The organism is Chryseobacterium sp. SN22, assembly GCF_008329705.1.
In the GTDB taxonomy this organism is placed as follows: Bacteria; Bacteroidota; Bacteroidia; order Flavobacteriales; family Weeksellaceae; genus Chryseobacterium.
Genome location: NZ_VTSX01000026.1, coordinates 1 through 57671, shown reverse-complemented (window position 1 = coordinate 57671; position 57671 = coordinate 1). Strand labels below are relative to the sequence as shown.

The window sequence follows — 57671 nt, the reverse complement described above, 5'->3', positions numbered from 1 at the left end:
TTCGATCAGGAACTGGCGCAACGGGTTTTCACTCCGGATGCTACGGCGTAATTATTTAAAATACAGATAAAAGTGGGCTTAAAAAAGTCCACTTTTATTATGCTTAATTTTTTTTTCGAGATTAAATTCAGCGTGTAAATCAACTTTACTTACAGCAGTTTTATAAATAAATCAACTGCGTTTTCAGAACTTTCCTTCCCAGCTTTTCCAGGATGTTTTTATAATGTCCGATCTGCCTTTCATCCTTTGCCGATGGATCACCTGTTTTGAAATCAACAATAATATAGCCTTCCCGGTTTCTGAGGATACGGTCGGGCCGGTAGACGCGGCTTTCCCCGTTTTCCGTGATCATAATATCCTTTTCATTAATCACTTCCCATTGTTCACCGAAAAATTCAGCGTTATCCAATATGATCTCTTCCAGGTTTTTATGAATTTTTTTGCTTTCTTCGATCGTAATGTGACCTTCCAGAACATAACATTCCAGGACTTTGCGGATATCTTTTGCCGTATTGATCTGCGACAGCAGTTCGTGAACAAAAAGCCCGATCCTTACTTTTTCCACCCGGACCTGGTAATTTTTTGAGGGCGTGGCAATTTTAATGGAAGTATTCTTCTCGTTGACATTCTTTAGGGCCGGGATATCCTTGGTTTCAAAATGGGAGGTTTTATCTTTCGAATATTTTTTCAGCATTTCAGCATGGGTTTCATAGACGTCGAATTCATCGAGGGCTTCAGGATTCTTAGACTGCAGGAAGTCCAGCAGCTCCAGATTATTTGAGGTCTTGTTGGCTTTCTGAATATAAAAAAACAGTTGCTCTACAGGTCTTGTAGTCGCTACATATTGCAGGCACAACCTGTCCACCATATTTTTATAAGCATTCTGTTTGTTGAAAATTTCAATCTCTTCATCATATACTTCAAGATTTTTACTGAACTGATTGATGTTCACTGATCTCAGCACACTGTCGTTAGCCGTTTCAAACCAGTTGGTAAATTCGGCATCCCGGTTTTTATTCATCATCGGGATAAAAACAATAGGGAATTCCAGGCCTTTTGCTTTATGGATCGTCATGATCTGGATGGCATCAATATTTTCCGAAGCCTGAATGGTATAGGCCGAAGCCTCTTCATCCCAATACTTGAGAAATTCCTTGATGCTGGCACCGGCATTCTGTGTGAAGTTGAAAAGCATTTCCAGAAAATTCAGCAGGAAGTCGGTTTCCTTATTCTCTGCTGAAAATTCGTTGATGTAATATTCTATGAAATTGTATAAATTGAACCTTGGGAAATTATCCTGTCTCAACTTTAAAGAATAGTTTTCACGGATGAACTGCAGCACTTCTTCATGGCCTTCGATTTCCAGGATCCTTTTCATTTCTAAAGTGAAATCTGCCATGTGAATCCTTCCCAGTTTGTTCAGGTAATACATCATCATGATCAGATTCGGTTTATTCTTGGGATTGATTTCCCATCTCAGGAATTCGATGACGGCTTTCAGCGTGTTGGACAGTTCCAGCGTAAGGCCTTTATCCGAGATGGTTTTGATATTCGTTTCTTCTCCCCGATAACATACTTTGAGGTTTCCGAGTTTCTGCGAATAACTGAAGATGTCAAAATTGCCGCGGCAGAGAATCGTAATGTCGGAAAACCGGAAGCCGTTATCCAGAATTTCCTGAATGTCTTTCCGCATTCTTTCGGAAGTATCGTTATAGAAATCTTCATTCGTAAGATTTTCAATAAGATTGACTTTTACACGGCCGTCCATTGAAGATTTAGGGTTCTGCTCGCCGTCGGTTCCGAAAATATTCCGGTGCTCCTCCGTCAGATATTCCGAATGGTATTTGTAAAGTTCATTATTAAACTGAACGATATTTTTGGCGCTCCGCCAGTTGTCCTTCAGTACCAGGAGATCTGCCTGTTTGGGAGTCCTTTCTTTTTTATTGATAATGTCCAGCATCAGCTTGCTTTCCCCGCCACGGAAACGGTAGATGCTCTGTTTAGGATCGCCTACCAAAGTGAAAGAAGTATTCTCCGTGGAAATGGAGTGATCTCTCAACGGGAGAAAGTTCTGCCATTGCAGTTCTGAAGTATCCTGAAACTCATCGAAGAAGTAATGCTGGAATTGCGAGCCTACTTTCTCATAAATAAAAGCGGAAGGCTCGTTCTTAAGGTTTTCATTGATGAGAATATTGAATTTCGAAAGCAGAACCAGGTCATTTTCTTCCTCAATTTTTTTCAGTTCATCCTGGATATCCTTGTTCACTTTTAAAGGAAGCAGGGCCGATAAAATTTTCTCTTTTTTCTGGGTCTCGATATACAGGAGGATCAGCTGCATCCGGTTTTCCAACAGCTGGTCCAGTACTTCTAAAATCTCAGTCTCTTTGTGTTTGGATTTGGAAGAAGCTCCTTTCCGGTAATTGTTTATTACCGATTCTTCTGCAGTGGTGGGAAAAGGAAACCCCGTCCTTTTCTGATGATAAAAATCCAGAACTTTGGTGAAAAAGCCTCCGATCCCGTTTTTTCCCTGTGCAAAATCTTCAATTTCAATATTTTTTGATCTGAACAGTTCAATGGATTGAGTTGCAAGATCAATGGCCTGCTTTTTATTTAAAGCAATTTCTTTCCGGAGGGTATTCTTTATATTGTCGTAATTCGTATTATCGAAATCTTTGTTGTTCTTAAGATGTTCGTAATGGATATCTTTTACAAATTCTTTCGCCGAACCGTATAAGCTTTTATTTAAATTGATCCGCTCATTATTCTCCAGACTGTAATCTACATAATCCATGAATGAATTTGAGATGACTTCGTTTTCGCCAATCTGATCGAGCATTTTGTCAACAGCTTCAATCAGGTAAGGTTCCGCTTCAATTTCAAGGTTGAAATTCTTGGCCAGCCCCAATTCATAAGAAAAGCTTCTTACCAGCCGCGAATTAAAACGGTCGATCGTTCCGATATTCAGGGTGGAATAATTGTGAAGCACATAATCCAGCATTTTTTTTGCCCGTTGATGAAGATCATCAATGGTTATTTTTACACCCTCTTCCTCAAATGCTTTCTGGATATTCTTTAAGTCCCCGTTTTCTGCAAAATGATCAGATGAGAAATTACCAAGCCAGGTCAGGATTCTTTCCTTCATTTCATTGGCCGCCTTATTGGTAAAGGTTAATGCAAGGATATTCCTGATCGACTGCTGCTGATTAGGATACCGGAGGCAGATCATCAGAAGCCTCTGGACCAAAGCATAAGTTTTCCCGGAGCCTGCCGAAGCATTAATTACCGTATAAGAATTTTGCATAACTAAGTAGAATTCAGACTGCAAGTTAGCTAATTTTTAAATCAAATTTTAACAATTTTAGATCTGTATTTAACAGTTTTAAAAATAAAATTCTAAAAGAAATGCCAAAACACGTTAACTGTGGTTAAACTTATGGTTTAGTCTGAAAATAGCTTTAGTTTTGTTCAATAAAAAACTGTCCGTGAAAATTAAACTATTCTTTATTTTATTTACTGTTTTTTTCATCAACATCAGTGCCCAGAGTTATATCTTCGGGAAAATTACCTCTGAGGATAATAATGAGTTGCCCGATGTTACAGTAATCAATATCAGAACGGATGAAAGGGTTTTAAGCAACCGCGACGGGCATTTTATGATTTCGGGAAGGGCAGGGGACGAGCTCCGTTTTGTAAAAACCGGTTATGAAAGGATCAATAAGAATGTCACCAGGGAAAACATCAGTTCGTCCGTTAACGTCACTTTGGTAAGGGCAGCCGAGCTTATCGCTGAAGTTGAAATTAGGAAAAACCTGACAGGTGATCTTAAAATCGATTCCAAAAATCTCAATGCTCCGAGAAAAGTAGAAAAACTGAAAAGCGATCTGGCCGTTTACATGTCCCAGAAGTCAGACCCAAGGATTATGGCGGCAAGGCCGGGAGAATTTGTACAGCCGAAAGGGCAGGGCTTTTCCATCGGTAAAGTAAAAGATAAATGGGACGACCTGGACTTTGCCAATTATCTGGCCTATGCTTTGGGCGAAAAATATTTTACCGATCTTAAAATCGATAAAACCTTTATTCAGCATTTCATCTATTATGTTTTGGCCGGAGGTTTTGAGCGGAGAAATATCCTGAAATACGGTTTTTGCAGCGATGCCGATCTGATGAGGTTTCAGCGGGCGGTATTGATAAGAATCTCATCGTACAGAGCACCGCAAACCCAAAAATGATACTGATGAAAATCTGGGTTTCTATTTTACTGCTTCTGTTTTTCATTCCGGCATTTTCACAACAGAAGATTTCGGGCAGGATTACTGATGAAGACGGGATCGCTTTACCGGCGGTAACGGTAATAAATATGGCTACCGACCGGAAAGTATATACTGCTGACGACGGTGTTTTTTCCATTGAAATATCTTCTCCCATTGATGAGATCAGATTCGTAAGAAACGGCTTTGAAAGATCTTCGATAAAGGCTTCATACGGGATGAATAAGGTAATGGACATCCGTCTTACCAGAGTGGCTCAGGAAATTCAGGAAGTGCAGGTTGCTAAACTTACCGGAGATCTTAACAAAGATTCAAAAGCTGTGGCCAAAATTGACCGGTCGCAGATTGTAGAAGATGCAGTAGGCCTCCCGCAGCCGGCAGGTAAAATGCGGGAAGCTCCGGCTGATGTAAAGCAGGTACTGCTCCCGATACTTTTGGGAAATCTGAATGTACAGGGGTTGTATGATCTCGTCAGCGGAGATGCGCGGAGAATGAAGCGGCAATACCGGTATGATGATCTTCAGGAAGACATTGCATGGATCAGGGCCCGGGTGGAAGATGAATATTTTACCAAAGAAGAAATTCCTGTTGAAAGAATATCCGAGTTTATTGAATTTGCTTTTGTCAGTAAGCCGCAGTCCAGAACTTTCGTGAGGGCTAAAAATCTAACGGGTGCGTTGTCGAGAATGGAAAATGCTTTTCCTGTTTTTGTCGCAAGAATCAAAGGAGAAAAAACTTCAAAATAATGTTAAAGAAATCTTAAAATATGGAATAGAATTTGATGGGTGAGATAACAGTAAAATTACTTTTAATACCTTATTGAAAAATCACAAACTGCTATGAATAAACATATTATTGCAATTACAATTGCTGCATTGGGTTTTATTATCGGTCTCGGGCTTCTAGGGAATGCAATTAAGAACCGGAACAAATCTGAAAATACCATTTCCGTTACCGGATTGGGTACAAAACAGTTTACCTCCGACCTGATTACCTGGTCGGGAAGTTTTTCCAAAAACAATATCGACCTGAAATCAGCCTATGACGAACTGTCCGTGGATAAAAAAGCAATTAACGATTATTTGCTGTCCAAAGGCGTTAAGCAGGGTGAAATCGTTTTTTCGTCGGTGGATATTCAGAAACAGTTTAAAAACTATACCGATTCCAGCGGGAATAATGTACAGAATGAATTTACAGGTTATAATCTTTCGCAGACCGTTTCCATAGAAAGTAAGGAAGTGGCGAAAATCGAAAACCTTTCCAGGAATATTACGGAGATCATCAACCGTGGAATCGAATTTACTTCTTCTTCACCCAGTTATTTTTATACAAAACTATCTACTGTAAAGCAGGAAATGATCGCCGCGGCCACCAAAGATGCCAAAGAAAGGGCCGAAAAAATTGCGGAAAATTCGGGAAGCAGCCTGGGAAACCTTAAAAAAGCAACCATGGGGGTCATCCAGATTACCGCTCCGAATTCCAACGAAGATTATTCTTACGGCGGAACTTTCAATACGGCCTCAAAAGATAAGGAAGCCAGCATCACTATTAAGCTGGAATATGAAGTGGATTAATCTTAAAATTTACCGGGATTTTAGATGATTAAATGATCATTAATCATCTGTAAAAATTCATGGATCTGTAGAAATAAAAATCCGAAGTTTTGGTTTCGGATTTATATTTTAACGTAAATTCAATGATATTTAATTTGTTTTCATTGATTTAAAGAAATAAATATGACCCTGGATTTTACATATAGTTTTCTTTAACAGCATGCAAACAAGATCATTTGATAGGTAAAACCGGCAGCAATATGTCAACAGAAGAAACTTTCGGCATCCAGCTTCCTTCTTCCAGTCTTTTGACCTTTGCTACTTTGGGTTCGCGTTATTTAATGATAAACAATATCGTATATTTCGTCTTTTACTTCCTTCAGGTTTTCAGGAATGTAGTTGGCCAGCAGCCATAGCTCTATAGGGTCTTTTCCCTGGCCGTAGCTCGGTTGTACGTACATTTCGTCAATCAGGCTGAAGCCGTTTTTACGGTAAAAGGAATAACGCCGCTGGGTGTCTTCGTTTAAATGGCCGTTTTCGATTTCGAGAATAATCCGCGGATAATTTTCGAAAAGGTATCCGGTAATGGCAGATCCCAGTTTCTGGTTTCTGAAGTCTTCAAAAACTTCAAAATGTTCCACGAAAACAAAGCTGCTCAGTTCCCAGACCATCAGGTAGCCGATATTCTGAGCATCATGTAACACCGAAATGATCTTTACCTTGGGATGCGAAAAAAGCGGGCACAACTTGTTCCAGTCCCGTCTTTCATTTTCCGGAAACGTTTTGCAGTACGCATCAAAAATCTCCTGAACCCTGTAATCTTCAGCGGAAGTAATCTGTAAAAATTCCATAATTATAAATCAAAAACATTGGGTCTTCTGGTGATGAAAATGTCTTTCACCCAAAGGGTAAAAGCCAGTCCCAGATAAATTAAAAAGAAGAAACCTGCCGTTGCAAACGTGGAGTAAATGAAAAATACACGCAGCTTGGAAACCGGAATGCCCAACTTGGCACCCGTTCTGGTAAGAACACCAAACCATTCTCTTTCCATCTTGTGGCGGATATTATCTAGCATGTGAAGGTTCTTTTAAAAGTTTAAATCCAATACTGCAATTTAAGCAATTTTTTTGTTCGCAGGAATGTTTAAAATGATAAATCAGGCTCTGGCTTTCCAGTGAAGTGCTGCACTTTATTCCCAGGTTTTTCCAGCCTTCCGTTACGGTATTTTTTTCTGTGGGAATATTTTTATAAAAGCTGAGGATTTCATCAGCGGTTTCTTCCCGATGATGCTTGTGATAGGTGTATTTCAGGGGCAGCAGGGTATTCAGGATAATAAGTTCCATAAAATCTTTGGTCAGATTTTTGGGCTGATCGACTGATGATATTTTACCGAAATTAAAACGGTTATCCCAGTATTCGGAAGCTTTAACATCCTTCAGTAAATCAAATAATTCTTCTGCTTTCGTTACCCGGATGATTTTTGAAAACAGGTTCTGGTGCTGGTGGTATAAGCCTGCGAGCTGCGACAGGCGGATGGTCGGGAAATTCGGTGGACGGAGCCGCGAAAATTTCGGACGGAATTTCAGATCCGGAAGATTGAATTTGGTGCTGATAAAATTAAACTCGCGTTTCCATATTTCCATCTGTTCGTCTTTCGGCTTATCCAGCCAGCCGGCTGTTCCGAAGAACAGGGCTTCCAGTTGGGTCCGGTTCTGACGGATTTTGTTAAGGACAGTAAAATCGATACTTTCTGCGAGCTGCCTGAAGATAAAAGCATTTACTTTTAACCCGAAAGAGTAGGCGAGGCTGTGAAACAGGACCGCTTCAAAATTATTTTTAAACTGAATCAGGCTTTGCTCCAGTTCGGCAGATTTCTCCTCCAGCCTTCTCAGAACGTTGGATTCATGGAAATGAACCGGAATTTTATTGGGATCGAAAATTTGTTCGCAGGGAATAAACTGTGTCCCGCTCATCAGCTTTTCATATTTCCACAGAACAGCTGTATCAATATGGTCTTTCAGTTCAAGCGTCGGAATATTCTGTGCTGTAAGCTCGGGAATTTCAAGATCATGCTGAAAAACGACGTGAAGAATAATATTCCGGTAATTCGGATCAATGGAGTGGTTGTGAAAAATCCAGTCGGAGGACTTTACATGAAGTTCGATGTTCCCTGCAAAAACAACCCCGTTTATTTTAATCTTTCCTGCTAAAAAATCCGGTCCGGCATCGGTATTCCATTTACCGAAATCCAGGATTTCCACCGGATCGCCCGCCGTATTTTTAAAATCGAAACGGCTGAAAATTTTGTAGTTCCAAAGGTATTGGAGTAATTTTTCCGTCATAGGTGTGTTTTTGTGGTAGGCTAATTTAGGGAATATTTAAAAAAATCAATTCAATAAAGCCTGATATTATTATTTAAACATAAAAAAAACAGCATCCTTCATTAGATGCTGCTCAATTTTATATCAGTAAACTCCAAGCCTAAGCCTTCATCAGCTCATTTTTAAAATTCTCAATCGTGGTCCGGTACATTTCTTCGTAGATCGGAAGAATGTTTTTCAGATCGAATTTGATGGCCTGTTCCTTGGCATTCTCCTTCATCGTAGTTAGCAGTTCTTCATTGCTCAGGAGTTTGATGGTGTAGTTACTCATGGCTTCTACGTTACCGATTTCGGCAAGGAAACCGGTTTCCCCCTGAATATTTACTTCCGGGATTCCTCCTGCATTGGAACTGATCACCGGCGTATGGGCTGCCATGGCTTCCAAAGCGGCCAGACCAAAGCTTTCCTGCTCTGAAGGCAGTAAAAAGACATCCGAAAGCTGAAGGATCTTATACAGGTCGTTTACTTTTCCCAGCAGACGGATTTTGGAGATCAGGTCCGGGTTTTCTTCCAGGAACTGGTTTACTTTTTCCATATCCGGGCCTTCCCCGATGATAATCAGCTTCGATTTTACTTTCTTCTGTACATTTTTGAAAATCTGCAGCACTTCATCCACCCGTTTTACCGGACGTAAATTGGAAACGTGGATTAAGATTTTCTCATCCGGATTGGCAAACTGGGTCCGCTGGCATTCGTTGCGCTCCTCAAATTCGGAATTGTCGATGAAATTGGTGATGACCTGAATTTCTTTTTTAATCTTAAAAAACTGCAGCGTGTCCCGTTTCAGGCTTTCGGAAACCGAAGTAATGGCATCCGACTGGTTGATGGAAAATTCCACCGCATGTTTATAGCTCGGGTGCTGGCCTACCAGGGTAATATCTGTCCCGTGAAGCGTGGTCACCAAAGGAATATCGTTGTTGTCTTCCTTCAGCATCTGCTTGGCGGTAAAAGCGGCGTAAGCATAAGGAATAGCGTAATGCGCATGAAGCAGGTCGAGCTTATACAGATTTACAACGCGGTAAATCATCGAGCTTAATGCAATATCATAAGGCTGGTACTGGAACAGCGGATAGGTCTGAACATTGACCCGGTGAAAGAAAATATTCGGATTGGTAATGTCCAGTCTTGCGGGAAGCGCATTGCTGATGAAGTGAACCTCATAGCCTTTGTTGGCCAGTGACATTCCCAGTTCCGTTGCCACAATTCCGCTTCCTCCGTATGTTGGATAGCAAAGTATGCCTATTTTCATTGATGTATGGTTGTTTTTGATGTTATATTTTAAATTTAACCTGTTATCTTATTACACCGGATGGATTAAGATCGATTCCCATTCCTGCCTTTAATCCCTCATTAACAAGAACCGGAAGCCGGCCATGGATGATTGTTTTTCCATTCAGCGCATCCGCCGTTGCCGTCATCGAGTCGTCATTGTTTTCATAGGACACAAGAACGGCAGGGACTTTTGAAAGGTCGATATCTCTTAAGGCATAAGGGCTTCCAAAAACACTGAGGATCACCTTTTGATTTTTTGTTAAATCCGCCAGGGTTTTCTTTGAAGCCTCGGAAATTTTGTAGGGCTTGTATGCCGTGGAATTATCTTTATGCAATCCGACAATCACAGTGGAATTTGCAGGAATCGTATCGATTTCGCCTGCTTTTTTGATGATAATATTAGTGCCTAACCGGTCGGCGAAAGTCTGGTAAAGGGCTTCTTCCAAAGGTACATAATATACGGTTCTGCCATTTAACGGAAGCTGGTTTCTTTCATTTTTTAATAATGTGATGGCGTTGGAATATAAATTCTGAACCAATGTTTTATGGGAATCATTATTTAAATCCGAATTGATGTTTTCAGGATTCTTAGGCTGGTATTCATTCAAACCCAGAAAATATTTGGTCAGCAGGATTTTCTTTACACTTTCCTCAACCCTGGACTGTGGAATCTCTCCGTTATCAATGGCTTTCTGGATAAGTTTCTTTCCTTCCGCAACGCCCTGTGAGAAGAGCATGATATCGTTCCCGGCTTTAAAGGCCATCGCATCCAGCTCTCCGGGTTTATATTTATTGGCCACAGCGCCCATGTTTAAAGCATCGGTAATAATTAAGCCTTTATATCCCAGTTTATCTTTAAGTAATCCCGTAACAATGTTTTTAGAAACCGATGCAGGGATGCCTTTTCCTGATTCAAGAGCCGGAACATACAAATGGGCAACCATAACCCCGCCGATCCCTTTATCCATTAATGCTTTGAAAGGAGCAATCTCAACCGAATTCAGTCTTTCCAGATTATGGGAAACTACCGGCAGATCCAGATGGGAATCGGTATTGGTATCACCATGTCCAGGAAAATGCTTGATGGCTGCCAGTATGTTGTTGTCCTGTAATCCGTTGGAATAGGATAAAGCCGAACTAACCACATTGTTTACTTCCGATCCGAAGCTTCTGTTTCCGATAATGGGATTGTTCGGATTGGTATTAACGTCAACCACCGGGGCGAAATCCCAATTGATGCCCATCCCGTGGCAATCTTCCGCTATTTTGGCGGCCATCTGCTCAATCAGGTTTTTATCCTGAATGGCACCCAGTGTCATGGCCCACGGATATTTGTGAGCAGCAGGGATTCTCTGGTATACACCCCATTCGGCATCCATGCCGATCATCAATGGGACTTTGGATTTTTCCTGGAATTCATTCACCAGATTGATTTCTCTGGCAGCATCATCCTGCATCAGGATCAATCCTCCGATTTTATCGTTGGAAACAATGCTTCTTACTTTATCAATCTCACTTTCACCTCTGTTGGTGTAAAGGGCAACGATGAAGAGCTGGCCCAGTTTTTCGTCCTGGGAAAGTTTTTTATAGGTTTTGTCAGCCCAATGCTCAGCCTTTTTCATATCCTGCATGGAAATGTTTTTAGGGATGTACTGAGCGGTGACATTTGTGTTTAGAAATAGGAAAATAAAGAGTGATGTATAAACCAGTTTCTTCATAATAATTGAATAAGAACAAAAATACAATTAAAAAAATGATGAAAACCATATTTTTGAGTTTTTTGGTATATGATTTGAATACGCTTCATAAATAATAAACAACTAAACTTTTATAAAATGAAAAAAATTCTTCCGATTTTACTGCTGGCTTTTGTAAGCCTGTTTATATTCAGTTGTGATAACAATGATGATAATGTTGGAGATGGCGATACCTATCCTAAAATGAGAGATGTTTCTGGAAGTTTTACGAATGCAAATAGCTATTCCTTTACTGTTCCGATAAATATTGAAAGTACTGATGTTGTTTTGGTATATAGAAGAGATCCTGCAGCAAGCAATGCATGGCAGCTTATTCCTAAAACCTATTATTTATCCGGCGGAAGGGAATTGGATTACAATGCACTGTTCAGCTCTCAGAATCTGGAAATTTACACAGAAGCAAATTTCGACCAGACTACGCTTTCTTCTTCTGAAGCATCGCAGTATTTAAATAATCAGACTTTCAGAGTGGTACTGGTGCCGGCAAGTCCTGCGAAAGGTACATCCACGGTAGATACAAGCGATTATAATGCAGTGATTAAGTATTATAACCTGGATGAGTCTAAAGTATTGACCGTTAAAGTAAATTAATATATCTTTTCAGTTTTTATAATTACAAAAAAGCTCCGGAGAATTATTTCCGGAGCTTTTGCTTTATCAATGGTCTATCGGTTGATTTCATTATCATCAAGAAGATGGCCAAAAAAATCTTTCTTGGTCTTTAAATATCCCCTGCTTATCTCATTAGCCGGAATCTGTAAAGGAAGTCTTGCATTCAGGCGGATGCTGCTTTCCTGTACGTATTTTACCTTTTCAGGATTATTGGTAAGAAGGTTGATATCCTTTACTCCCAATAAATTCAGAATTTCAATAGCAATCCCGAAGTTTCTGTCATCTGCCGGAAGTCCGAGCTTCAGATTAGCTTCTACCGTATCAAAACCCTGTTCCTGTAAGGCATATGCTTTTAGTTTGTTAATAATTCCAATATTTCTTCCTTCCTGGCGAAGGTAAATGATGATTCCTCCGTTTTCGTGGATGTACTTCATGGCAGCATCCAGCTGCTGTCCGCATTCGCATTTTTTTGAATGGAAAACTTCTCCGGTAATGCATTCTGAGTGAAAACGCACATTTACAGGTTTTGAAAAATCGGTATTTTCGGCGATAATAGCCATATGGGGCATCCAGTCGTTTTCGCTTTCGGAGAGTGCGATCATTCGGAAAGTTCCGTATTCCGTAGGAACATTGGATTCCGCCTGAATTTTAATCATTGATTTCCTTGTGGTTTTAATTTCTTTTTATAGAATCTTCAATGGCTGAAACATTGCTTTTCAGCCTTACCAGATACCTGTTCAGGACTTCGTTTTCATCACTGTTCAGGCTTTGTCTTAATTTCTGAATCTTTTTGTATGATTTCTCAAAGTCTTTCAGGGCTTTATTTTTTCCGGGTACATTGCTGGCATCGATAGCATACAGATAATTTTGCAGACTGTATTTCAGAACTGTAATTTCTGTATTTAAAGGTGTATTTCTAAATTGCGGAAATGTAGCGGTGAGATTGGAGATTTCAGAAGCATTGACATTTTCCTTGACGTTCATTTCAATGCTGTTCCGTGTATCATTATCCGAATCCGAGCCTTTTGCCTCACTATAAAAACTATTTGACAACGGAGAAAAGTTTGGCTTTTCCGTTGTACAGGAAGCGGTAGTGATTGTCAGTACTCCAAAAAAAATTAGTCGTTTCATTTTTGCTGCCCCTTTTGATAAAGGATTGGGTTAAGACTTTCATCATTGTACATTTTCATTTGTTTGTACACTTTCATCTTAACATCACCATTCTCAATATCAGCAAGCAACTGATTAATAGAAGTCGAAAGATCTTCCTGCTGGGTAAGAAGTACATCAAGTTTTGTCTGGCAACTGGCTCTGTGTTCTTCGGAAGCAGATTCCCTATTGGCTTCTAACGACATATGATAAACCTTTAATGCGAGAATAGATAATCGGTCTACTGCCCATGCGACAGTCTCCGTATTGATCTTTGCGTCAGGTTTAGGAGTTATATTTTCGTATTTTTTAAGAAACCAGCTGTCTATAAATTCCACCAGATCGGTTCTTTTCTGGTTGGATGCATCTATTGTCCTTTTCAGGCCTAATGCTTCAGCCGGATCAATATTTTCATCTCTTATTATATCTTCCAAATGCCATTGAACGGTATCAATCCAGTTCTTTGCATACAAAATCCGTTCCAAAGTATCCTTCTCGAACGGGTTATTAATTAAGGCATTAACATTATCAAAAACATGATAATCTTCAATAGATTTATTGAAGACTTTCCATGCAGTCTCGGTAAAATTCATCGGATGTAAAGACTTTAGTTTCCGGAAGGAGGATTGTTAGTTGTTTTATTTTCAGCACCCGGCTTGTCTTCTTCCTTTACGGCATCTTTAAATTCTTTGATACCGGAACCTACTCCTCTCATCAGTTCAGGAATTTTTTTACCTCCGAAAAGCAAAAGAAGGATGATCGCTACGATCAGGATGTGCTGCCATGATAATGACAATATTGCTAATGTATTCATTTCTAAAATTTTTACAAAGTTAGTCTTTTTTTAATAAGAAACCCAACCTAATGGATCTACCGGTGTGCTTCCGTTCCATACCTGGAAATCAAGGGTATAGGTGCCGTCGAAATCCTGTCCGATTACCCCGACCGGCGTTCCTGCGGAAACCTGCTGGCCTTTGGAAACACTTACGCTCCCTAGGTTCGAATAGATGGTAAAATAGCTGCCGTGTCTCAGCATAACGGTCTTCGTCCCGTCGCTGTTTGCAAGGACGGATGATACTGTTCCCGGAAATACGGATTTTGCCCGTGTTCCTGCCGGTACGGAAATCTTGATCCCGTTATTTTCCTCATCTATATTTTTGAAAACAGGATGGGGATGTCTTCCGAAACGGTGGGTAATCTGTCCGATCTTATCTGCCGGATAACCCAATCTCCCTTTGTTGTCGGCAAAATTGCTTCCGGCTACGGTGGTTACTCCGTAGTTGGTCATAGCTTTGCTTTCCGCCGCTTTTTTGTCATCTTCCTTTTTTCTGGCCAATGCGGCTTCTGCGGCTCTTGCGGCAACCAGTTTGTCTGACGCCTCCTTTGCCTTAGCTGAAGCTTCGTCCGATGCCTTTTTCGCAGCTACCTTTCGGGCTTCATCCCTTGCAGTGGCTGCAGACCGCGCTGCCTCTTCATTACGTTTTCTTTCTTCCTCTGCACGTTTGTCTGCCAGTTCCCGGGCTTTTCTGGCCTCGACTTCCGCTGCCAGTCTTTCTTTTTCCAGCGCTTCCGCACGGGCTTTGGCTTCCGCCTCGATTCTTGCCTTTTCTCTTTCCGCAGCAATTTTTGCCAGACGGATCTTTTCTGCCTCTGCTTTTTTCCTGGCTTCTTCTTCTGCTTTGGCAATTCTTATTTCTTCTGCAATAATACTTCTGATCTGCCCTTCTAATGCTTTAGACTGAGTCTGTTTCTGTCTCAGCTCAGCCGTAAGCTTGGATTCATTCTTCTTAAATTCTGAAACCAGCTGCTCTTTTTGTGCTCTTTCGGCATTAATGGTAGTTAAATCTTTCTGCTGATTTACTAAGAGATTTGCTTTCTCCTTCACCGAATTCTGCCTTTGGGCAATCGTCCGTTTTATTTTTTCCGCAGCATTGGTGATTTCCGCAGCTTTTTTATCCTGATAATCAGAATACTGTTTAAGATATTGTACTCTTCTTATCGCTTCGCCAAGATTCTTGGCAGAGAGGATAAAAGTTACCTTATTCTGTACGCCTTTGTTTTTATAAGCATTTACAAGAACCTTGGCATAATTGTCGCGTAATACTTTAAGATCTTTATTCTGGCGATTGATTTCCAACTGACGTAAGTAAATGTCGTCTTCAATAAACCTTTTTTCCTTTTGGGTATTGGTATATACCTTCTCTCTCAGTATCAGTTTTTTATTAACGTTTTCAAGATAGGCGACGGATAATTTCGATTCCGTTCTCGTCTTTGCCAGGTCGGTGTTTATTTGTGCAATTTGTTTTTTAAGTTCAGCATTTTGCTTCTGCAACTGTTCTTTTTTCTGGTTCTGCCCATTATGGAATCCAAACAGTAAAATACCTATTAAAAAGCTAAATTTTTTAATCATTGAATTTCAATTTTCTTATAACTGGATGGCACAGAATAGGGTGTATCCATCCTAGAAAAATCAAATTTCGTATTTTCTATTAAAATCTGGCTGTTTTTGCTTCCTTTTATAATTATTTTAACATTTTTCGGAAGCTTCACATTATTCGTCTGCAATTCCCAGTCGCTGTAATCGATCTGCATGGAATCATTGGAGGCCGCATCCCTCAGGTTCACTGTCATCAAATCAAAATCATCGGAATACTGCATCATGATTTTATATTCGCGGTCACCGTCTTTTGTGGCAATTTTAATGTTCGAAACAGATTCCACCAGATATCCGTTGTTATTTTTCACAATCCGTGCATTCCTGTTGCTGATGGTAAAAAATGTTCTTCCCAAAAGCAGCTTTTCAAGATTTTTATAATCAATGAAATTAACGTTCAGGAGATGGTTTAAATAATCAAAATCAGAATCGATATAGTTCTTATTGTATTTGTCCATAGCCTTAATACCTTCAGGGGTAATCAGCGCACGGGCGGCATTGAAGAAAAGAAAATCGATGCGGGACCATATTTTTTTATCGGTTTCGATATAGATGATGGCATCAAGCGGACTCACTTTAATATTATCCGCTGTAATCTTGCTTGTGATTTTCAGGTGGTCAAACTGAGGATGAAGATAGATTTTCTGATAAAAATCCAGACGGTCTGCCACATTTTTTCCATCACCGGATATATCGCCGCGATTGGTATTCGCTACAGCAGTACTGTCTGAATTCTGATCCGTCTGTACAACCGTTTTACGGGCTTTACAGCTATAAACCAAAAGGGTAAGGAGAAGTAACGGAATCCACTTTTTCATGTAGGAAATTTGATAAATTGTTGCAATATTAACGCCAAACCACACAAAACATTTTGTGTGGTCTGAAGATACTTTATTTAAATTAAATATTTTCTGATCGGAAAATTATTTAGATAAAAAATCCAAAACGGAATAATCACCTAAAGAAATCTCACGGGATACGCCGAAATACTGAGCGGAGTTGCCGATCATCGAATTGGAAAGGTTTCCGTGATTGATCTGTGTATTTTCCTGAATCAATGAATTTTCAATATTCGAATTTAAGACTGTTGTATTGTTTCCCAAAGAAACGCCAGGGCCTACTTTTGAATTGGAGATCTTTACGTTTTCCCCTATAAAACAAGGCTGGATAATCAGGGAGTTTTCAATCTGTGCAGAAGCCGGGTAGTTTTTCATTTCTTCTCTTTCATATTCCAGAATCTTGCTGTTGGTTTCTACCGTTGCATTTTTATTCCCGCAATCCATCCAGTCGTTTACTTTGCCCAAGGTGAATTTTGCTCCTTTCTCCCTAAGGTTTTCCAACGCTGTGGTCAACTGATATTCGCCGCCGTTCTTGATGTTGTTGTCCATGATGTAATTGATTTCATCCATCAGTTTTTCGGCGCTGTTGAAGTAATAAATTCCGATAATGGCCAGGTCGGATACAAAAGTCGCAGGCTTTTCAACAAAATCCGTAATAAAACCGTAGTTGTCCAGTTTTACCACTCCGAATGCTGAAGGATCTTCTACGCTTTTCACCCAGATCACGCCGTCTGAATTTTTATCCAATATAAAATCTGCACGGAAAAGGGTATCTGCAAAGGCGATAACAATATCTCCGCTCATCGACTCCTCTGCACATTTAATGGCATGAGCCGTTCCCAGCGGGTCATTCTGATAATAGATGCTTCCTTTTGCCCCCAGCTTTTCAGCGATCCGGATCAGCGATTTCTCGATTTCCGGACCGAAATCCCCGATGATAAAAGCTACTTCTTCAATTTCTTCCCCTGCAACTTTAGCAATATCTTCCACCAATCGCTGTACGATCGGTTTTCCGGCAATCGGAATAAGCGGTTTCGGAACGGTGAGGGTATGCGGACGTAATCTGGAACCACGTCCAGCCATAGGAACAATAATTTTCATAGGTAATAATGAGTATGTTTTTTTATATAGTACGTTTAATTTTTGATAAAGATAGCAATAATAGCATTGTATGCAGATGTATTGCCGGATGTTTTAAATATTTGTTTAATTCTAAAACTAGAACCGTGAAGCAGCAAACCAAAGGCCAAGGTTTATCTTCGGATTCTCGAAAGCAGCATATTTTTTTCGGAATAGACAAGAATTCCGGTATATATAATGAATAAGAGGTTTCCGATCCATAAGTTGTAATCGAAAAATGCAACGATGATGTAGCTGAAAGCCATGAGCATTCCTAAAAATAATGTCATCTTCTTTATACGGTAGGGAATCGGATAATATTTCTGGCCCAGCAAATAAGAAGTGATCATCATGGTAAAGTAAGCAATAAAGGTAACCCAGGCTGAAACCATAAAACCGAATTTTGATAAAAACAATAAATTTAGAACAATGGTTAATCCTGCACCCAGCCAGGAAATTACTGTTCCTATTTTAGTGCGGTCGGTGACTTTATACCATGTAGAAAAATTATAATAGATGCCAAAGCAAAGATTGGCGATAACAATAATAGGAATAATATCAATAGCTGTCCAGTATGAACTGTTTGGGATTAACAATTGCTTGAGCCAGGAGATGTTAGCAATAATTCCCATGGCAACGGTTGATGCGAAAAATGTAAAATATTCAGTTACTTTAGCGTAGGTATTCTTTGCATTTTCATTATTCATCTGCTTGAAGAAAAAAGGCTCGATCCCCATTCGGTAAGCTGTTACGAATAAGGTCATCAGAACGGCAAGCTTATAGCATCCGCCATAGGCTCCGGCGTCTCCTTCAGGAATGAACCAGATCTGAATGGCTTTATCAAAATTTTCATTAAACATAAAAGCCAGTCCCGCAATCATAATCGGCCACGAATATTTAATCATTTTACGGAAAAGATCGGCTGAAAATTCCAATCTAACCTTAAATACAACAGGAAGCAGGAGGATAAATCCTAAAAAACTTGCTGCGAGATTACTGTAAAAAGGAAAAGAAACTTTTTCTTTTAATCCGAAGCCCTGTGATACACTCAGTGGAATATATAAAAATAGAGCAAGTGTAAAGATCGTCTGGAAAAGAGATTGTAATACCCTGACCAATGAATATTTTACCGGCTTATTGTTATAGCGGAGCCATGCAAAAGGAATAACGCAGAGGTTATCAAAAAATGCAATCCAGGCAAACCATCGGATATATTCCGGATTTGAAGAATATTTCAGTGTATCTGCAATAGGCTGCGCAAAAACGAGGCAGCTCAACAAAAATAAGGTTGATAAGCCGAAAAGAAACCAGAATGAAGTATTGAATGTTTTTTTCTGATTGTCCTTATCCGAAGAAAAACGGAAGAAAGCTGTTTCAAATCCAAAAGATAACAGAATATTTATAAAAGAGATCAACGCATAAAGATTTGAAAATATGGCAAATTCCTTCTTGTCGATCTGATCGATGTATAAAGGATTTAAAATAAATAGAATGACTCTAGGCATAATCGCCCCGATTCCATAAATAATAGTCTCGTTGAGAAGTTTCTTCAAAATCTGAAATTTTATGCAAATGTAAATATTTAGAAATTGATTTTTTATCCGCGGGGTCAAAATTCATTCATAAACCTTAATTTTGGAAAACTTAAAACTTTGTGAAAGTTCTGAGCTTTGACGAAGTTGGCCGGAAACAGAGACTGGATAGCCGATATGATTTCCTGATTTTCACGGCTCCGACAACGAATTGTAAAAAAGTAAAAATGAAGACCTTAATTAAAAATGTAAAGATCGTTAACGAAGGAAAGATCGTTGACAGCGATATTTTAATTGAAAATGATTTAATTTCTAAAATAGATGCCGGGATTGCTGAGGAAGCAGACCGTATCATTGACGGCGGCGGGAAATATCTTTTGCCGGGCGTAATCGATGATCAGGTGCATTTCCGGGAGCCGGGACTGATCCACAAAGGCGACATCGAAACGGAATCGAGAGCAGCCATTGCCGGTGGAACCACCAGTTTCATCGATCAGCCGAATACCGTTCCGAATGCTGTAACCCAGGAATTGCTGGCTGATAAATACGAAATTGCTTCTCAGAAAGCTTACGCCAATTATGGTTTTATGATGGGCGGGACCAATGACAACTTGGAAGAAGTGCTGAAAACAAATCCGCAGAATGTTCCGGGAATTAAATTATTCTTAGGCTCTTCTACCGGGAATATGCTGGTGGACAATCCGGAAACGCTTGAAAATATTTTCAGCAATACGAAAATGCTGATCGCGGTTCACTGTGAAGATGAGGCGACCATCAAAGCCAATACCCAGAAATACATCGATGAATACGGAGAAGACATTCCCGTAAAATTCCATCACCTGATCCGGAGTGAAGAAGCCTGTTACAGATCGTCCTCAAAAGCCATTGAACTGGCGAAAAAAACCGGGGCGAGGCTTCATGTTTTCCATCTGTCGACGGCAAAGGAAACGGAACTTTTCAGAAATGATATTCCTTTAAAAGATAAAAAAATCACTGCGGAAGTCTGTGTGCATCACCTGACGTTTACCAATGAAGATTACGAAACCAAAGGCGGGCTGATCAAATGGAATCCTGCCGTAAAAACCCAACATGATAAAGACGGACTTTGGGAAGCATTGCTCGACGGCCGGATCGACGTTATTGCCACCGACCACGCGCCCCACACCTGGGAAGAGAAGCAGAATGTCTATACCAAATGTCCATCCGGAGCGCCGCTGGTACAGCATTCTCTGACAGTGATGCTGGAAAATTACAGGAATGGAAAAATTTCCCTGGAGAAAATCGTTGAAAAAATGGCGCATAATCCTGCGATCCTGTTCAGGATTGAAAAAAGAGGCTTTATCAGGGAAGGGTACAAAGCGGATCTGGTATTGGTGGACCTTAATGAAAACTGGACGGTTGCCAAAGAAAACATCCTGTACAAATGCGGATGGAGCCCGCTGGAAGGGATGAATTTCCATTCCAAAGTCACCCATACTTTTGTTAACGGAAATCTGGCATACGAAAACGGGAAAATCAACGAAGAAAAATTCGGAGAGCGGTTGCTTTTTGAAATTTAAAAATAATAAAAAAGCCTTTTCAACACTTGAAAAGGCTTTTTTCTGATGTTTATTTAAAGTGTGTTAGTCTATTGCAACTGCGTCAATTGCCTTCTCCATTGAAGTTTCCATAATTCCTGGAATGGACAGTCCTTCTGCACGGAAAACACTAATGTCTGAAATCCCATAAAATCCGAAAATATGTTTGATGTAAGGAACATTCGAATCATAAATCTGGTAAGGTCCTGTTGAATAGATATTGCCGGAAGTAAAAGCGATGTATAATTTCTTATCATTATCCAGTAAACCCATCGGTCCGTCTTCACTATATTTAAAGGTATAGCCTGCCCGTGAAGTAAAATCAAAATAAGCTTTCAGTGTGGTCGGAACCGAAAAATTATACATTGGGGAATCGATAACGATAATGTCGGCCTCTTTCAGTTCGGAAATTAATTCTTCGGAGTAGCTGTTGATCAATTGTTGTTCGGGAGAGTGATTCTCCGGCGAAGAGAAAAAAGTATTGATGTGTACTTCTTCCAATACCGGAACTAATTTTTTTGTAAGGTCACGCTCTTTTACAACGGCATCCGGATACTTTTTAAGGATTTTTTTAACAACAGCTTTTCCTAATTTTCTGCTTGCGGATATTTCTCCTCTCGGGCTTGAAATAATATGAAGGATATTTTTCATAATTTTTTATTTAAATTTCTTTAGCAAAAGTATGTACATTTGCTTATCAAAAGTTAGTAGTAAACAAAAGGTTAGCAGTAACCTTTGGGTTAGTGAAATGGAAATCTATGGAAAATACAGTCATTTTTGAAAAGCAGATAACAGCGCAGGAATGTTCGGGTCATCTTGCTTCCGTTGAAGATGCCATTTATGTGATCGGCGGAAAATGGAAGCTGAAAATTATTATTGTGCTGCAGGAAAGCGGGAATATCCGGTTCAATGAATTGCAGAGAAAGGTTGAAGGAATTTCCGCCAGGGTTCTTTCCAACGAATTAAAAGACCTTGAGCTGAACGGCTTTGTAAAAAGGGTGGTGCATGCGGAACAAACACCCGTAGTCGTGGAATACATTTCAACGGATTACAGCCGTACGCTTAAGCCGGTCATCAGTGCACTTGCAGAATGGGGAAGAACGCATAAGATCAAAATTAAAGAAGAGATGTCCTGATTTTAAAATATAAAGCCTGCGTGTCATACAGGGCTTTTTGTTTTTAATAAATAATGATCCGGCATCGGTTGCCGGTGATATTCTCTTCGAACATCAGGTAACCGTTTTCCGTCAGCCGCTGTTTCAACTGAATGCCTGCCGGAATTCTAATGGCGACATCTTTGTTTTTTTCTTGAAAAGCGTACTAAATGATTGCGAATGTTCAAATCCCAGCTCATAAGCAATCTCGCTGATCGAAAGGGTGGTGATGGATAATTTTTCCTTGGCTTTGCTGATGAGCTTTTCATGGATGTGCTGCTGGGTGTTCTGTCCGGTATGGATTCTCAGCAGGTCGCTTAAATAATTCGGAGAAAGATTCATGGCCTGGGCAATCTGCTGAACCGTCAGCATCCCTTTTTCGGATGAATCTTTGTTAAAATATTCATTAAGAAAATGCTCGAATTTCGCCAGCAGCTGGTGATTGCCGTTTTTTCGGGTAATGAACTGCCTTTCGTAAAAGCGCCTCGAGTAATTCAGAAGAAGTTCGATCTGGGAAAGAATAATTTCCTGGGTGTGTATATCAATGCGGCTGCATTCTTTATCAATCTTAAAAAGGATTTCAAGCAAATCGTTTTCCTCATCTTCCGACAGGTGCAGGGCTTCATTCACGGTGTAAGAAAAAAATCCGAATCCGGAGATGGCTTGTGCCAGTGGATGCTTCAGCAAAAAATCCTCATGGAAGATCAGCAGGTAGCCTGCCGAATCGCATTCCATGGTCTTGACATCAAGATACTGGACCTGATTCGGAGCCGTGAAGCTTAGGACGCCTTTGCCATAATCGTAATGCTGCTGCCCATACCGCATTTTACCTCTGGCGTTTCTTTTCAGGGCTACACAGTAAAACCGGTTGACAAATCCTTTCCAGGTTTCATCTTCCAGGAAAATACTCTCCGACATATTGACGACGCTTACCATCGGATGTTTGGGTTCCGGAAGGGAAAGCAGGCGGTGAAAAGCAGAAATGGATGGAATGGTGTGCATAGCGGCAGATTTATATAAAATTAGTGATTTAAACGGAATATAAACCTCATAGGTTTTCAAAATCTATGAGGTTATAATGAGATTTCACATTAATAATCCAGAAGTCCCATACTGAATTCATCATACGGGGCACCGGTATCGGTTCCCGGAGGAACAATGCTTTCCAGCCTGGAAAGATCGTCATCGCTCAGATGAATTTGGGCTGCTTCCATATTCTGCTCGAGGTAGGTTCTTCGCTTCGTACCCGGAATCGGAATGATGCCTTTGCTGATGATCCAGGCCAGGGCCAGCTGTGATGAGGTGATTCCTCTTCCTGATGCCAGGTCTTCCATGGTTTTTACCAGTTCTATATTTTTATGGAAATACTGGTCCTGGAAGCGGGGCATGGCCCGTCGGAAATCATTTTCAGGAAGATCGTCGATGGAACGGATCTGCCCGGACAGAAACCCTCTTCCTAATGGCGAATAAGCGACAAATCCAATGCCTAGCTCATGAAGCGTTTGCAGGACTCCTTTTTCCTCTACCGTTCTCTCAAACAAAGAATACTCGCTCTGAACTGCCGAAACCGGATGCACGGCGTGGGCTCTTTTTACCGTTTCCGAAGATACTTCCGAAAGGCCGATATATTTTACTTTTCCTTCCTGCACCAGTTCGCTCATCGCATGTACCGTTTCTTCAATGGGCGTATTTTTGTCCAGGCGGTGCATGTAATACAGGTCGATGTAATCGGTTTTTAGGTTCTTGAGGGAACGTTCCACTGATTTTTTTACATAGTCCTTACGGCCGTTAATTTTCCAGGTCACCTGATCATGCTCATCGATTTCCCATCCGAACTTGGTGGCAATGACGTATTGGTCCCGGCTGCCGGCAATGGCTTTGGCAATCAGCTGCTCATTTTTAAACGGACCGTAAAGATCGGCTGTATCAAGGAAATTTCCTCCCAACTCAAGCGAGCGGTGAATGGTGGCGATGGCTTCCTGTTCGTTGGTTTTGCCATACATATCAGCATCTCCGAAACCGGTCATCCCCATACATCCCAGTCCGATATCCGGAACGATGAGTCCCTGGCTCCCTAATTTTACTTTCTGTATATTCATACGATTGATATTTAATAATACAAATTTCAGCAGAATAAAGGAAACGGGTGTTTGCAAATCCCCGAATACCATAAGCAAAATACGGGTAAAAGTCCAGCAGGTTTTGTCTTACAGATCGTAAATGTTTCAGTAAATTGTAATAGATGTTCTTTGATGTTATCTGTCCGTACAGATTTATCAGGTATGATAATTCCTTATGGTATCCGAAACGAATATGATGCATTTATTAAAACACTAAGCGCAAACATCCGTGAAAATCCGTGCTATCTGTGGTTAGATAAGAATCTGCGGTTACTTTTTCGCTTTAGAAGCCATATAAAAACTAAGCTTTCCGCCGTTCATAATCTCAGAATGTTTCAGCGTGAAATTTTTAATCTCCTTTCCGTTCAGAAGAATTTTTTGGACATATACATTTTTTGGGCTTTGGTTAAGAGCTTCGATTTCAAAAGTCTTCCCGTTTTCCAGATGTAATACAGCTCCGTTAACTGCCGGGCTTCCGATGGCGTATTCTTCCGAACCGGGAGCTACCGGATAAAATCCTAAGGAGCTCAGGATGTACCAGGCACTCATCTGTCCGGTGTCATCGTTTCCGCCCAGTCCGTCCGGAGCTGCCTTGTACTGCATTTCCAGGATGCGTCTTACCTGTGCCTGGGTTTTCCATGGCTGCCCGGCCCAATTGTAAAGATAGGCTACATGATGGGCCGGTTCGTTTCCGTGAACATAACCGCCGATGATTCCCTCGCGGGTAATGTCTTCCGTATCGGCAAAAAATTCATCCGGAAGATGCATGGAAAACAATTCGTCCAGCTTGGAAGCGAACTTTTTCTTTCCACCCATCATCCGGATAAGTTCATCCGGATTCTGAGGGACAAAAAAGCTGTAATTCCACGAATTTCCTTCGATAAATCCTTGTCCGTGAGTGCTCAGGGCATTGAAATCTTTTTTGAAGCTTCCGTCTGCCAGCCGGGGCCGCATAAATCCGATGCTGTTGTCGAAATTGTTTTTCCAGTTTTCGGAACGCTTGATAAACGTGTTATAAACCTCCGTTTCCCCCAAATATTTGGCCAGCTGGGCAATCGACCAGTCGTCGTAGGCATATTCCAATGTGTTGGAAACGGAAGTCCCGTTTTTCTCGGCAGGAATGTAGCCCAGGTCAATATATTGCCCGATGCCTTCGTAATTTCTTTTACTGGCCGTTTCTACACAGGCTTTCAATGCTTCCTTGGCATCGCCCGGATAATTTCCTTTAATGATCGCGTCGGCCACTACACTCACGCTGTGATAACCGCTCATGCACCAGTTGTCATTGGCGTAATGCGACCAGATCGGCAGCATTTTCATCGAAAACTGGTTATAGTGCGCCATCATCGATTGTACCATATCTCCGTTTCGCTTAGGCTGAATGATGTTAAAGTAAGGATGAAGTGCCCGGTAGGTATCCCAAATGGAAAACGTGGTATAATTGGTAAATCCTTCCGCTTTATGGATATTTTGGTCTAAACCTTTATACTCTCCGTTAACGTCGGTATAAACGGTAGGATTGATGAACGTATGGTACATCGCCGTATAAAAATTCGTTTTTTCCGTGTCTGAACCTTTGATGACGATTTTATTCAGTTCTTTGTTCCAGTTGTCCTGGGTCTGTGCTCTTACCTGGTCGAACGAAAGATTTCCGATTTCCGTTTCAAGGTTTTCCAGGGCATTGGCCTGGCTCACCGGCGAAATGGCAAGCTTCACTTCAATCGCTTCATTTTCATCCGTATTGAAATCGAAATACATTTTCAGGTTTTTCCCTGCAATTTCCGGGAAATTCCGGGTCTGGTCGAATTTTCTCCAGAATCCGTTATATACCTGTTTGCCATCGTAATTCTTCTGGCCATAGGAGTTAAAGGGCTTTGAAAATTTCATGGCAAAATAGACGGTTCTTGTTCTTGCCCAGCCATTCGTCTGACGGTAGCCGGTGATTGTAGTTCCGTTTTCCACGCGGACGTAAGTCCATACATTTTTGCCGTCGTAATTGTAAATTCCGGCCATCAGATCCAGAATAATATGCGCCTGATCGGATTTCGGAAAAGTATACCGGTGCACGCCGACTCTAATACTGGCTGTAAGCTCCGCAAGAATATTATGATCGTCTAATTTTACTTTGTAATAACCGGCTTCTGCGGTTTCATTCTGATGAGAAAACCGGCTCCGGTAGCCATTTTCAGGATGGGAAGCCGTTCCGGGGTTCATCTGCAGCTTTCCTGTGGTCGGCATAATCAGGAAATCCCCGAGATCGGAATGGCCGGTCCCGCTGAAATGCGTTGAGCTGAAACCCACGATTGTCGGATCTTCATACCGGTAACCGGCACAATATTTATACACTTCACCGTTGTATTTGCCGTTCAGTTCATAAGCAATAGTATCTGTTTCAGGACTCAGCTGGACAGCTCCGAACGGTGCGGTAGCGCCGGGGTACGTATGCCCCATCTTTTCCGTTCCTATCAATGGGTTTACATATTGGTAAAGTTTTTCGAAATTCTGAGCTTTTAGATAAAACCCGGAAAATAAAAGAAATATAAAAACAGCAGTTCCTGACTTTTTCATAAAAGATATTTTTCTGGAAGTAAATTTATATAAAATTAAACGATAAATAATTTATTGTTTTAAATGATATAGAATGTAAGAGCCTGTTACTTTTCAGAGAAACGGAAGCCGATCCCGTGAAGGTTTTCGATCCCGATGTTTTCTTCCTTGGCAAGCACTTTACGCAATCTTGAAATAAAAACGTCCAGGCTGCGGCCCATGAAATAATCATCATCGCCCCAAATGGCTTTCAGGATATCCTGTCTTTTCAGGACCGTATTTTTGTTCCGGATAAAATAAAAAAGCAGATCGGATTCCCTTTGGGTAAGGGTTGTCGTGCCATGCGGATCCTGTAAGGTATAATTTCTGGGATCGAAATCGAATTTTCCTACCTTGTATTTCTGCGGAGAATTATTTGTTTTTTTAGACCGTCGCAGGAATACTTCGATCTTCAGGATCAGCTCTTCAATACTGAAAGGCTTCACCAGGTAATCATCCGCGCCGATTTTCAGGCCTTTGATCCGGTCTTCCTTCAATGCTTTTGCGGAAATAAAAATGATGGGAATTTCAGAATTTCTGCTGCGGATGTGTTCTGCCAGTTCAAAACCGTTCATCTCCGGCATCATGATGTCCAGCAGACAGATGTCGAAATTCTGCCGTTGAAAAGCTTCAAGGGCAGATTCCCCGTCGGAAAAGCATGAAATGTCATAATGATTTTCCAGGCTGTCCTGAATCAGGAAAGCAATGGTCTGATCATCTTCGGCATAGAGAATCTTAGATTTTTCCATGGTATTTTAAGGTCTAAAAAGGGATGAACAGGGTTGTGGTAATGCCTTTGTCACTATTGTTTTCCACGGAGATTTTCCAGTTATGCTGCCGGACGACTTTTTTTACATAAAACAAACCAAGTCCGAAACCGGTAACTTTCTCACTTTTTGGGGTATGCACCCGGTAAAACTTATCAAAAATATGAGGGATATTTTTAGCAGGGATTCCCATTCCGTTGTCTTTAAACTTTAAAGATAATCCTTTTTCTTCGGTATGGGCTGAAATAATAATCGCCGGCTCTGTTTCGCAATACTTAATGGAATTGTCCAGAATATTGTAAATGATATTGGCGAAATGGAATTCATCAGCAATTACTGAAATGTTTTCGCTGATGTGGAGTCCCAGAGAAATGTGCTCGTTTTTTTGCCTGATCATTTCTGCAATTTCCCGGATGAAGGGCAGCAAGACTATCCTCTGTGGTTTCAATGATAAGCCTGAGGCATCGTTTTTTGCAATATTCAGTATTTTTTCGATATGATGGTTGAGTTTGTTACCCTGGTCGGTTATGATGGAAGTATAGGTCTGCAACTTAGGATTTTCCTTTACCGCACTCTGCTTGGTCAGTGCCTCAGAAGCAAGAAGGATAGAAGACAGCGGGGTCTTGAACTCATGGGTCATATTGTTGATGAAATCCCGTTGCAGCTCCGAGAATTTTTTCTGCTGAATGATGGTATAGATGGAGTACACATATACAAGAAGAATAATAATCAGGGCAAAAGTAAGTAAGTACCAGAACTTCAGCGAACTGATGAGGTAAGTCGTTTTATCCGGAAAGCGGATGGAAAAATAGTAGACTAAATTTTTATGCTTTGGAAATTTAATAACCTTATTTTGGGGCTCGTACTGGTCTTTTGAAATGTATTTTCCGTACAGCATCTTGTCGCTGTGGCAGTTGTAAACGGCGTATACATAATCGGTGTTGATCTGGAATCTCGTAAATTCCGTTTTCAGGTAATGCTCCAGAACATCAGGATGGAATTCATTATTGATGTTCACCACATAATAATCGTTGGAAATATTCTGCACCGGACTTTCGGTAAAGGAGGTTTTTCCGCCGGACAATTTCTCCACCACTTCCAATAAAGCAATGTTCACCGTCTGGTTGAATTTTTTGTCCTCAAGATTATATGCCTGGCGCGTCCAAAGCAGCTGTGCAATCAGAATACCGATGATGGCCACAAAGCCGAGGGTAATGATAATATTGAGTTTCTTGATTTCCATTTACTGAACAATATTATCCAAAAATATCTATTAATTTTTGATCATTAACAACTTATTAACAAATGTTTGGGGGCGGTTAACAGGATCTATTCATAATTTCCGCTTACATTTGTTCTGTTAAATAAAACTATCGGTTAATTATTACTAAAAATGTATATCATGAAAAATTTAAAAGTTACGGCGCTTCTGGCGGTTTTGGCATGTTCTCCTTTCTATGCTAATGTATTGCCTGCGGAAGGGACGCCTGTGGTAAGCGTATTGGCAGATGCCATCAAATGGAAATCAGAATCCATCGAAGTAGGAAATATCCCTCAGGGAAAGCCGAAACTGATCAGATTTGAGTTTACCAACACTTCAAACAAGCCGATCATCATTGAAAACGTAGCCCCTTCATGCGGATGTACAACGGCAAACTATACAAAAACACCGATCCTTCCGGGAAAAGTAGGATTCGTGGAAGCAAGCTATAACGCGGCTAACGCAGGACCGTTTATGAAAACGGTAAACGTTACGACAAGCGACAGCAAAACACCTAAAACCCTTTCTTTCAAAGGAACGGTAGTAGCTTCTTAATTAAGTTTAATCTTGTTATAAAAGCAGCCTGAGCATTCTGTTCGGGCTGTTTTTGTTTTAATCAAAGGATTGTCCATTACTTTATATATCCTGCATAGTTTTTTAAACAGGAGAAACAAATATTTATAGTAAATTTACGGGAAGCACATCATAGAACAGAATACATTCACTGACATTAAATAATAAATTATGAATCTTTATACACAACCGATGCTTCGTGAAGGAGCCTTAAAAGATAAAGTGGCGATCGTAACAGGAGGCGGAAGCGGACTGGGGAAGGCAATGACCAAATATTTCCTTGAACTGGGCGCGAACGTAGTCATTACCTCCAGAAACCTGGAAAAATTGCAGGGGACGGCAAAGGAACTGGAAGAAGCAACCGGAGGTAAAGTGTTGTGTGTGGCCTGCGATGTACGGAACTGGGATGAGGTGAAAGCTATGAAGGAGGCAACCCTGAAGGAATTCGGAAAGATTGATATTCTCTTAAATAATGCCGCCGGAAATTTCATCTCACCAACCGAAAGGCTTACCCATTCTGCCTTTGATGCGGTTCTGGATATTGTTCTGAAAGGAACAAAAAACTGTACGCTCTCCATCGGGAAACACTGGATCGACTCCAAAACACCGGGTACGGTTCTGAATATTGTGACCACCTATTCCTGGACGGGTTCCGCCTATGTGGTTCCGTCAGCCTGTGCAAAAGCCGGGGTATTGGCCATGACGAGATCCCTTGCGGTTGAGTGGGCAAAGTACGGCATCCGTTTCAACGCCATTGCTCCGGGACCTTTTCCGACAAAAGGAGCTTGGGACAGGCTGCTGCCTGGAGACCTGCAGGAGAAATTTGATATGCGGAAAAAAGTGCCGCTGAGAAGGGTAGGTGAACATCAGGAACTGGCCAACCTTGCCGCTTATCTGGTATCCGATTACTCGGCCTATATGAACGGGGAAGTGGTAACAATCGACGGGGGCGAATGGCTGCAGGGAGCAGGAGAGTTCAACATGCTGGAGGATATTCCGCAGGAAATGTGGGATGCACTGGAAGCGATGATCAAAGCTAAAAAATCAAACTGATTAAATGAATCGGTAATATAAAGCAGGTTTTAAATCTTATTATATAAAATAAAAGTAGATTCTGTATGGGGAATCTACTTTTTTTATTTGGGTGATTTCACGGTTAAAGTTTAGGTAATCTACTGAGAGCGGCGGTTTTTAGGCAGCCTATCTTTGCAGTAGAAATTTTTTAATAACCTAAATAATAAAACATGGAAACATTAAAGTCGGTGTTGGAAGCGAACCACACCAAGAAATCCAAAAACGAACTGATTGATCTTTTGACCGGACTGGAAAAATCATTAAGCCCTGCCGTTTACGAGAAAGTTTCAGGGATTGAAACCTCTGAGCTGGCTGCGCTTTCCAACAAAGAGCTCATCAGCATCATCGAAGATTTTAAAAGAAATTATGATGAAAAATGGGAGAAATCCTTTGCTGCCGTTTCTTCGGAAGTCCTGAAAATGGTAGCCGGAAGGATGGCTGCGGATGACCAGGTATTCAAAACATCGGGAGCTGAAAGTGCTGATTTTGCGGCGGAATTGGGGAGCATTGATTTTGCGACCATCATCGGTGGGCCACTGGATGCCTGCGTAAAAGCACAGTCCAATGCGTCGATCAGTACCGTGAATTTCATCAAGGAAGTCGGTTTTGAAACGGTGGATAATGAGCAGAAGCTTCGTATGGCTGAATTCAAGTACAGGAAAATGGGGCCGAACCCGGATTTTGATCCTGATAAGGAAGTAAGCAGCAGCAATCCTAAAGAAACAATGAACGACGTTGAGATATCCGTTCCTTTCATCTCGTTACTGAATGTACCCGCTTTCAGGATCGAAACCTGTGAGGTGGATTTCAATGTAAAGCTGAATTCAACCTATACCAAGGACGTAAGCGATGAATTTAACATCAAAGCAGGTGCTTCGGGAGGATTCGGCCCGGTAAAATTCAATGTGGATGTTTCTTACAAAAGATCTTCGGCTACCGGAATCAAAGTGGAAAAAGAATACTCCCTGGGGGTAAAGGTAAAGGCTACCAACGACGAAATGCCTGCCGGACTGGAGAAAGTTCTTGGATTGTTGGCCCAATAAAACTTTTTACGGGAATGATCAGATTATCAGATTACCTGAATTATCTCAACAACGAGATAATTCAGGCTCGTAAAAAAGCGGACGAAAACGCGGTGATGATCGCGAAGGAATATGCCAAGCATGAGTATTTAAAGTTTTTCAAGGTTCCGAGGTATTCGCTGCCGAATGTGAAGATGGATATTCCCATCAAGATCACCGATATTGATGCGGATGCCGACAGGAATTTTAAACTTAATGAAAACAAATTCATCCAGGAAGTAAATGAACGGATCCTTCTGGTCAACAGGCAGAAGCTGCTCAACATTCAGCCGGTCTCGGTGAAAAATATCCAGAATGAGGACTTCAAAATCTTACTGAACGGCATACGGAGTGGAGGTACTGCATCATCTGCCAGAGCTGTAACGATTAACACAACCCAGGTTCCTGAAGTTAAAATTCCGGGAAAGACGCTTCCCATCAATTCCCAGAGACCTGTGGAACGGCCTATCGAAGGGACCTCAACGGAAACGGAATCCGAAGCCCTGAAGGGCATTTATGCGGATGTTTTAAATAAATATAGTTTAATGAATTCAAAACTGAATAATATTTACATAGATCCCAATACCAATTCTGCAGAAGATAAGGATAAATTATTTATCAACCTCCACGTGGAAATGGAAGAAGAAGGGATCCGGATTGTCACCATGAAAGACCAGAACGGGCGAGAAGTGGAACAGATTATTTTCGAGTAATGCAGGAGCTTGTTCACCATACGATACAGAAGCTTGAAGAGCTGCTGGGGAATTTTAATAAAGTCCAGGAGCTTTACCTGTCGAAATCTTTTGATTTTGACGGACGGTTTGAAGCTTTTCTCAGTGAATTTCTGGAGTACCTGAAAACCAAAGGCAACACGACCTATGAATCCGAAGTGCTGAAAGTCATGAATATGGTTTCAACCGTAAAAAGAGGTTTTAATCCTATGAAAATGGAGCGGATTTCTACCGGGAAGAGAGAGCTGCTCTGGGGATTTTCATTCAGCGGAATGGAAAGCATTCATGGGTTTCTTTCAGAAATGTATGCAAAAGAGAAAAATAAGCTGGAAGAGGCGGAAGAGCTGCTTTCCGGTTTGGTAATTTCCTTATATCAGAACGGCGTGCTGGATGATGATAAGATAAAAGAGCTTAATTCCGTCCGCCATATCGAAAAGTTCTGGACTTCTTTGGTTAACCACAATACCCAGATTTCAGGGATGAATAAAAAGCTGAGGCTGACGATGATTTCGGAAGATATTTTCCTGGTGCTGGAAAAAATGGTTGTTAAATTAAATTAAAAAATCATGGAAAAGCAAAGATATATTGTTGTACTGGAAGATCAGCAGAAAAGCTCCCTCCGGAAAGTCGAAAACGAGCTTGAAGTTTCCATTACCCCATCGGAATTTCTTTCTGCGGAAAACCGTTCTTACCAGGTGATTGATAAGGAGAACGGTGTGCTGTACAAAAATCTCGGCGTGCTGGTCATCGAAAACGGCAATGAGGAACAGTTGCGGAGTGCTGTAAAAGACGATTCGAATCCGATCGTTTATTTTGAAAAGGAACGAGAATTTCTTGCGGCGGATGAACTGTCGATCATCAGTGAGCTTAAGAAACAGTCGGCGGAAATAGCCGATAAAATCAACGAGCTGGAAAGATATGTAATCAGCAAACCATTGCCGCAAAAGCCGCTTGTAGAAATGGAATGGGGACTAAAAGCACTCGGCCTTGGGAATTCTATTTACACAGGAAGGGGAGTCGATATCTGCATTCTCGATACCGGTCTTGAGATGCTGCATCCTGATTTTTCAGGTAGGGAAATTGAAGGAAAATCCTTTATTGCCGGTGAAGACTGGAACCGTGATCCCAACGGCCACGGAACGCATTGTGCAGGAATTACAGCCGGAAATATCCGTCTGGATAATGGGAAACGTTACGGTATAGCCAAAGAAGCCAACCTGAAAATCGCCAAAGTGCTTTCCGATTCGGGAAAAGGAACAACGGGCAGTGTTATTGATGCGATTGACTGGGCCATTACCAAGAAATTCCGAATCCTTTCCCTTTCGCTCGCCTCTGCCGTAAAACTGAATGAAGTGCCTTCGCCGCTTTTTGAAACCGTGGGAGCCAGAGCGCTGGAAAACAACTGCATCATTGTGGCAGCCGCAGGAAATGACAGCCACAGGCCTTCGCTTCCGAAACCTGTTTCCATGCCTGCTAATTCCATGTCGGTAATGTCAGTAGGTGCCATCGACGGCCAGATGAAGGTCGCCCGGTTTTCCAATGCAGGACTGAATCCTGCTACCGGCGGCAATGTGAATATCTGTGCACCGGGGGTGGATATCATCAGTTCGTATCCTGAAAATTCCAAAAACAAAAACGGTAATTATTACGCCATGAGCGGAACCAGTATGGCAACACCACACGTTTCGGGGCTGCTGGCCTTGTATATGGAACAGTTTCCCGAAAAGTCCGCCAGGGAAATCTGGGAGTTGGCGGAATCCAGGGCAAAGCCGATCGAAGGTTTGAAATACAGGGACATCGGAAACGGATTGATACAGGCGTAATATGAAAACCTATCTGGCTGTTCTCAGAACAGATGCTGACCTCATCAAACTGGGACAGGAACTCAAAAGGAAAAAGATCAGGCTGACCGCACATTATAAAGCGGTCAGCGTTATAAAACTGCAAAGCAGAAAGGCTGTTTCAGCAGAAGATTTTACGGAATATTTCCTTTCGGTGGAGGAAGACCGGAATAATTTTACAATTTGAAGGCTGCGAAAGACTTTTCTGTACGCGGAAGTCTTATTTTTGTTTACTTTGCTAAATAAAAATAAATTATGAACTTAAAAATTCCAATCCTTGGTTCCGCGTTTGCCGTTCTGTGTTTTTCACAGCCGGTATCGGCTCAGGAAGCCCCGAAATACGACTATGTAGAGGCATTCAAACCTTTTTTCTATACCCAGGCCGGTACTCCGACAAGATCGGCAAGCGGCCAGCCGGGATATGCTTACTGGCAGAATTCGGCAAGCTACAATTTAAATGTAAGCCTTAACGAAGCCAAAGATGAAATTACAGGGACAGCTGAAATTACCTATACAAATAACAGTACGGATAAATTAGGCTTTCTTTGGCTGCAGCTGGACCAGAATTTATTTGCAAAAGATTCGAGAGGAAATGCAGTCGTACCGATGTCGGGAAGCCGCAATGGTCCGCATGGTGAGGAATTTGACGGCGGGTACAAAATAAAATCCGTAAAGCTGGACGGTAAAGAGGTAAAATATACCGTCACCGATACCAGGATGCAGATCGACCTCCCTGCCGGACTGAAAGCCCAGGGAGGAGTAGCCAAAATTAAAATAGAATATTCTTTCCTTTCGCCGAAATACGGTTCTGACCGGATGGGGATAGAAGGTACCAAAAACGGGAAAATTTATACCATGGCGCAGTGGTATCCGAGAATGTGCGTCTATGATGATGTGCTGGGCTGGAACACCATGCCTTATCTGGGCGCTTCCGAATTTTATCTGGAATATGGCGACATTACGGCAAATATTACCGTTCCTGCCAACCATTATGTGGTGGCCTCCGGAGAATTGCTTAACCCAAAAGAAGTCTACTCCAAAGAAGAGAACAGCCGTTGGGAACAGGCTAAAAACAGCGATAGAACCGTAATGATCCGTCCGGAATCCGAGATCGGGAAAAATCAACCGACTGGCAGTACGAAAACCTGGAAATTTAAAATTACCCAGGCCAGGGATTTTGCATGGGCTTCTTCGCCTGCGTTTATCCTTGATGCCGCAAAAATCAATCTTCCGGAAGGCAGGAAATCCATGGCTATTTCGGCCTACCCCGCAGAAAGTGCCGGACAGGAGGCCTGGGGAAGATCTACCGAATATACAAAAGCAGCCATCGAACATTACTCTGCCAAATGGTATCCATATACCTATCCTGCCGCCACCAACGTGGCCGGAAACGAAGGCGGAATGGAATATCCGGGCATTGTATTCTGCCACATGAATTCCAAGGGCAGCGAACTCTGGGGTGTTACCGATCATGAATTCGGGCACAACTGGTTCCCGATGATCGTAGGTTCCAACGAAAGGCTTTTCGCGTGGATGGATGAAGGGTTCAATACGTTCATCAACGAGCTTTCAACACAAGCTTTCAATAAAGGGGAATATTACGAAAAGAAAAATATAGCGCAGACGGGTGCTTTCCTGATGAACGATAATTTCGAACCGATTATGGTAGGGCCGGATAACATGAAGGAAAACAGCATCGGGATCCTTGCTTATTACAAACCGGGACTTGGTCTGGAAATTCTCCGGGAATCCATTTTAGGACCTGAAAAATTCGATAAGGCATTCAGAACCTATATCGATCGGTGGGCTTTCAAGCATCCGACGCCATGGGATTTCTTCCACACCATGGAAAATGTTTCCGGTGAGGAGCTGAACTGGTTCTGGAGAGGCTGGTTTATCAACAAATGGAAGATCGATCAGGGCGTGAAAGATGTGAAATATATAAACGGCGACTTCAAAAACGGAGCACAGATTACTGTTGAAAATATCGGGCAATTGCCGATGCCGACCACTTTACAGGTGAAATTCAGAGATGGAACTGAAAAAATAGTGGAACTGCCGATCGAAGTCTGGAAAAGAAATAAGGAATGGACCTTTAAGCTGGATTCCAGTAAGGAAATCGAACAGGTAAAATTGGATCCGAATTCCCAGGTTCCTGATGTGAACAGTCAGAATAATTTATGGACTTCCGCTCAGGCAAAACCGATGGAAAAGATCAATATTAAAGATTTCACCGGAGTATATGGCAGCAAGGAGCTTCCGCTGAAGATTACATTTACGGAGAAAGACAGTAAATTGTATGCCCAGGCTACGGGCCAGCAGGCATTCCCGCTGGAATATACCGGCAGCAATACCTTTACTTTTGAAATGGCTCAGATTTCCATGACTTTCAGCCAGGACAAAAAAATCATTACTTTCAATCAGGGGGGAAAAGAATTCAAGTTTACGAAAGAGTAAGTTTAATTACAAATAATATTGTGCTCATGGTTGGCATGATATAAATGATAAGGCTGTCTGAAAAGTCAGCTTTTTAGCATACATTCCCGGCAGTTTTTCAAAAACTATGAAGCTGGAACAGCCTTTCTTTTCCATGAACGAAAATATAACAGGAAAGTTCATGGTTTATAGCCCCGCTCTGAGACATAATTTTTATTTTTGTGTGATTCAAAGTAAAAAAATAATGAATTTAAAATTTTCAATTGTATTTCTATTGGCTTTCGCATTCGGGTTTTCACAGGATCTTAAAGTAATGAGCTTCAACATCAGGCTGAATGTAGATTCGGACAAAGAAAATTCATGGACCAACCGTAAAGAAGATGTAACGGATCTGCTGACCTATTACCATCCGGATTATTTCGGGGTTCAGGAAGCGCTGCCGGACCAAATGAAGGATATCAAAAACGGACTGAAGAATTACGATTATGTAGGCGTGGGCAGGGATGACGGAAGAGAGAAGGGTGAATTCTCGGCTATTTTTTACGATACCAATAGGCTTCGGATCATAAATTCCGGGACATTCTGGCTTTCCGAAACACCGGAGAAACCGTCAAAAGGGTGGGATGCGGCTTTAAACAGAATCTGTACCTACGCGGTTTTTAAAGATAAAAAATCAAAAAAGGAATTTATGGCCCTGAATCTTCACTTCGATCATGTCGGAAATGTGGCAAGGGTAAAATCTTCGGAACTTATTTTAAAAAAAATCAAGGAAATAAATCCTAAAAATTTACCGGTAACCGTAAGTGGGGATTTCAACCTCACCGAAGATTCGGAGCCGATTAAAATCATGTCGAAAAATTTGAAGGACTCTTTTTATCATTCGGAAACGAAACATTACGGGCCGAAAGGAACCTTTACCGGATTCAATGTGAATGAAGTTTCGAAAGAAAGAATCGACTATATTTTCATAAAAGGGTTTAACATCAAATCCCACCGTCATATCAACGACCGGACAGAGAATCTGCTGTATCCTTCGGACCATTTTCCGGTATTAACGGAACTGCAGTTTGTGAAATAATAAGGTTTTAAATAAAAGTAAATATTTCAATATCAGTAAAAGCGCATGTCAGAATGCGCTTTTTTATTTCCCGGAAATCAGGAGGGTGTTGATTTATGAATGACAAAAAGGAAATGAAAGTTATACGGTAATTAAACCTATCGTTTGTCATTCTGCAGGAATCCAGACATAGTATTAGAGACTCGCATGGAAACTTATACAGTAAATTAGCTTAAGTTCAAAGAAGATCATATTAATATATGTTTGGAGAAGGCTTCACATGAAATATAGTAAAAAGAACAGCAAGTGAATCTGCCCCGGACGGGCTTTATAATCATAGCCCCTGGCGAAGCCTGGGGTTTAATGAAAGCAGACGACGGTAAAAAGCTCTGAAGGGGCAAAACTTATTTATGAAGATGAACAGAATGTAAGTATCCATAATAGACGAATGTTGTGGATATTTTTGTGGAAAACTTATTTTTAATTTAAATATTGATAATATATTGATTTATATCTATTTATAGATTTATATTTTCACCGAAATAAATAGTTTAAAAGTTATCAACAAACCTATTCCCCAGGTTATCCACAAAGTTATCCACAATTTACCGGTGTGAAAATTCACGATTGGATCAATAAAACCGTTTATTTAGATGGTATAAAAATTTACGCGAGCAATAAGGCCGGTATTGCTGTTTTTTGTACTTTTATGTAGAATTAAATACTACAGAATTTTAATGAAGAGAATTATTTTGGGCGTTGTGCTTTTGGCTTCATGGCAGCTTTCCGCGCAGGAACTTTACATGCCGAGAAATATTAAAAAAGCATACGAAAACGGGACCCGCGACCGGTCAGGTGCGCCGGGAAAGAATTATTGGCAGAATAAAGGCGTGTATAATGTTGAGGTGAAGGTGGATGCCAATTCAAAAACTGTTTCAGGAAAAGAGACGATCATTTATACCAACAACAGTCCCAACACGCTCAATGACCTGGCGATACGGTTCGTCAATAATCTCCACAAACCACAGGCTCCAAGATCAGGAGTGGTTTCCAAAGACTTTCTTTCGTCGGGGTTACATATTAAATCCTTTGTTGTGAATGGTGAAAAATATACGGTAAACAGCGACGATTGGGGAACGGTAGAAAAAGTAAAGCTGAATACGGCTTTAAAATCCAAAGCGAAAGCAGAGGTTAAAATAGAATGGGAATATCCTCTGTCTGTACAGAGTGGAAGAGAAGGGCAGATTGATCCTGAAACGTTTTATGTTGCTTATTCGTTCCCGAGAATTTCAGTGTATGATGACTACAATGGCTGGGATATGCTTCCGCACTCCGACCGGCAGGAGTTTTACAATGATTTCAATGATTACAGCTTTGCGATTGCAGCTCCGAAAAATTATGTGGTCTGGGCAACTGGCGATTTCCTGAATCCCGAGGCTGTTCTTCAGCCGGAATATCTGAAGCGGTATAAGTCTTCCCTGAAAAGCGACAAAGTCATCCGGATCGCGAATGAACATGAGATGAAGTCCGGAAAAGTCACCAAACCGAATAAATGGAATACCTGGAAATTCAAAGCCAGCCACATCACCGATTTCTGTTTTGCCTTAAGCAACCATTATGTCTGGGATGGGGCGAGCGTACAGCTGAAAACCAAAAGGGCAAGTGTACAGGCAGGCTATAAAAACGGCGCTAAAGATTTTGAGCACTATGTAGAGTGGATGCGCTATAACCTCGACTGGTTTTCGAAAAACTGGCCGGGCGTGGAATATCCGTACAATGTAATGACGGCGATCCAGGGCTACGCCGATATGGAGTATCCGATGATGATCAACGATACCAGTATTCCGGATGATTTCCAGGATGCAAGGCTTACTGCAGATCACGAAATTGCGCATACTTATTTCCCGTTCTATATGGGCATCAACGAAACACGTTATGCTTTTATGGATGAAGGATGGGCAACAACCCTGGAATACCTGATTGGAATTGACGAGAACGGCGAAGCGAAAGCCAAAGAATTTTATAAAAATTTCAGGGTGAAAAGATGGATCAGCGATCCTTCTGCCGAGCAGGACCAGCCGATCATTACGATGAGCACGCAGGTAAGCGGCGCAGGCTACGGCAACAATTCATATGTAAAGGCTTCCCTGTCTTATCTTGCCCTGAAAGATTACCTGGGCGACGATCTTTTTAAAAAAGCACTGCATCATTATATGAACAACTGGAGCGGAAAACATCCGATCCCATGGGATTATTTCAATTCGATGAACACCGGCTCAGGAAAAAACCTGGACTGGTTTTTCAACAATTGGTTTTATACCAACAATTATATCGATCTGAAAGTGACCAATGCGGCACAGATGAACGATCTCCTGACAGTAAATGTTGAAAACGCAGGCGGTTTTGCGATTCCTTTTGATGCGGAAATCAATTATGAGGACGGAACCGTGGAGAAGCTGCATTTTTCTCCGGCGGTCTGGGAGAAAGACCAGAAACAGATGATGCTCACTGTGCCGATTAAAAAGAAAGTTAAAACGGTACAGCTGGATGGTGGCATCTTTATGGATTATACCCCGGCTGACAACCTGAAAGCTTTATAGCAAACAATACAAACCCGGCTGTTCTTCTTTGGAACAGCCGGATTTTTTATAAAAATTAACTTGAAAAAACTTAGTAAAGCCTCAGTCCGGATCTTGCTCCTGAAGAAGCAACCACCGACTGCATTCTTGATCTCTGTCCGGCAGAGAACATGAACATTGCAGCATCATCTACATAATCCATGTAGTTCATGAACATTACGGATCTTTGGGTACCGCTGCAGGTATTATAAAGAGGATAGCTTGGTTTTCCTGAGTTGGCTCCGGTTTGCGTAGGGGTATCGGCTACCAGGTCATTCCCGCAATTGGCATCCCCCCAGATATGTCTCAGGTTCAGGTAGTGGCCGACTTCGTGCGTAGCGGTTCTCCCTAAATTAAATGGTGAAGACGCTCCGGTTTTCCCGAAGTAAGGCGCCGCAATGACCACTCCGTCATTCCATAATCCGGCAGATTCAGGGAAGGTGGCATATCCTAAAATCTGTCCCATATTTCCTACTACCCAGATGTTCAGGTAATTGGACGGGCTGGTGGCGTCGATTCCGCCGCTGGAAGATTTTTTCATCGCATCATTAGTGCCCCAGCTGGTTTTTGTAGTGGATTTCCTTACCGTATTGGCCAGTCTGAACCTTACTTTTACATCACCCGATTTCACACCCTGGAATTCGTTCGGGATTTTGTAGGCATCGCTGTTGCTTCCTGCATAATCTGCGTTCAGAACAGCGATCTGCTCGGCAATACGAGAATCGGAAAGGTTTTCTGTAGAGGTTCTGTACAGGACGTTCACCACCACCGGAATTTCTACCGAACCGTCGGATAATACTTTTCCTAATTTAAGATCATTTTCAAATTTTTCGGTTTTGGATTCGAGATCTGAATATTTCTGTCTCAGCTCAGCACTACCCTGCAGGGCATTTTTTCTGATTTCTTCAGAAGCGCAGCCTCTTCTTAATGCTGTTCCCGGATTTGAAACGGTAAGGTCCTGGTTAGGTTCCTCATTCTGGTTGGAAAGATTGTCGCTGTTGCAGGAAGACATGAAGCCGAGTACAAGTGCTCCGAATAATAATTTTTTCATAGATATATATATTTTGTTACGTTTGATGAAATTATAATTTTTGGAATTACTGTGCAAGTATTTCACGGTATTGTTGAATTATTTTATTATTCGATCAATAACACTTTTTTAAATATGTTGTTTAATATGTATTTTAAATGTGTTTTTATTGTAAATGTTTTGTTTTATTTTTCGTTTGGTTATATCTAGGTTTTGGCTTTAAATGAATGTTGTTGTGCGTATGTTTAGATTTGATCATAAAAAATCCTTCTCTGAAAGCAGGGAAGGATCTGAATTATAGTTTAGATATGAGTGAATGTGTTTTAAATTTTAAGATTCTGCGAAACCGTTTTTTATGGCAAAAACCGCCAGGCCGACACGGGTTTTCAGATCAAGCTTATCGCAGAGCTGATCGCGGTAGCTTTCCACCGTCCTCGGGCTGCAGCACATCCTGTCGGCAATTTCCTTGTAGCTGAGCTCGGTAACGGTATATTTCAGGAATTCTTTTTCACGATCCGAAATCCGGATGTTTCCTGCCGGATCTTCATTGTTCATGTTGGAAAAAATAATTTTCGAGGCCCATTCGGGATAGAAGAAGCCGTCTGCATTTAATTTTGTCAGAGCATTTTCAAGTTCTTTCGGATGCGTATTTTTCAGCAGGTAGCCTTTTGCGCCGTTTTTGATCATTTTGATAACGCTTTTGTCATCGCCCTGCATGCTCAGTGCCATCACCTTGATCGCCGGATGGTTTTCCTTCAGCCAGAGTACGGTTTCAAAACCGTCCATAATCGGCATACTGATGTCCAAAAGAATGATATCCGGGATCTGGCGGTTGCTTTCAAATTTCTGAATAAGGTCTTTGCCGTTTTCAGCTACGTAAATAACTTCAAACTCTTTAAAATTTCCGATAATTCCTTCAAGTGCTTTGGCGATGAGTACGTGATCATCAACGATCACTATCGTTTTTTTCATGGCTGTCTTTTTAAAATAATGTTGAGCGTGGTTCCTTTGTTTTTCTCGCTTTCAAGGCTGAAATCGGCCCCGATGATCTCGGCCCTGTTTTTCATATTGGTAAGCCCGATCCCATTCGAGGTGATATCCGACCGGTCAAACCCGATTCCGTCATCCTTAATATTCAGTTCCCAGAGTGATTCTTCCGATGTATTCAGGCTGATGAAGATATTTTTGCATTGGGAATGTTTAATGCTGTTCTGGATAAACTCCTGTGTAATCCTCAGCAATACGTTTTTATGGACAAATCCCAGATCAAGCTGCTGAAAGTTGTGCTTAAAATCAACATGGCACTTTTTAAATGCGTTGGTAATGTCCGCTTCTTCCTGGATTAAAGTTACGATTTCTTTCTGATTGATGTTATCGTCCGTCAGTGTTTTTGAAAGGCTTCTCAAATCCTGCAGCGACTGGTTGATGATCTGTGAAACCTGATCGATTCTTTCGCTGACTTCCGGAACCTTATTTTCATACAAAAGCTGCTGCGTGTAAAGGCTCACGAGGGTAAGTTTCTGGCCGATGTTGTCATGAAGTTCACGCCCGATCTGCTGCATCGTCGCCTGCTGGATTTCCAGCTGGGTAGCCAGTAACTCCCGTTTGTGGATTTCATTTTTTACTTCAATTTCATTCAGGTATTCTTTCTTTCTTTGTTTGTATTTCCGGATATAGACCATCATGGCAACTACAAAAAACAGGAAGAATATATTGAAGAGAATAATGGTTATTAGTAATTCTGTTTTCCCCATATAATTGAAGTTGAAAATAGCAGATACATGATTATTCCGGAAATCAGGAAATAATTAAAGTAGATATTAAACAGTTCTTTGTATTCATTCAGAATACTGAAAAATGTCCAGAACGGCAATGTTCCGATATAGAACAGAGTTACTCCAAGATTAATGTAGAACATTCTGTTCTTGCCGAAATTTAATATTTCGGACGAATTAATCTGTTTATAATATTCCATGACAACTAAAATCATCAAAATTAAACATCCAAAAGTATAGTTAAATGAAAAAATTATCTTTTTCATTTTAAAAAAATACTCATTGGGAATAAATGACATCAGGTACAATGCGGTGATGACGTAAAATAAATTGATTTTTCCAAATGATTTTGCTGCATAGAGCCAGTACAGAAATATAAATTCCAAAGGAATAACAAAATAATTAAAAAAAGCAGGTTTATCATAATCTATTAAATAATGTCCCCACTTCCCAAAAACTTCAGAAAGAAAAATGATAATCAGGTAAAATGAAAAATATTTCCAATACTGATCTTTTACTCTGTAAAAATAGATAATGGAAATAAGGGCCGTAAGTCCCTCGATCCAGATCATAGATTCTTGTAAAACTTTCTGAAATTCACTCATTGGATTTTATTAAAATAAATTAAAACAGCTCTAATTTAGGATCGCTTGGAGGAGAAAGGGCTCCGTGATTCTGAGAAATGATATCGCCCTGTAAACCGGTACCTTTTGCCATCGCAAGAATTTCACCGCTATTGGATCCGGACCCGATCGGGCTGAAATCGTAGCATAAAGATTCGCCGTTTTCATCGGCTCTTTTTACGGTCGGGACCATCACCAGGGTGTGTCTTTCGGCATATTCCTGTCCGATGGGGGTGTCAGCCATAATGTCCCAGTCGGCAGTTTTCGGATAAGCGGCGTAGTAGAACCGGATTCCCAGGTCTTCCGCTGTTGCGGCAGGATGGCTGTTCTGTGCTTCCACTTCGATATCGGAAATAAATTTCTTCAAGGTTGCCAGATCAAAATGGATGGCATGTGCATCATCAATACCCATTGAGTTTTTTACTGACATCAGTTGATTCTTCCTGTAGTTATCCACCAAAGTTTTGATGAAGGCACAGGTCATGGTATTGGGTGCTGAATCCAGCTTTACGGTTTCAGTTTGTAAAGGGATAGATGTTGTTTTCATAAGCTCGTTTTGAATGAAATCTTAGTTGGTCCTGCAAATCTCGTAAAAAAAGAGATTGATGCCACACGGTTTTTTCCTGATTATTTATGGGGTTTTTACGGATTGCAGGTTTGCTGTGAAAAAATTAAAAACAAATTAATATTATCAGATATTATCTTTCTGTAAAGAATATTTTTATCCTTTTACAAAATTCTAATTATCATCATTAAAAAATATTTGTTTTTTGCTTTGTAAAACAGTTATGCTGAGCTTGTCAAAATGCCTTTACGAACTTAAGAACAATCAGTATAACAAAAGTCCCTGTGGACTTTAGGTTTGGTAAATATAAAAGTAAGTGCCGCAGATTTCGTCTGCGGCACTTACTACAAAAATAATATATATGAAAAAAACTACTTATAAGTCGGTTGGTCTGAAAACCAGTCCGGTTTCCTCGAAGTAATCCAGGGTAATCCGGTCTCCGTCGTTTACTTTACCGGCAAGGATTTCTCTCGACAGCCTGTTCAAGACTTCCTGCTGGATTACTCTTTTCAGCGGTCTTGCTCCGAAAGCCGGATCATAACCTTTGTTCATCAGGTAATCCACGGCATCCTGGGTAGCGGTCATGATGATATTCCGTTTAGCCAGCATGTCATTGAATCCTCTCAGCTGATAGGTTACGATTTTTCCGATCTCTTTTTTTCTGAGAGGCTGGAACAATACCACCTCATCAATCCTGTTCAGGAATTCCGGACGCAGCGTCTGTTTCAGTAGATCGAAAACCTGATCTTTGGTTTTATCAACGATTTCATCCTGGTTTTCATCGGTAATGTTTTCAAAATTCTCCTGGATCAGGTGTGAACCTAAATTTGAGGTCATGATAATGATCGAGTTTTTGAAATTTACCACACGGCCTTTATTATCAGTAAGACGTCCGTCATCCAGTACTTGCAGTAAGGTGTTGAAAACATCAGGATGCGCTTTTTCAATTTCATCGAGAAGCACCACGGAATAAGGTCTTCTTCTTACTGCTTCCGTCAGCTGCCCGCCTTCATCATATCCTACATATCCCGGAGGCGCACCGACCAATCTTGAAACACTGTGACGTTCCTGATATTCGCTCATATCAATTCTGGTCATGTTATTTTCATCATCGAATAAAAACTCGGCGAGTGCTTTGGCCAGCTCGGTTTTTCCGACCCCGGTGGTTCCCAGGAACAGGAATGATCCGATCGGTTTTTTATCGTCGCTCAATCCCGCTCTGTTTCTTCGGATCGCATCGGCTACTGCCGTAATGGCCTCGTCCTGCCCAACCACCCTGTGGTGAAGTTCTGTTTCAAGATTTAATAATTTTTCTCTCTCGGACTGAAGCAGTTTGGTTACCGGAATCCCAGTCCATTTAGCGATCACTTCAGAAATATTCTCAGAAGTCACTTCTTCTTTGATAAGTTCATTCTGATGGTTCTGCATTTCAAGCTCAAGCTTGGAAAGCTCATCTTCTTTTTCACGCATTTTCCCGTATTGGATTTCCGCTACTTTGGCATAATCACCGGCTCTTGAAGCTCTTTCCGCTTCCAGTTTCAGGGATTCTATCTCTGTTTTAATCCGGGTTAAATCCTCAGATTTCTGTTTTTCCTTCAGCCATTTGGCATTGATTTCATTCCGTTGCTCGGAAATCCGGGCAATGTCCTCTTTTAAATGGTCGATTTTGGTCTGGTTGCCTTCTCTTGAAATCGCGGCCAGCTCAATTTCCAGCTGCATCAGCTTTCGGTCGAGAACATCCAGTTCTTCCGGTTTGGAATTGATTTCCATTCTCAGTTTGGCAGAAGCTTCATCGATCAGGTCAATCGCTTTATCCGGTAAAAAACGGTCAGAGATATATCGCTGAGACATTTCTACGGCAGCAATAATCGCTTCATCTTTGATTCTTACCTTGTGGTGCGCCTCGTACTTATCCTTGATCCCCCGGAGAATGGAAATGGCGGATTCGGTATCCGGTTCTTCCACCATTACTTTCTGGAACCTTCGTTCAAGGGCTTTATCTTTTTCGAAATATTTCTGATATTCGTTTAATGTAGTGGCTCCGATGGCTCTCAGTTCCCCTCTTGCCAAAGCCGGTTTCAGAATGTTTGCCGCATCCATGGCGCCTTCACCGCCGCCGGCTCCTACCAACGTGTGGATCTCATCGATGAAGAGAATGATCTGTCCGTCGGATTTGATTACCTCATTAACCACCGATTTCAGTCTTTCTTCAAATTCCCCTTTGTATTTGGCTCCGGCGATCAAAGCGCCCATATCTAGGGAATATAGGGTTTTGTCCATCAGGTTTTCAGGAACGTCGCCACTGATAATCCGGTGGGCGATTCCCTCGGCAATAGCCGTTTTACCGACACCCGGCTCACCGATCAGGATCGGGTTGTTTTTGGTTCTTCTCGAAAGGATCTGCAGCACCCTCCTGATCTCTTCATCACGGCCGATTACGGGATCCAGCTTTCCTTCCGCAGCCAATTCGTTGAAGTTTTTGGCATATTTATTCAAGGATTGGTAAGTCTCTTCCGAACTTGCCGAAGTGGCCTTGCTCCCTTTTCTCAATTCTCTGATTCCGCCTTCCAGCAGGTTCCGGGTAACGCCCATGTCTTTCAGCATTTTTGAAACCTCTGAGCTGGTTTCTATAAGGGAGAGCCATAAATGCTCGATGGTTACATATTCGTCGCCCATTTTTTTGGCAATGTTCGGAGCGTCCAGCAATACTTTGTTGGCGGATTGCGAAAGGTAAATGTTTCCTCCCTGTACTTTCGGAAGTTTTTCCAGATTTTCCCGGTTGCGTTCTCTTACCAAAGCCGCATCGGCTTCAGACTTTTTTAGTAAGAACGGCGAAATATTTTCATCCACCTGAAAAATACCTTCAAGAAGATGTTGGGGCTCGATACTCTGGTTGCCAAATTCCATGGCTACCTGTTGTGCGGCCTGGATGGCTTCCTGCGATTTTACAGTATATTGGTTTAAATTCATATCTCTATATTTTTGATGTTATTCAGTTTTTTGTTTTGATTTCAGACATCAGATTTCAGACCATAAGCATTTAATAAAATGTTAATTTTAAAAATCTGATTTTCTAATTTCTGATGCCCTCCATCGTATTTAATCATTTAATTCGTAAGCTATATCGCAAAAAGTATTCAATTGCTGAATTTTTAAAAAATAAGGACAAAATTTCCGAAATATGTATTTTAAGCTTAAATATTGCTTGACAAAATTTCCGGTCCAATCGGTTTTAATTAAAAATTATGGAATAATCGTCATAGGGGATGGGCTAATCATCTGATTGAAATGTTAATTGCTCTGGATTCTTTCAAATTTGAATGAATAAAGCAGTGGTAAAAATTCTGGGGGATTTCTGACGGGTAACTGTAAGTAATGCAGTTGAATGCCAGATGCCATTAAAAATCATATCATCGGAATCCTGTTTTACAATCAAAATAAGTACTTTTGTGTTTTACCTGATGGAACTTAAAGAAAAACAAAAGAAAATATTAGATGTTGCCGTAGAACTTTTCAAGGAGAAAGGCTATATGGGAAGCTCTGTGCGCGACCTGGCCACCCGGCTGAATATCAAGGCGGCTTCCCTGTATGCACACATCCGTTCTAAGGAGGAAATCCTGGAGTGGATCTGTTTCGGCATTGCGCAGGAATTTTTCAATGAGCTTCAGCAGGTGAAAAATACGGAAGCAGCCCCAAGGGAAAAACTGAACCTCTTTATTGAAAAACATTTATCCGTGGTCCTTCAGAACCGCGATGTTACCCATATCTATTCAAATGAATGGAAGCATCTGGAAGAAAGGCTGCCCGAATTTGTGGAACTCCGGAAAAATTACCAGCAGAAAGTGGAACAGTTGATTTCCGATATTTATAAATCAGAACAATGGGAACTCCGGTCACCGTCCTTTACCACGAGGTTTATCCTGCATACCCTCAACAATTCCTATTTCTGGTTTAAAAGAAACACGGAATCCACGACCGAAATTACTGATGAAATAAGGGATAAAATCCTGTTCGGACTTTTGGGAAAACGTAATGTCTAAAGCTGGGTTTTATCCTCCTATAGATCGCATGGATTTTCACGGATAATGTCGGGGCTTCGGCTCCGCTCAGCCACCGGATAGCTTTCTAATTAAATCTCTCACAGATGACACGGATTTTACCGATTTTTGCTTCTTTTTAAAATCTTTGATTTATTTCTTAGGTATTTTAAAATAGGCGCAACGTTTTACCCTAACTTCTTATGTCTCTCATGTGTTAAAATGTCCACTCTTCGATGATAAGCATCCCACATGACGAAAATCATTAAAATTTTGTCATCTCTAAAATTCTTTTTACATTTGTACCTAACAAGTGTTAGTTAGTTTAGTTATGGATTTTTCAGTGGAATATTTACAATTGGATCAGTTAAGGACTTTGCAGTCTGAGCGTTTGGTTCGTTTGGTACGGTATCTGGGTGAGAAATCGGAGTTTTATGCAGGGAAAATGATGGAGTCCGGACTTACATCAGAAGATATACGATCCATTGATGACATTGCTAAGCTGCCGATTACCTATAAACGAGATTTAAGGGATAACTATCCGTTCGGATTATGTACGGTTCCTAAAAGTGAACTGCAGCGGATCCACTGCTCAAGCGGGACAACCGGCAAACCGACGGTGGTAGGATATACCAAAGAAGATGTTGACCTGTTCAGCGAAGTCGTGGCCCGTTCACTGAATGCAGCAGGAGCCCGCCCGGGAATGCAGCTGCATAATGCGTATGGTTACGGTATTTTTACCGGCGGGCTCGGACTTCATTACGGAGCAGAAAAGCTGGGCATGAATGTACTGCCCATTTCAGGTGGAATGACTTCCCGTCAGGTAGACCTGATCATGGATTTTAAACCCGAAGTCCTTTGCTGTTCACCTTCCTATGCTTTAACCATTGCCGATGAACTGACGAAAAGAGGAGTTTCCCCTGAAGAAATCAGTTTACAATATGCAGTTTTAGGTTCAGAACCTTGGACCGAAATTATCAGGCATCATATCGAAGAAAGATTGGGTGTTCATGCCGTAAACATTTACGGGCTCAGCGAAATCATCGGTCCTGGTGTATCCGTCGAAGACTTTGAAGAAAAAGGCGGCTCTTACATCTGGGAAGACCATTTTTATCCCGAAATTTTAGATCCGATTACGAAACAGCCGGTTCCTTTCGGGGAAGAAGGGGTTTTGGTGATTACGACCTTAACAAAGAAAGCCATGCCGCTGTTGCGTTACTGGACCAACGACATTACCAGCCTGTATTACGATGAAAAAGGAAAACGGACCATGGTGAAAATGAAACCGATCCTCGGAAGGGCAGACGATATGCTGATCGTAAGAGGGGTCAATGTGTATCCGAGCCAGATCGAAGAAGCATTTTCTCACGTTCCGGGAGTCATCCCGAATTATTACCTGACGCCGGTGGAAAAAGAACAGATGTGCGTAGCACTGGATATTGATGTGGAAATCGATGCCGGTCTTATAAAATCCTCCCACCTGCAGCCCGATACCGATGAATATCTTACTTTTACCGGGAATTTCGGGAAAAACATAGAAAGCGAAATAAAAAAACGGGTAGGCATTACAACCGCCGTGAAAATTCACGCCCAGGACAGCCTGCCGAAATGCGAAGGCGGAAAAATCAACAGAATACTCAAAAGATAATGAATTCATTTTATAAACTAAAAACCGTAAAGGTTCAGAAAGATACATCGGATGCCGTGAATGTAGCCGTGGAAATCCCTGAAGAGCTGAAAGACAAATTCAGGTTTAAGCAGGGTCAGTATCTTAATTTCCGTATGATGATCAACGGGAATGAAGAGCGGCGTTCTTATTCCATCTGCAATGCTCCCAGTGAAAAAAGCAATACGCTGGAAGTATTGGTCAAGTTATTGGAAGGCGGAAAAGTTTCCGGGTATTTCAACGAACATCTTCACATGGATGAGGTGCTGGAAGTAATGCCTCCGATGGGCGGCTTCAATACTTCGTATCACCCGACCAACGTAAAAACCTATATCGGATTGGCTGCGGGAAGCGGAATCAGCCCGGTGCTTTCCAACATCAAAGAGAGTTTATATCAGGAGCCGGATTCCAATGCGTATCTGTTTTACAGCAACCGGAGCATGAACCATGTGATGAAGAAAGCGGAGATCGAAGCACTGGTGCAGAAATTCAATGGGAGATTGAAAGTCATTTACCTGGTCAGCCGCGAGAAGCATGAAGATGAATTGTTTGAAGGAAGAATCTGTCCGGATAAACTGGAACAGCTGTTTGAAAGGCATCCTGAGATCGATGTAAAGGAATCTACTTATTTTATCTGCGGCCCTGCGGAAATGATCAAAAGTGTGGCAGATTATCTGAAGAAGGATAAAAAAGTGCCGGCTATTCAGGTGTTATTTGAGTATTTCACCGCTCCGGATGAAGAAAATTCGGAGGAAATGAGCGATGAATTCAAAGCCATTGCCAATATTGAAAGTATGGTGACGGTGATCATCGACGACGATGAATATTCATTTCACCTCAACTCAAAAAAAGAAAGTATCTTAGATAAAGCATTAAAGGACAATCTTCCCGTGCCGTTTGCCTGCAAAGGAGGAGTGTGCTGTACGTGTAAAGCCGAAGTTCTTGAAGGAGAAGTTTTCATGGAGAAAAACTACGCGCTTACCGAAGAAGAAGTAGCCAGAGGCTATGTACTGACCTGCCAGTGCCACCCGACCACCAATGTGGTGATGCTGAATTATGATGTTTAATTTCTGTAAAATGTGAAAGTGTATAATGTAAAAAGTATTGAAATACATTGTACAGCCAATATCTTACTTAGTACAAAAAGAAAAGAAATGGACTTAGAAAAATTCGTACAATACGTACACGACGAAAATAAAGTGGAACCGAAAGATGTAATGCCTGACGATTACAGGAAACTTTTGGTTCGTCAGATCTCCCAGCATGCCCATTCCGAAATCGTAGGGATGCTTCCCGAAGCCAACTGGATTTCCAGGGCACCTTCATTAAGAAGAAAAATGGCTTTGCTGGCTAAAGTTCAGGATGAGGCCGGACATGGATTGTATCTTTATTCCGCTACCGAAACTTTAGGAGACGGAAGCATCAGGGCTGACCGGGATGCCACGTATGATGATATGCTTTCCGGAAAAGCCAAATATTCAAGCATCTTCAACTATCCGACGCTGAGTTGGGCAGATATCGGTGCCATCGGATGGCTGGTAGACGGTGCTGCGATCATGAACCAGGTCATGCTGATGGGAAACTCGTACGGACCTTATTCCAGGGCGATGGTAAAGATCTGTAAAGAAGAATCTTTCCACCAGAGACAGGGTTACGAAATCCTGATGGCACTTTGCCGCGGAACCAAGCAGCAGAAAGAAATGGCCCAGGCTTCCCTGAACCGTTTCTGGTGGCCGGCGCTGATGATGTTCGGTCCAAATGATGACAGTTCGCCAAACTCTAAAATCTCAATGAATTACCGGGTGAAAAGAGAAAGCAACGACAGCCTTCGTCAGCGTTTTGTGGATGTTACCGTTTCCCAGGCTGAATTCTTAGGCCTTACCATTCCGGATAAAGACCTGAAATGGAATGAAGAAAGACAGCATTACGATTTCGGGGAACTCCCATGGGATGAATTCATGGAAATCCTGAAAGGAAACGGACCATGCAACAAAAAGCGTATCGAAACCAAACGCAAGGCCCAGAGAGAGAATTCCTGGGTAAAAGAAGCCGCCGCAGCTTTTGCAGAAAAACAACAACAAGAAGTAATATAATTTGAAAATGTATCAATTTGAAAATTTGAAAGTGACTTTAACGGCGTTATTCATTATCAGATCTTCAAGTATACATAATCTATCAATTTTCAAATTAACTAATTTTTCAAATTTTCAAATTGAATTATGGCAAATTTAGATATGTGGGAAGTGTTTATCCAGACTAAACCGGGATTGTCCCACAAACATGTAGGAATCGTACAGGCACCGACTGCCGAAATGGCTTTACAGAATGCCAGGGACGTTTATACCAGGAGAAAAGAAGGAACTTCCGTTTGGGTAGTGCCGAGCAAGTATATCGTGACTTCGGAAGGGATAGACAAAGAAGCATTCTTTGATCCGGCAGATGACAAGCTGTACCGTCACCCGACCTTCTACGAGATCCCGAACGACGTAAAAAATATGTAAATTAATGAATTTGAAAATGTATCAATTTGAAAATTTAAAAATGACTTCTGTGAGGTTATTTATGATCAGATTTTCAGGATACATACTCTGTCAATTTTCAAATTAGCTAATTCTCAAATTTTCAAATTAAAAATAATGAATCCATTATACAATTATTTATTAAAACTGGCGGACGACAGCTTCATCATGGGGCAGCGTTTGTCGGCGTGGTGCGGAGAAGGCCCTTACCTGGAAGAGGATATTGCATTGACGAATATCGCACTGGATGAACTGGGACAGGCCAATAACTTTTACGTGTATGCTTCGAGAGTTGCCGATAACGCTAAAACCGAAGACGATCTTGCTTTTTTAAGATACGAGCATGAATATGTGAATGCCCACTGGACTGAGCTTCCCAATGAGGATTATGCACAAACGATCCTGAAAGTTTATGTTTTTGCGGTATACCAGAAGCTGATGTATCAAGCTTTATCCCAATCCGCGGACGAAGAACTTTCTGCCATTGCGCAGAAATCTTTGAAAGAAGTACGGTATCATTATACCCACGCGGCTTCCTGGATGAAAATTTTTGCTCAGGGAACGGAAGAAAGCAGATCCCGTCTGGAAAAAGCCATTGAGAATATCTGGGAATATACCAAAGGATTATTTGCCAAAACTGAAGGCGAGGATGATCTGATGGCTTTAAATATAGTTCCGGATACAGATGCGCTTTACGAAGAGTTTTTGGCCATCACCAAAAAAGACTTTGCAGATTTCGGGTTAGCATACCCAACAAACCCTTTTATGCAGCCGAAATCCAGAACAGGATATCATACGGAATATTTCGGATTTATGCTTTGCGAACTGCAGTATATGCAGAGAGCGTATCCGGGATGCACCTGGTAAAAAAATCAATTAATTAATTTGAAAATGTGCTAATTTGAAAATGACGAACAGCTTTAAATTTTCAAATTTCCCCAATTTTCAAATTTTCAAATTAATCAATGAAAGATCCTTTAGACATATTAGAAATGGTTCCCGATCCGGAAATTCCGGTGATCAATATCGTGGAGCTGGGCATTGTACGGGAAGCAAGAGTAACCGGGGAAAATTCCTGTGAAGTTACCATTACGCCAACATATTCTGCGTGTCCTGCCATGTTCACTATTGAGGAAGACATCATCAAGATCATGAAGGAAAACGGCTGGGAGGCAAAAGTAACCACCAAAATGTTTCCGATCTGGACGACCGACTGGCTTACAGATGAAGCCCGGGAAAAACTGCGGGTTTACGGAATCACGCCCCCGGAAAAAGGAGCTGACGAACATCATATCGGGAAACCGAAGAAGTGCCCGCGCTGCGGTTCGATGAACTCAAAACAGATCAGCCGGTTCGGGTCTACGCTCTGTAAGGCCTCTTACCAGTGTCTGGACTGCCTGGAGCCTTTTGATTATTTTAAATGCCATTAATCAATATGAAAACGGGCTGATTTGAAAATATATGCATTGCAAAGGGCTGTATTAATCTTTTTTCAGATTAATATTGGTCTGGCCTACTGGTTCATTTTGAAATGTGTAAATTTAAAAACAGTTTTTTAACCATTTTCAAATTATCTAATTAAAAAATTAAAACGATGTACACCCAACTCGATATTGAGACCCATTTTGAAGGAAAGCTGAAAATCGCTTATCTCAACCAGCCTGAAACAATGAATGCGCTGACAAAACCATCTTTGTCTGATCTGAAAGATTTTATTCATGAATGCAGTAATGATCCCACCATACGATGTGTAGCCATTTCCGGAAGAGGAAGGGCTTTCTGTTCGGGGCAAAACCTTGACGATGCTTTTGTTACCGGTAATGAACATCAGGATCACGATATCATCCGTAAAATTGTAACCGATTATTACAATCCGCTGGTGATGGAACTTACCCGATGCAAAAAACCAGTGGTAGCCCTGGTAAATGGTCCTGCCGTAGGAGCCGGAGCTATGCTGGCACTGATCTGTGATTTTGTACTGGCTAACAACAAAGCTTATTTCTCCCAAGCGTTCTCCAATATCGGACTGATTCCTGATACCGGAGGAACTTATTTCCTGCCGAAATTACTGGGAAGACAACTGGCTAATTATTTAGCATTTACCGGCAAAAGATTATCGGCTGAAGAATCAAAATCGTACGGATTGGTAGCTGAGGTTTTTGCGGAAGAAGAATTCAATTCCAAATCCATGGAGATTCTCGAAAAAATGGCTAACATGCCGACAGCCGCGATTAAATTAACGAAAAAAGCATTCGCCAATTCTTATAACAACACCTTGAAAGAACAGCTGGAACTGGAAGCTGACCTGCAACAGGAAGCCGCCGGAACAGAAGATTTCATCGAAGGCGTAAACGCATTTTTACAGAAAAGAAAACCTGATTATAAAGGAAAATAGATCAATTTGAAAATGCATTAATTTGAAAATTTGAAAATGAGAAACGATAAAGAAAATATTATAGTTAATAAGACTTTTAATTTCGCATTAAGTATTATTGAAGTTACCGAAGACTTACATGAAGCAAAAAGATTTCCTCTAGCCAATCAGATTTTTAAAGCAGGAAGATCTATTGGCGCCAATGTAAGAGAAGCCCAGAATGCAGAAAGCAAAGCTGATTTTGTACATAAGTTGAAAATTGCGGCTAAAGAAGCGGATAGACGGAATACTGGCTCTTATTATGTATGATGTCGCCTTACTTAAAATCTCCGGATGAAAAATTATTGTCGGATTTAAAAGAAATTGTTTGATTCTTTCAAAAATTATCTCAACTTCAAAAATAAAATAATTATTAAATTAACACATTTTCAAATTCAAAATATGAATATAGGAATTATCGGTGCCGGAACCATGGGAATAGGCATTGCACAGGTAGCCGCCACGAACGGATGCCGGGTCTGGGTTTATGATGCCAATGCCCAGCAGGTGGAAACAGCTACCCTCGGTCTGGAAAAAACACTGATCAAACTGGTGGACAAACAGAAGATTTCAGGAGAGAAGATGACTGAAATTTTAGCCAACATCTCCATCGCAACGGAACTGAAGGACTTCAAAGACTGTGAACTCATCATTGAAGCCATCATCGAAAATAAAGAAATCAAGACCAAAGTTTTTACGGAACTGGAAAACCATGTTTCCGAAAACTGTATTATCGGCTCCAATACCTCTTCCATTTCCATCACTTCTCTGGGTGCTGAACTGGAACATCCCGGACGTTTCATCGGAATCCACTTTTTCAATCCGGCTCCGCTGATGCCTTTGGTAGAGGTAATCCCGTCTTTGCTGACTGAAAAATCATTACCGGAAAAAATCTACAGCCTCATGAAGGATTGGGGAAAAACGCCGGTGATTGCCAAAGACATTCCCGGATTTATCGTGAATAGGATTGCCCGCCCGTATTATGGGGAAGGCCTCCGGATTGTGGAAGAAAACATTGCCACCGTAGAACAGGTGGATGATGCCATGAAAACCATCGGGAACTTTAAAATGGGTCCGTTTGAATTAATGGATCTCATCGGCGTAGACGTAAATTTTTCGGTAACCAAAACGGTGTACAACGAGTATTTTTACGATCCGAAATACAAGCCGTCCCTGTTGCAGCAGAGAATGTCCGAAGCCAAGCTTCACGGCCGGAAAACGGGCAAGGGATTCTATGATTATGCAGAAGGAGCAGTGAAACCCGAACCTCAGAAGGATGAAGCGCTTTACCAGCAGATTTTCCTGAGAATCATCTCCATGCTGATCAATGAAGCGGTAGAAGCCAAAAGATTGGGTATTGCCAGTGATCAGGATCTTGAATTGGCCATGCAGAAAGGCGTCAATTACCCGAAAGGATTATTGGCCTGGGGCGAAGAAATCGGATACACAAAAGTCTCCGGAACCCTGCAGGATCTTTACGGAGAATATCAGGAAGAAAGGTACCGACAAAGCCCGTTGCTCCGTAAATTATAAATGTACCAATGCAACAGTTTAGCATTCTAATAATTAAAAAATTGCTAAACTATTACCTTAAAAATGGATATAGAAGGATTCAGGGCTGAATTGGAAACCAGGCTGCATATTGAAAAAGAATATCTGGTTCAGGAACTTTCTTCGATAGAAAACGATCGGGAGCGGCTTGAAGTATTGTCAAAATTTAATGGAAAATACAAAGCCCTGATCAAAAGAATGTCGGATGAAGAAGGCATTGATCTGGAGGCTTCCGACCTTAATAAAAATAATAACGATCCGGAAAATCTTTCCAACGGTCAGGTTATTTTGGGTAAAACCATGAGCATTTACGACCGGTTGGCTGATGAATTATACGAAGAAATAATACGGCAATAAATACTTCGATCTAAAACTGAAAATTATGCTTAAAAGAATATTGGCAAAGAAAAATTTCCTGCGCTCTCTGGTGAACGCAATCATTTTTACTACCAGTTTTTTTCTGGTAAAGCTTCTTTTTTATGCATTCGGGTGGGAGGATAAAGAAAGCCTGAATATATTTGGTTTTGCATTTTATTTCCTCTTTATATTTCTCGGTTTCTTTATCTTAGATGGCCGAGATTATACCTGGAAAGATTTACTGAAATTTAAAAATTTAAATAATAATAAATGACACCCAAACAGGTTGCAGAATATATGCTTGGTCAGGACCATTTTTCCCAATGGATGGATATCAGATTAATCGAAATCAGAGAAAATTATTGTTTAATCGAAATGCCCGTTAAAAAGGAAATGATCAACGGGCTGAAAACGGTGCACGGTGGTGTTACCTTTGCTTTTGCCGATTCGGCACTGGCCTTTTCCTCCAATAATTCGGGAGACGCCGCAGTAGCTTTAAACTGTGTTATCAATTTTACCAAAGCCGGAAAAGAAGGTGATGTTTTCAAAGCAGAAAGTATTCTGGCCAATGAAACCCGGAAAACAGCAGTTTACGACATTAAAATCTCCAATCAGAACGAAGAGCTAATTGCCAAATTTGTTGGAACCGTGTATAAAATAGGAAAAAAAATTACAGAATTATGAGGCGCACTCTTATAGATTTTAATAACTATAACCGAAGAAGAATAGTTTTATCTAGTATAAAGGAATTATCAATCATTCTTAAAGTGATAATTGGTTTGGGGATTTCATTATTTATATTTTTAATTATAAATATGAATGGTAATGCTACTTATAATTTTCTAGCTCTTGGAATTATAGTATTAATTTTTTTAACTCTAATTTTAAAATTCTCAATAGATGACATCAAAAAACTAAAAACTGTTGTACCAGATTATAAGCCAGATTCTATGTTTATAGATTGGATGAACTATAAATTAGTCAATGCATATAATGTTAAAATTGAGCAGAGTGAATTAGTAAATTTAAGTTTGGAAGACTTAAATTATAATATGCTAATTGTAGAAACTGACCGACCTGAGAAGCCAATTCTTAATTATAATATTCCAATTATATTGATTAGTGTACTGAGTTTGATTCTAGCTAATTATTCACCATTATTTCAGTTTATAAAATTTGATGGGTCAAAAGATCAGGAAGTATTACTAGCTCTTAAAAATATATGGAAGATATTAAGTCCCCTAAAAATCCCAAAACTCGCGCGAATTATTTATCTGTTCTCTGATCCAATATTGTCTCGCATTTAAACAGTGGATTTTCTCAACGGTTACAAAATTATTTTTCTTAACGCTCCATTTCCTAA

56 protein-coding genes (1 of these 56 running past the window's edge) are annotated in these 57671 nt (G+C 41.1%); 30 read left to right on the top strand and 26 right to left on the bottom strand.

The window, feature by feature from the left end; genetic code table 11:
- Positions 1-51, top strand: the final stretch of a protein-coding gene (locus FY557_RS16645) for a ferritin (protein WP_149248372.1). The gene continues 459 nt to the left of window position 1, outside the view; only the last 51 of its 510 coding nucleotides appear in the window; its start codon lies beyond the left edge, outside the window; it ends in the stop codon at positions 49-51.
- A 109-nt stretch (positions 52-160) separates the two neighbouring features.
- On the opposite strand, the gene FY557_RS16640 is transcribed toward FY557_RS16645, so the two are convergent.
- The gene (locus FY557_RS16640) at positions 161-3301 is read right to left on the bottom strand and encodes a UvrD-helicase domain-containing protein (protein ID WP_149248371.1); all 3141 of its coding nucleotides are present in this window, start codon (positions 3299-3301) and stop codon (positions 161-163) included.
- A 181-nt stretch (positions 3302-3482) separates the two neighbouring features.
- On the opposite strand from FY557_RS16640, the gene FY557_RS16635 reads away from it, so the two are divergent.
- The 3 genes from FY557_RS16635 (at position 3483) to FY557_RS16625 (ending at position 5842) form a co-directional block, all read left to right on the top strand.
- On the top strand, positions 3483-4229 hold the full coding sequence (locus FY557_RS16635; protein WP_149248370.1) for a carboxypeptidase regulatory-like domain-containing protein: 747 nt from the start codon (positions 3483-3485) through the stop codon (positions 4227-4229).
- Between the two features lie 5 nt (positions 4230-4234).
- Entirely contained in the window at positions 4235-5014 is a 780-nt protein-coding gene (locus FY557_RS16630; protein ID WP_149248369.1) for a carboxypeptidase-like regulatory domain-containing protein, read from the top strand.
- A 93-nt stretch (positions 5015-5107) separates the two neighbouring features.
- On the top strand, positions 5108-5842 hold the full coding sequence (locus FY557_RS16625) for an SIMPL domain-containing protein (protein WP_149248368.1): 735 nt from the start codon (positions 5108-5110) through the stop codon (positions 5840-5842).
- A 317-nt stretch (positions 5843-6159) separates the two neighbouring features.
- Here the strand turns inward: FY557_RS16625 and FY557_RS16620 are convergent, their stop codons facing one another.
- The 5 genes from FY557_RS16620 to FY557_RS16600 form a co-directional block, all read right to left on the bottom strand.
- Positions 6160-6672: a GNAT family N-acetyltransferase gene (locus FY557_RS16620; RefSeq protein ID WP_149248367.1), complete on the bottom strand. Its 513-nt coding sequence runs from the start codon at positions 6670-6672 to the stop codon at positions 6160-6162.
- A 2-nt stretch (positions 6673-6674) separates the two neighbouring features.
- Positions 6675-6896, bottom strand: a complete 222-nt coding sequence (locus tag FY557_RS16615) for a PspC family transcriptional regulator (RefSeq protein ID WP_029297636.1) — start codon at positions 6894-6896, stop codon at positions 6675-6677.
- Complete coding sequence (locus FY557_RS16610) at positions 6886-8163, bottom strand: DUF2851 family protein (RefSeq protein WP_149248366.1); 1278 nt, start codon at positions 8161-8163, stop codon at positions 6886-6888. The genes FY557_RS16615 and FY557_RS16610 overlap by 11 nt, the downstream gene beginning before the upstream one ends.
- A 139-nt stretch (positions 8164-8302) precedes the next feature.
- Positions 8303-9451, bottom strand: coding sequence for an N-acetyl-alpha-D-glucosaminyl L-malate synthase BshA (gene bshA, locus FY557_RS16605; RefSeq protein ID WP_149248365.1), 1149 nt, complete (start codon positions 9449-9451; stop codon positions 8303-8305).
- Positions 9452-9494: 43 nt separating this feature from the next.
- Positions 9495-11192, bottom strand: coding sequence for a glycoside hydrolase family 3 protein (locus FY557_RS16600; protein WP_149248364.1), 1698 nt, complete (start codon positions 11190-11192; stop codon positions 9495-9497).
- 117 nt (positions 11193-11309) lie between these two features.
- Here FY557_RS16600 and FY557_RS16595 point away from each other — a divergent pair, with 117 nt between their 5' ends.
- Entirely contained in the window at positions 11310-11822 is a 513-nt protein-coding gene (locus FY557_RS16595; RefSeq protein ID WP_149248363.1) for a hypothetical protein, read from the top strand.
- 74 nt (positions 11823-11896) lie between these two features.
- Here FY557_RS16595 and ribA read toward each other — a convergent pair whose 3' ends face one another.
- From ribA to FY557_RS16555, 8 genes are all read right to left on the bottom strand, one after another.
- The gene (ribA, locus tag FY557_RS16590) at positions 11897-12499 is read right to left on the bottom strand and encodes a GTP cyclohydrolase II (RefSeq protein WP_149248362.1); all 603 of its coding nucleotides are present in this window, start codon (positions 12497-12499) and stop codon (positions 11897-11899) included.
- A gap of 16 nt (positions 12500-12515) precedes the next feature.
- Positions 12516-12974: a hypothetical protein gene (locus FY557_RS16585; protein ID WP_149248361.1), complete on the bottom strand. Its 459-nt coding sequence runs from the start codon at positions 12972-12974 to the stop codon at positions 12516-12518.
- Positions 12971-13585, bottom strand: a complete 615-nt coding sequence (locus tag FY557_RS16580) for a DUF4254 domain-containing protein (protein WP_149248360.1) — start codon at positions 13583-13585, stop codon at positions 12971-12973. The genes FY557_RS16585 and FY557_RS16580 overlap by 4 nt, the downstream gene beginning before the upstream one ends.
- A gap of 14 nt (positions 13586-13599) precedes the next feature.
- Positions 13600-13806 carry a twin-arginine translocase TatA/TatE family subunit gene (locus FY557_RS16575; protein ID WP_149248359.1) on the bottom strand — a complete coding sequence of 69 codons (207 nt, stop codon included), beginning with the start codon at positions 13804-13806 and terminating at the stop codon, positions 13600-13602.
- 30 nt (positions 13807-13836) lie between these two features.
- Positions 13837-15402: a peptidoglycan DD-metalloendopeptidase family protein gene (locus FY557_RS16570; protein ID WP_149248358.1), complete on the bottom strand. Its 1566-nt coding sequence runs from the start codon at positions 15400-15402 to the stop codon at positions 13837-13839.
- Positions 15399-16244 carry a DUF4292 domain-containing protein gene (locus FY557_RS16565; protein WP_149248357.1) on the bottom strand — a complete coding sequence of 282 codons (846 nt, stop codon included), beginning with the start codon at positions 16242-16244 and terminating at the stop codon, positions 15399-15401. The genes FY557_RS16570 and FY557_RS16565 overlap by 4 nt, the downstream gene beginning before the upstream one ends.
- A 105-nt stretch (positions 16245-16349) precedes the next feature.
- Entirely contained in the window at positions 16350-17366 is a 1017-nt protein-coding gene (locus tag FY557_RS16560; protein ID WP_149248356.1) for a sugar phosphate nucleotidyltransferase, read from the bottom strand.
- A gap of 152 nt (positions 17367-17518) precedes the next feature.
- Positions 17519-18937, bottom strand: coding sequence for an oligosaccharide flippase family protein (locus tag FY557_RS16555; protein WP_149248355.1), 1419 nt, complete (start codon positions 18935-18937; stop codon positions 17519-17521).
- 206 nt (positions 18938-19143) lie between these two features.
- On the opposite strand from FY557_RS16555, the gene FY557_RS16550 reads away from it, so the two are divergent.
- On the top strand, positions 19144-20475 hold the full coding sequence (locus FY557_RS16550; protein ID WP_149248354.1) for a dihydroorotase: 1332 nt from the start codon (positions 19144-19146) through the stop codon (positions 20473-20475).
- A 63-nt stretch (positions 20476-20538) separates the two neighbouring features.
- Here the strand turns inward: FY557_RS16550 and FY557_RS16545 are convergent, their stop codons facing one another.
- A complete protein-coding gene (locus FY557_RS16545; RefSeq protein WP_149248353.1) occupies positions 20539-21144 on the bottom strand; it encodes an FMN-dependent NADH-azoreductase in 606 nt (201 codons plus the stop codon).
- A 107-nt stretch (positions 21145-21251) separates the two neighbouring features.
- On the opposite strand from FY557_RS16545, the gene FY557_RS16540 reads away from it, so the two are divergent.
- The gene (locus FY557_RS16540) at positions 21252-21629 is read left to right on the top strand and encodes a winged helix-turn-helix transcriptional regulator (RefSeq protein ID WP_149248352.1); all 378 of its coding nucleotides are present in this window, start codon (positions 21252-21254) and stop codon (positions 21627-21629) included.
- 123 nt (positions 21630-21752) lie between these two features.
- Here the strand turns inward: FY557_RS16540 and FY557_RS16535 are convergent, their stop codons facing one another.
- The 5 genes from FY557_RS16535 to FY557_RS16515 all read right to left on the bottom strand — a co-directional run bounded on the left by FY557_RS16535 (position 21753) and on the right by FY557_RS16515 (position 28363).
- A complete protein-coding gene (locus FY557_RS16535) occupies positions 21753-22649 on the bottom strand; it encodes a helix-turn-helix domain-containing protein (protein ID WP_149248351.1) in 897 nt (298 codons plus the stop codon).
- Positions 22650-22738: 89 nt separating this feature from the next.
- Positions 22739-23746, bottom strand: coding sequence for an aldo/keto reductase (locus tag FY557_RS16530; protein WP_149248350.1), 1008 nt, complete (start codon positions 23744-23746; stop codon positions 22739-22741).
- 291 nt (positions 23747-24037) lie between these two features.
- Positions 24038-26335: a GH92 family glycosyl hydrolase gene (locus FY557_RS16525; protein WP_149248349.1), complete on the bottom strand. Its 2298-nt coding sequence runs from the start codon at positions 26333-26335 to the stop codon at positions 24038-24040.
- 86 nt (positions 26336-26421) lie between these two features.
- On the bottom strand, positions 26422-27102 hold the full coding sequence (locus FY557_RS16520) for a response regulator transcription factor (protein WP_149248348.1): 681 nt from the start codon (positions 27100-27102) through the stop codon (positions 26422-26424).
- A gap of 13 nt (positions 27103-27115) precedes the next feature.
- Positions 27116-28363 (bottom strand): sensor histidine kinase, encoded by a 1248-nt coding sequence (locus FY557_RS16515; protein WP_149248347.1) that lies wholly within the window; start codon positions 28361-28363, stop codon positions 27116-27118.
- Between the two features lie 159 nt (positions 28364-28522).
- On the opposite strand from FY557_RS16515, the gene FY557_RS16510 reads away from it, so the two are divergent.
- The 10 genes from FY557_RS16510 (at position 28523) to FY557_RS16465 (ending at position 39754) form a co-directional block, all read left to right on the top strand.
- Positions 28523-28936, top strand: a complete 414-nt coding sequence (locus FY557_RS16510; RefSeq protein ID WP_149248346.1) for a DUF1573 domain-containing protein — start codon at positions 28523-28525, stop codon at positions 28934-28936.
- 189 nt (positions 28937-29125) lie between these two features.
- Positions 29126-30007 carry an SDR family oxidoreductase gene (locus FY557_RS16505; protein WP_149248345.1) on the top strand — a complete coding sequence of 294 codons (882 nt, stop codon included), beginning with the start codon at positions 29126-29128 and terminating at the stop codon, positions 30005-30007.
- Between the two features lie 191 nt (positions 30008-30198).
- Complete coding sequence (locus FY557_RS16500; protein WP_149248344.1) at positions 30199-31071, top strand: DUF2589 domain-containing protein; 873 nt, start codon at positions 30199-30201, stop codon at positions 31069-31071.
- 14 nt (positions 31072-31085) lie between these two features.
- On the top strand, positions 31086-31802 hold the full coding sequence (locus FY557_RS16495; RefSeq protein WP_149248343.1) for a hypothetical protein: 717 nt from the start codon (positions 31086-31088) through the stop codon (positions 31800-31802).
- On the top strand, positions 31802-32380 hold the full coding sequence (locus tag FY557_RS16490; RefSeq protein ID WP_149248342.1) for a hypothetical protein: 579 nt from the start codon (positions 31802-31804) through the stop codon (positions 32378-32380). Before FY557_RS16495 ends, FY557_RS16490 begins: the two co-directional genes overlap by 1 nt.
- A 6-nt stretch (positions 32381-32386) precedes the next feature.
- Positions 32387-33643 carry a S8 family peptidase gene (locus FY557_RS16485; RefSeq protein WP_149248341.1) on the top strand — a complete coding sequence of 419 codons (1257 nt, stop codon included), beginning with the start codon at positions 32387-32389 and terminating at the stop codon, positions 33641-33643.
- Between the two features lies 1 nt (position 33644).
- A complete protein-coding gene (locus tag FY557_RS16480) occupies positions 33645-33848 on the top strand; it encodes a hypothetical protein (RefSeq protein ID WP_149248340.1) in 204 nt (67 codons plus the stop codon).
- Positions 33849-33916: 68 nt separating this feature from the next.
- Positions 33917-36118 carry a M1 family metallopeptidase gene (locus tag FY557_RS16475; protein ID WP_149248339.1) on the top strand — a complete coding sequence of 734 codons (2202 nt, stop codon included), beginning with the start codon at positions 33917-33919 and terminating at the stop codon, positions 36116-36118.
- Between the two features lie 223 nt (positions 36119-36341).
- Entirely contained in the window at positions 36342-37175 is an 834-nt protein-coding gene (locus FY557_RS16470; RefSeq protein ID WP_149248338.1) for an endonuclease/exonuclease/phosphatase family protein, read from the top strand.
- Between the two features lie 716 nt (positions 37176-37891).
- Positions 37892-39754, top strand: coding sequence for a M1 family metallopeptidase (locus FY557_RS16465; RefSeq protein WP_149248337.1), 1863 nt, complete (start codon positions 37892-37894; stop codon positions 39752-39754).
- A gap of 70 nt (positions 39755-39824) precedes the next feature.
- Here the strand turns inward: FY557_RS16465 and FY557_RS16460 are convergent, their stop codons facing one another.
- From FY557_RS16460 to clpB, 6 genes are all read right to left on the bottom strand, one after another.
- Positions 39825-40823 carry a zinc metalloprotease gene (locus FY557_RS16460; RefSeq protein WP_149248336.1) on the bottom strand — a complete coding sequence of 333 codons (999 nt, stop codon included), beginning with the start codon at positions 40821-40823 and terminating at the stop codon, positions 39825-39827.
- 309 nt (positions 40824-41132) lie between these two features.
- On the bottom strand, positions 41133-41774 hold the full coding sequence (locus tag FY557_RS16455; protein ID WP_149248335.1) for a response regulator transcription factor: 642 nt from the start codon (positions 41772-41774) through the stop codon (positions 41133-41135).
- Positions 41771-42556 (bottom strand): sensor histidine kinase, encoded by a 786-nt coding sequence (locus tag FY557_RS16450; protein WP_149248334.1) that lies wholly within the window; start codon positions 42554-42556, stop codon positions 41771-41773. Before FY557_RS16450 ends, FY557_RS16455 begins: the two co-directional genes overlap by 4 nt.
- Positions 42535-43182 (bottom strand): hypothetical protein, encoded by a 648-nt coding sequence (locus FY557_RS16445; protein WP_149248333.1) that lies wholly within the window; start codon positions 43180-43182, stop codon positions 42535-42537. The genes FY557_RS16450 and FY557_RS16445 overlap by 22 nt, the downstream gene beginning before the upstream one ends.
- A gap of 19 nt (positions 43183-43201) precedes the next feature.
- Positions 43202-43747, bottom strand: coding sequence for a hypothetical protein (locus tag FY557_RS16440; protein WP_149248332.1), 546 nt, complete (start codon positions 43745-43747; stop codon positions 43202-43204).
- A 393-nt stretch (positions 43748-44140) separates the two neighbouring features.
- Positions 44141-46735 (bottom strand): ATP-dependent chaperone ClpB, encoded by a 2595-nt coding sequence (gene clpB, locus FY557_RS16435; protein WP_149248331.1) that lies wholly within the window; start codon positions 46733-46735, stop codon positions 44141-44143.
- Positions 46736-47226: 491 nt separating this feature from the next.
- Here clpB and FY557_RS16430 point away from each other — a divergent pair, with 491 nt between their 5' ends.
- From FY557_RS16430 to FY557_RS16370, 13 genes are all read left to right on the top strand, one after another.
- On the top strand, positions 47227-47805 hold the full coding sequence (locus tag FY557_RS16430) for a TetR/AcrR family transcriptional regulator (RefSeq protein WP_149248330.1): 579 nt from the start codon (positions 47227-47229) through the stop codon (positions 47803-47805).
- 328 nt (positions 47806-48133) lie between these two features.
- Positions 48134-49450 carry a phenylacetate--CoA ligase family protein gene (locus FY557_RS16425; protein ID WP_149248329.1) on the top strand — a complete coding sequence of 439 codons (1317 nt, stop codon included), beginning with the start codon at positions 48134-48136 and terminating at the stop codon, positions 49448-49450.
- On the top strand, positions 49450-50535 hold the full coding sequence (locus tag FY557_RS16420; RefSeq protein WP_149248328.1) for a 2Fe-2S iron-sulfur cluster-binding protein: 1086 nt from the start codon (positions 49450-49452) through the stop codon (positions 50533-50535). The genes FY557_RS16425 and FY557_RS16420 overlap by 1 nt, the downstream gene beginning before the upstream one ends.
- 87 nt (positions 50536-50622) lie before the next feature.
- Positions 50623-51561 (top strand): 1,2-phenylacetyl-CoA epoxidase subunit PaaA, encoded by a 939-nt coding sequence (gene paaA, locus FY557_RS16415; RefSeq protein ID WP_149248327.1) that lies wholly within the window; start codon positions 50623-50625, stop codon positions 51559-51561.
- 126 nt (positions 51562-51687) lie between these two features.
- A complete protein-coding gene (gene paaB, locus FY557_RS16410) occupies positions 51688-51969 on the top strand; it encodes a 1,2-phenylacetyl-CoA epoxidase subunit PaaB (RefSeq protein WP_034695796.1) in 282 nt (93 codons plus the stop codon).
- A gap of 135 nt (positions 51970-52104) precedes the next feature.
- Positions 52105-52854, top strand: a complete 750-nt coding sequence (gene paaC / locus FY557_RS16405; protein ID WP_149248326.1) for a 1,2-phenylacetyl-CoA epoxidase subunit PaaC — start codon at positions 52105-52107, stop codon at positions 52852-52854.
- Between the two features lie 98 nt (positions 52855-52952).
- Positions 52953-53417 (top strand): 1,2-phenylacetyl-CoA epoxidase subunit PaaD, encoded by a 465-nt coding sequence (gene paaD / locus FY557_RS16400; RefSeq protein WP_149248325.1) that lies wholly within the window; start codon positions 52953-52955, stop codon positions 53415-53417.
- Between the two features lie 164 nt (positions 53418-53581).
- Entirely contained in the window at positions 53582-54382 is an 801-nt protein-coding gene (locus FY557_RS16395) for an enoyl-CoA hydratase/isomerase family protein (protein ID WP_149248324.1), read from the top strand.
- A 36-nt stretch (positions 54383-54418) separates the two neighbouring features.
- Positions 54419-54670 carry a four helix bundle protein gene (locus tag FY557_RS16390; protein WP_228451811.1) on the top strand — a complete coding sequence of 84 codons (252 nt, stop codon included), beginning with the start codon at positions 54419-54421 and terminating at the stop codon, positions 54668-54670.
- Positions 54671-54802: 132 nt separating this feature from the next.
- On the top strand, positions 54803-55933 hold the full coding sequence (locus tag FY557_RS16385; protein ID WP_149248323.1) for a 3-hydroxyacyl-CoA dehydrogenase NAD-binding domain-containing protein: 1131 nt from the start codon (positions 54803-54805) through the stop codon (positions 55931-55933).
- Between the two features lie 63 nt (positions 55934-55996).
- Complete coding sequence (locus FY557_RS16380) at positions 55997-56308, top strand: hypothetical protein (protein WP_149248322.1); 312 nt, start codon at positions 55997-55999, stop codon at positions 56306-56308.
- A gap of 270 nt (positions 56309-56578) precedes the next feature.
- On the top strand, positions 56579-56992 hold the full coding sequence (locus tag FY557_RS16375; protein WP_149248321.1) for a PaaI family thioesterase: 414 nt from the start codon (positions 56579-56581) through the stop codon (positions 56990-56992).
- Entirely contained in the window at positions 56989-57615 is a 627-nt protein-coding gene (locus FY557_RS16370; RefSeq protein ID WP_149248320.1) for a hypothetical protein, read from the top strand. Before FY557_RS16375 ends, FY557_RS16370 begins: the two co-directional genes overlap by 4 nt.
- The last annotated feature ends 56 nt before the right edge of the window (positions 57616-57671 follow it).

What these genes read in the sequence shown, in the direction of transcription:
- FY557_RS16640 (WP_149248371.1), bottom strand. Translation starts at nt 3,301, where the DNA reads ATGCAAAATTCTTATACGGTAATTAATGCTTCGGCAGGCTCCGGGAAA.
- FY557_RS16630 (WP_149248369.1), top strand. Translation starts at nt 4,235, where the DNA reads ATGAAAATCTGGGTTTCTATTTTACTGCTTCTGTTTTTCATTCCGGCA.
- FY557_RS16625 (WP_149248368.1), top strand. Translation starts at nt 5,108, where the DNA reads ATGAATAAACATATTATTGCAATTACAATTGCTGCATTGGGTTTTATT.
- FY557_RS16620 (WP_149248367.1), bottom strand. Translation starts at nt 6,672, where the DNA reads ATGGAATTTTTACAGATTACTTCCGCTGAAGATTACAGGGTTCAGGAG.
- FY557_RS16615 (WP_029297636.1), bottom strand. Translation starts at nt 6,896, where the DNA reads ATGCTAGATAATATCCGCCACAAGATGGAAAGAGAATGGTTTGGTGTT.
- FY557_RS16610 (WP_149248366.1), bottom strand. Translation starts at nt 8,163, where the DNA reads ATGACGGAAAAATTACTCCAATACCTTTGGAACTACAAAATTTTCAGC.
- bshA (WP_149248365.1), bottom strand. Translation starts at nt 9,451, where the DNA reads ATGAAAATAGGCATACTTTGCTATCCAACATACGGAGGAAGCGGAATT.
- FY557_RS16600 (WP_149248364.1), bottom strand. Translation starts at nt 11,192, where the DNA reads ATGAAGAAACTGGTTTATACATCACTCTTTATTTTCCTATTTCTAAAC.
- FY557_RS16595 (WP_149248363.1), top strand. Translation starts at nt 11,310, where the DNA reads ATGAAAAAAATTCTTCCGATTTTACTGCTGGCTTTTGTAAGCCTGTTT.
- ribA (WP_149248362.1), bottom strand. Translation starts at nt 12,499, where the DNA reads ATGATTAAAATTCAGGCGGAATCCAATGTTCCTACGGAATACGGAACT.
- FY557_RS16585 (WP_149248361.1), bottom strand. Translation starts at nt 12,974, where the DNA reads ATGAAACGACTAATTTTTTTTGGAGTACTGACAATCACTACCGCTTCC.
- FY557_RS16580 (WP_149248360.1), bottom strand. Translation starts at nt 13,585, where the DNA reads ATGAATTTTACCGAGACTGCATGGAAAGTCTTCAATAAATCTATTGAA.
- FY557_RS16575 (WP_149248359.1), bottom strand. Translation starts at nt 13,806, where the DNA reads ATGAATACATTAGCAATATTGTCATTATCATGGCAGCACATCCTGATC.
- FY557_RS16570 (WP_149248358.1), bottom strand. Translation starts at nt 15,402, where the DNA reads ATGATTAAAAAATTTAGCTTTTTAATAGGTATTTTACTGTTTGGATTC.
- FY557_RS16565 (WP_149248357.1), bottom strand. Translation starts at nt 16,244, where the DNA reads ATGAAAAAGTGGATTCCGTTACTTCTCCTTACCCTTTTGGTTTATAGC.
- FY557_RS16560 (WP_149248356.1), bottom strand. Translation starts at nt 17,366, where the DNA reads ATGAAAATTATTGTTCCTATGGCTGGACGTGGTTCCAGATTACGTCCG.
- FY557_RS16550 (WP_149248354.1), top strand. Translation starts at nt 19,144, where the DNA reads ATGAAGACCTTAATTAAAAATGTAAAGATCGTTAACGAAGGAAAGATC.
- FY557_RS16545 (WP_149248353.1), bottom strand. Translation starts at nt 21,144, where the DNA reads ATGAAAAATATCCTTCATATTATTTCAAGCCCGAGAGGAGAAATATCC.
- FY557_RS16540 (WP_149248352.1), top strand. Translation starts at nt 21,252, where the DNA reads ATGGAAAATACAGTCATTTTTGAAAAGCAGATAACAGCGCAGGAATGT.
- FY557_RS16535 (WP_149248351.1), bottom strand. Translation starts at nt 22,649, where the DNA reads ATGCACACCATTCCATCCATTTCTGCTTTTCACCGCCTGCTTTCCCTT.
- FY557_RS16530 (WP_149248350.1), bottom strand. Translation starts at nt 23,746, where the DNA reads ATGAATATACAGAAAGTAAAATTAGGGAGCCAGGGACTCATCGTTCCG.
- FY557_RS16525 (WP_149248349.1), bottom strand. Translation starts at nt 26,335, where the DNA reads ATGAAAAAGTCAGGAACTGCTGTTTTTATATTTCTTTTATTTTCCGGG.
- FY557_RS16520 (WP_149248348.1), bottom strand. Translation starts at nt 27,102, where the DNA reads ATGGAAAAATCTAAGATTCTCTATGCCGAAGATGATCAGACCATTGCT.
- FY557_RS16515 (WP_149248347.1), bottom strand. Translation starts at nt 28,363, where the DNA reads ATGGAAATCAAGAAACTCAATATTATCATTACCCTCGGCTTTGTGGCC.
- FY557_RS16510 (WP_149248346.1), top strand. Translation starts at nt 28,523, where the DNA reads ATGAAAAATTTAAAAGTTACGGCGCTTCTGGCGGTTTTGGCATGTTCT.
- FY557_RS16505 (WP_149248345.1), top strand. Translation starts at nt 29,126, where the DNA reads ATGAATCTTTATACACAACCGATGCTTCGTGAAGGAGCCTTAAAAGAT.
- FY557_RS16500 (WP_149248344.1), top strand. Translation starts at nt 30,199, where the DNA reads ATGGAAACATTAAAGTCGGTGTTGGAAGCGAACCACACCAAGAAATCC.
- FY557_RS16495 (WP_149248343.1), top strand. Translation starts at nt 31,086, where the DNA reads ATGATCAGATTATCAGATTACCTGAATTATCTCAACAACGAGATAATT.
- FY557_RS16490 (WP_149248342.1), top strand. Translation starts at nt 31,802, where the DNA reads ATGCAGGAGCTTGTTCACCATACGATACAGAAGCTTGAAGAGCTGCTG.
- FY557_RS16485 (WP_149248341.1), top strand. Translation starts at nt 32,387, where the DNA reads ATGGAAAAGCAAAGATATATTGTTGTACTGGAAGATCAGCAGAAAAGC.
- FY557_RS16480 (WP_149248340.1), top strand. Translation starts at nt 33,645, where the DNA reads ATGAAAACCTATCTGGCTGTTCTCAGAACAGATGCTGACCTCATCAAA.
- FY557_RS16475 (WP_149248339.1), top strand. Translation starts at nt 33,917, where the DNA reads ATGAACTTAAAAATTCCAATCCTTGGTTCCGCGTTTGCCGTTCTGTGT.
- FY557_RS16470 (WP_149248338.1), top strand. Translation starts at nt 36,342, where the DNA reads ATGAATTTAAAATTTTCAATTGTATTTCTATTGGCTTTCGCATTCGGG.
- FY557_RS16465 (WP_149248337.1), top strand. Translation starts at nt 37,892, where the DNA reads ATGAAGAGAATTATTTTGGGCGTTGTGCTTTTGGCTTCATGGCAGCTT.
- FY557_RS16460 (WP_149248336.1), bottom strand. Translation starts at nt 40,823, where the DNA reads ATGAAAAAATTATTATTCGGAGCACTTGTACTCGGCTTCATGTCTTCC.
- FY557_RS16455 (WP_149248335.1), bottom strand. Translation starts at nt 41,774, where the DNA reads ATGAAAAAAACGATAGTGATCGTTGATGATCACGTACTCATCGCCAAA.
- FY557_RS16450 (WP_149248334.1), bottom strand. Translation starts at nt 42,556, where the DNA reads ATGGGGAAAACAGAATTACTAATAACCATTATTCTCTTCAATATATTC.
- FY557_RS16445 (WP_149248333.1), bottom strand. Translation starts at nt 43,182, where the DNA reads ATGAGTGAATTTCAGAAAGTTTTACAAGAATCTATGATCTGGATCGAG.
- FY557_RS16440 (WP_149248332.1), bottom strand. Translation starts at nt 43,747, where the DNA reads ATGAAAACAACATCTATCCCTTTACAAACTGAAACCGTAAAGCTGGAT.
- clpB (WP_149248331.1), bottom strand. Translation starts at nt 46,735, where the DNA reads ATGAATTTAAACCAATATACTGTAAAATCGCAGGAAGCCATCCAGGCC.
- FY557_RS16430 (WP_149248330.1), top strand. Translation starts at nt 47,227, where the DNA reads ATGGAACTTAAAGAAAAACAAAAGAAAATATTAGATGTTGCCGTAGAA.
- FY557_RS16425 (WP_149248329.1), top strand. Translation starts at nt 48,134, where the DNA reads ATGGATTTTTCAGTGGAATATTTACAATTGGATCAGTTAAGGACTTTG.
- FY557_RS16420 (WP_149248328.1), top strand. Translation starts at nt 49,450, where the DNA reads ATGAATTCATTTTATAAACTAAAAACCGTAAAGGTTCAGAAAGATACA.
- paaA (WP_149248327.1), top strand. Translation starts at nt 50,623, where the DNA reads ATGGACTTAGAAAAATTCGTACAATACGTACACGACGAAAATAAAGTG.
- paaB (WP_034695796.1), top strand. Translation starts at nt 51,688, where the DNA reads ATGGCAAATTTAGATATGTGGGAAGTGTTTATCCAGACTAAACCGGGA.
- paaC (WP_149248326.1), top strand. Translation starts at nt 52,105, where the DNA reads ATGAATCCATTATACAATTATTTATTAAAACTGGCGGACGACAGCTTC.
- paaD (WP_149248325.1), top strand. Translation starts at nt 52,953, where the DNA reads ATGAAAGATCCTTTAGACATATTAGAAATGGTTCCCGATCCGGAAATT.
- FY557_RS16395 (WP_149248324.1), top strand. Translation starts at nt 53,582, where the DNA reads ATGTACACCCAACTCGATATTGAGACCCATTTTGAAGGAAAGCTGAAA.
- FY557_RS16390 (WP_228451811.1), top strand. Translation starts at nt 54,419, where the DNA reads ATGAGAAACGATAAAGAAAATATTATAGTTAATAAGACTTTTAATTTC.
- FY557_RS16385 (WP_149248323.1), top strand. Translation starts at nt 54,803, where the DNA reads ATGAATATAGGAATTATCGGTGCCGGAACCATGGGAATAGGCATTGCA.
- FY557_RS16380 (WP_149248322.1), top strand. Translation starts at nt 55,997, where the DNA reads ATGGATATAGAAGGATTCAGGGCTGAATTGGAAACCAGGCTGCATATT.
- FY557_RS16375 (WP_149248321.1), top strand. Translation starts at nt 56,579, where the DNA reads ATGACACCCAAACAGGTTGCAGAATATATGCTTGGTCAGGACCATTTT.
- FY557_RS16370 (WP_149248320.1), top strand. Translation starts at nt 56,989, where the DNA reads ATGAGGCGCACTCTTATAGATTTTAATAACTATAACCGAAGAAGAATA.